The sequence below is a fragment of the Streptomyces synnematoformans genome (assembly GCF_039531005.1).
Classification (GTDB): domain Bacteria; phylum Actinomycetota; class Actinomycetes; order Streptomycetales; family Streptomycetaceae; genus Streptomyces; species Streptomyces synnematoformans.
The window spans coordinates 1-40608 of the sequence record NZ_BAAAPF010000027.1 but is presented as its reverse complement, the minus strand read 5'-3'; the positions used below and the strand labels follow the sequence as shown (position 1 = coordinate 40608).

Genomic DNA, 40608 nt, shown 5'->3' with positions numbered 1-40608 from the left:
CTGAACAGCGTCGTGGTCACCGCCGGCGCCCCGTACTTCGCCGCCGGGGCGCCGGCGCCGCATCTGCGGCTGAGCTACGCCGCCGCCGCGGGCACCGCGCAGCTGCGCGAGGGGGTCCGGCGGCTGCGCCGCGCGTTCCCGGCCGAACCGCCCCTCGCGGGCGGGGACTGAGGATCCGGGCTCCGGGAGCCGCGCGCGGCGCGCGAGCCGGCGCGGGGCACCCGCGGGGTCAGCGGTCCAGCAGCTCGTCGATCTCGCGCACCGCGGACCGCCACGCCTGTTCGGGCGTCATCTCCCCCTGCTCGACCGGCAGGATGCCCGCGTCGGTGATCTGCTGCTGGATCGGCTGGTCCTTCGTGCCGAGTTGGAGCGTCGGGATGCTCTTGGCCGCGATGGAGAAGATCTCGCCGGTCGGCGCGTCGTTGAAGTACGGGTGCGTGGCGTCCGCGACCTGCGGCAGCGAGTACGCCGCCTGCGAGCTGGGGAAGTTCGCCTGCTTCTCGAACAGCCGGGCCTGCTGCTCGGGCGCGGTCAGCCAGGCCGCGAGGCGCGCCGCCTCCTCCTTGTTCTCGCCGGCCTCGGGGACCGTCAGGAAGGAGCCGCCCCAGTTGGCGGGCTTGGGCGCGGCGGCGATGTCCCACTTGTCCGCGGCGGCGGGTCCGGCCTTCTCCTGGATGTGCCCCAGCATCCAGGACGGGCAGATGACGGTCGCGAAGTCGCCCTCGGCGAAGCCCTCGTCCCACTCCGGGGTGAACTGCTTGAGCTGGGCGGTCATCTGCCCCTGCGCCGCCTGCATCGCCAGGTCCCAGGACGCCTCGACGGCCGGGCTGTCCTTGTAGATGGGCTCGCCCTCGCGGCCGAAGTAGCGGATGGGGAAGCTGCTGATCGACCCGTTGTAGACGCCGGCGGCCGAGTCGACGAAGGCGGTGCCCTCGGGGGCGTTCTCCCTGTAGTCCGCGCCGACGCCGAGGTACTTCTGCCAGTCGGAGAACCACAGCGCCGCGACCTCCTCCCGGTCCGTCGGCAGCCCGGCCGCGCGGAACAGGTCCTTGCGGTAGCAGACGGCCATGGGGCCGATGTCGGTGCCGAGGCCGATGGTCTTGTTCTCGGCGGTCGTCGCCTGGTCCCACTTCCAGTGCAGGAAGGCGGTCTCGTCGACGCCCGGCACGGTGGCGAGGTCCATCAGCTGGTCGGACCGGCCGGCGACCACCTCGCTGATGTTGCCGACCTCGACGGCCTGGATGTCGGCCAGTCCGCTCCCGGAGTCGAGGGCCTCGCGCAGGGCGGGGTAGTACTCCTCGTTGCTGGGCGCGGCCTCCTCCTTGATGGTGACTTCCGGGTGCAGCTTCTCGTACTCGTCGTAGAGCCCGGCCTCCTCGAAGCCGAAGACGCCGAAGACGCCGACGGTCAGCGTGACCGGCCCGCCGTCGGAGCCGCCGCCGTCGCCGTCGTCCGGCGCCGCCGACGAGCCCTCGTCGAGCAGGGCGCACCCGGCGAGGAGGCCGGCGGCCACCGTCGCGGCGAGGGCTCGGGACGTACGGCGGCGGGCGTTCGGCCGCCGGGACGTTCTTCTGGTGCGTGTGCGTGTGCGCATGTGACTCCCCCGGGAACCGCCGCGCCCCCTCCCCGATGACGGGGCGCGGCCTGGGGTTGGGAGCGTAACGTGGGAGCGCTCCCTGACACATCCGATCTGCGCATTACGGTCATCACGAGGCGGTTACGGCCCCGGACGAATGATGCGGACAGGTCGGGTTTGCGGGGGATGTCAGCCGAGGTACAGCGGGAGCTTCGCCGCCGCCGGGCCGAGCGCCGTGCGTTCCGCCTCGGCGAGGGGGCGGCGGCCCGTTCCGGCCAGGAGGGCGTCGGTGTCGGTGAGGGACGCCGGGAACGCCGCCCCCGCGATCCGTTCCAGCAGGGCGCGGCCGGCGGCCAGGCCCTCCGCGGGCGGGCCGGGGACGTGCCGGAGGTGTGCGGTCAGGTCGAGGTGGTGCAGGGTCCACTCCAGGACGTACGCCGTGAGGTAGTCGCCCGCGGTGAGGACCATGTCCTTGGTGCGCACCGGCAGCGCCGGGTCGGCCAGTTCCGCCGCGCGGCCGGCGGCGGAGCCGACGTCGTCGAGGTGGAACCGCAGCAGCGCCGGGTCCCCGTACGCGGCGGCCAGCCGGACGGTCAGGGCGTCGAGGGGGTCGGCGCCGGTCGGCGGCCCGTCGCTCACGTGCCAGTAGCCCGCGGCGTCGGCCGTGGGCCCGCCGTCGGCCGGGGTGACGAGGGTGATGAGCACGTCCTGCGCGTCGATCACCAGGTGGCAGACGAGGTCGCGGACGAGCCAGCCGGCGCAGCCGGAGGGCCGTGCGAAGTCCTCGTCGCCCAGACCGGCGACCGCCGCGCGCAGCGCCGCCCAGGCGGGTACGAAGAGATCCACCCCGGCAACCTAGACCGGCGGCCCGCGGCGGGCAACCGCATTCCGTCCGGAGCCGGGCGGACGCCGCCGCCCGCCCCGCAACTCCCTTGCGTCCGGTCGCTTCCGTGGAGGTAACCCCCGTCGCCCCCCGACGAGCCATCCGCTCGCCGCCCCCATCTGTCGCCGCGCGGCAACGCCTGACGACGTGTCAGCAGTGGCTTTCGGGGCTGTGGTGGGCGCGGTCACTCAAGGGCGGGGCGACCCGGCAGGGGCGATGAACGAGGAACGCGAGTCAGAGTCCACGACGATCACAAAGGGGTCGCCGTACGATCGCCCCGACCGGCCAGGGCGGCGAGCGGGCGGCTTGGATTCCCGCTTCTTGCGGTAGAACTCGACTACTTCCGCGTACCGCGGATTGATCCACTCACCCATCGTGCGCCCTCTCGTGTCTGTGCCCCCTACGACCATAGGGCCGTAGGGGGCACACGCATGGGTGAACCTAGTTCGGGCCGCTAGGGCGTGTCGTCAAATGATCTTCGATCGTGGATCATGGTCGGGTGATACGTCGCCATGAACTGTCCGATGCTGAGTGGGGGTTCGTTCGTGTGCTGCTGCCCCGGCCGGGCCGGGGTCGGAAGCGGTTGGACGACCGTAGGGTCCTCAACGGGATTGTGTGGAAGTTCCGGACCGGGACGGCCTGGCGGGACGTGCCCGAGCAGTACGGGCCGTGGGCGACGTTGCACACCCGCTTCCGGCGGTGGGCGGCGGACGGCACCTTCACCCGGATGCTCCAAGCCGCCCAGGCGCAGGCGGACGCGGCCGGCGACATCGACTGGCTGGTGTCGGTCGACTCCACCATCGTCCGCGCCCACCAGCACGCCGCCGGGACCGGAAAAAGGGGCTCCGCAGCGCGGCGCTCGGACGCTCCCGAGGCGGCCTGACCAGCAAGATCCACCTGGCCTGCGACGCGCTGGGCCGCCCGCTCGGCCTCACGGTCACCGGTGGGAACACCAACGACTGCACCCAGTTCTCCGCTGTGATGGCGGCGATACGGGTACCTCGCGTAGGTCCAGGGCGGCCGCGGGTGCGGCCCCGCCATGTCCTGGGCGACAAGGGCTACAGCTCGAAGGCCATCCGCGCCTGGCTGCGGCGGCACGGCATCACGCACACCATCCCCGAACGGGCCGACCAGATCCGCAACCGGGCTCGCAGAGGCAGCCGTGGAGGCCGGCCGCCGACCTTCGACCGCGAGATCTACAAACGACGCAACGTGGTCGAGCGCTGCTTCAACCGCCTCAAGCAGTGGCGCGGCATCGCCACCCGCTACGAGAAGACCGCCGAGTCCTATCAGGCAGCCATCACCCTCGCCTCGCTGCTGATGTGGGCGTGACGTGTGACGATCTACTCATCGGCCGCCGACGGCCACCAGCCGACAGCGGCCACAACATCCCGGGCGACGTCCGCCACCGCCCGCCCGTCCGTGGCCACCCGGACTGTCCCCTCTGGCACCCCCTCCTCCAGGTGCCGGGCCATGAACCCGCTGCGCTGCACCTGCTGCTCCAGCTCCGAGCCGAGCTCGCGAGCGGCCAGGCGGCCGCGGGCGGTGGCGTCGGAGGCGGTGAGCAACACCCGCACGAAGCGGGCGTCCTTCCCCAGAGCCCGCTCATAGATGCCGCTCTCACTCGCCATGACACTGGCGGTGTTGGTGTAGATCAGCCGCCGACAGCCCAGCGCCGCATAGTTGCCCCACAGCGCCGCAAGGTTGCGCTCGGTCAGCCGCGACCGGTCCGGGTCGCCGGGTGGAGCGGGATGGATGTGATCCAGCACGTCACCCTCGATCAGAGCGTGGGCGACGTCCACGGCGCGCAGCTGCGCTGAGACCTCATAGCCGACCGAGGACTTTCCCACCCCGGAACGGCCGCCGATGAGCAGCACTTCGGTGATCAACACCCGGAAATCCTGCCACCTGTCCGCCGCCCTGTCATTCCACCCCAAGAGATCATTTGACGACAGGCCCTAGCACACACTGCTCCTGTGTAGAGCAACGATGTCACCGTCCCGCCGCGCGCGCCGTGGCAGGCCGTCCCCGCCGGCGGCGTCGAGCTGCTGCGCGGCGCCGCCGGCGGCAACCCGCACACGCTCGTCGCCGACCCCGGCACCTGCCGGTGGACGTGGCGTGACCGGCGGGCGGGACCGGTTCCGACCGGGTTTCGTCGTTCGGGAGCCGTCCCACTCGCCATCCGGTACCGTCCTGGCTCCGAAAAGGCCCGTGGCGCAGGGGTGAGACGGTGGCGGACGACGTGGGCGAGCTGATCGAGCGGCTGGCCCTGTGGCGGACCGGTGACGGCGGCTACGACGAGGTCAGCCTCCGGGAACGGGCGATCGTCGCGCTGCGGGAACGCGCGCCGGAGGCGGTCCCCGCGCTCGTCGGGCGGCTCGACGCCCTCCTCGCGGACCACGCCGCGCACCTGGAGCGGGTCGCCGCCGTCACGGCGGCGTGGGACGCCTGGTACGAGGAGGGCGACGCCCTCGTCGACGAGCACGGGCCGGGCGCGGTGTTCGAGCTGGAGCGGTACCGCACGGTGCCCAGCGACAGCCTCCCCCAGCGCGAGCCCCGCGACGAGCACTACCAGGACCCGTACGACCTCAAGCAGGGCATCGTCGAGGCCCTCCGCCGCATCGGCGACGACCGCGCCGCACCGGTCTTAGGCCGCGCGCTCCGGGACCGGGCCTGCCTCCAGCAGGCCGCGACGGCGCTGCGCGGCATCCACCTCGACGGCGCCGTGCCCGCGCTGCTCGACGCCGCCGCGGGCATCGAGCCAGACGACCCGGCGTTCCCGGCGGTGCTCAGCGCGCTGGACCACTACGGCGTCACGATGGCGCAGGTGCGGGCGCGGTTCGAGGCCGAATCCGGACCGCAGGCCCGGGTCAGCCTGATGCACGTGATGAAGAAGCTGCCCGGCGACGGCGCCGGCCGGCCGGACGACGAGGAGATCAGGGACGCGCTGGTCTTCCTCGCGATGGGCCGCTCGGCCACGGACCGGCACCGGGCCCTCAGCCAGCTCCGGGCGCTCGGCGCTCCGCCCGAGGAGCCGCGGGACCCGGCGGCGGCCGGCGGCGCACGGGACGTACCGGACCCGTGGGACGGGGACCTCGGCGGCTCCGGCATGGCCGCGCCGCCGCCCGCCGGGACCCTCTGCGCGGCGATCGCGCTGGCCGCGCAGGGCAACCCGCCGGGCCACGACCGCGAGTTGCGGCGCCGGCTGCGGCGCATGGCCGAGGAGGCCCCCTCCGCGCCGCGGGCCGTCACCGCCGTCCTCACCCGCGAGCCGCGGTCGCCCGACGCGGAGCTGGACCTGGCGCTGCGGCTGGCCCCCCGGCTGAACGGCCGGGAGGCCGAGCACCTGGCGCTGCTCCGCGCCCTGCGAGGGCTCACCTCGTACCCGCCGGCCCGCGCGGGCGCGCTGCGCGCGCTGCGCCGCGACACCGGGCTGTTCGTGCTGATGCTGCACGAGGACCCGGCGCTCCGCGCGGAGGCGCGGGCCGTCTTCGACGACGTCGCGGAGCCGGCGGACCGGGAGCGGTTCGCCGAGTACGAGGCGCTGCGGCTGGGCACCTGGGGGCGGCTGGTCCGCAGGTTCAGGCGCCGCTAGGCGCGCGGGCGTTCGCCGTCGCGGCCGGTGCCTGCGGGCCGGGCGGCCGCCGTGCGCGGCGGGTGGGCGATGAGTTTCCGGCCGCGCGGCGGTCTCTCCCCGTGACGGTTCTTCCAACGACATCCGCGACAAACGAGGAGCACATCATGGTGCAGATCGGCGCGTCCCTGCCGCAGTACGGTCCCGGGGCCGCCCCCGACGCCCTGGCCGGCGTCGCGCGGCGGGCGGAGGAGACGGGGCTCGGCAGCGTCTGGACGAACGAGCGGTGGCTGCGGCCCACGAAGCCGATCGCGATGGGCGGTCCCGGCGGGCCGGAGATGATGGGCCCCGAGCAGTGGGCTGACGCCCACGACCCGCTGGAGACGCTGGCGTACGTGGCGGCGACGACCGAGCGTGTCCTGCTGGGCACCAGCGTCATCCCGGCGCTGCTGCACAACCCCGTCCTGCTCGCCCGCCGGCTGGCCACCCTGGACCGGCTCTCCGCCGGCCGGCTGCTGGCCGGGGTGGGGCAGGGGTGGATGGAGCAGGAGTTCACGGCGGCGGGGGTGCCGCTGGCGCGGCGCGGGGCGGGTTTCGAGGAGCACCTGGGGGTGATGCGCGCGGTCTGGGGCCCGAAGCCGGTACGGGTCGACGGCCGGTTCTACCGGGTGCCGGAGTCGGAGATCGGGCCCAAGCCGGTACGGGCCGGCGGGCCGGCGGTGCTCGTCGGCGCCGGGAGCCCGGCGGCGGTGGACCGCGCGGCGCGGCTGGGTCTGGGGCTGAGCCTCGTCGTCTTCGACTGGGACGCGCTGCGGGCGACGGTCGGGGCGTTCCGCGCGAGCGCGGCCGCGGCGGGCCACGACGCGGCGTCGCTGCCGCTGGTGGTGCAGGTCAACGGCGGGGTCACGGCCGGTCCCGCGGTCGCCGAGCGGGGCCCGGTGACCGGCTCGGTGGAGCAGGTCGCGGAGGATCTGCTGGAGCTGGACCGGCTGGGGGTGGACCACGTCTTCTGGGCGATGATCGACCAGGACGAGCAGATCGACGTGCTGTCCCGGCTCTCCCTCGCGTACGCCGACGCCGCGTCCTGACCGCCGCGGGGCGGCGGGCGGCGGACGGCAGGGGGGCGCTACCCGACGCCCAGCCGGGCGGCGTCGGGCGCGAAGACGGTCATCCAGTGCGGGCGGAGCCGGTAGAAGACGACCTCCTCGTCCCAGCGGAAGGCGTCCTCGCCGTAGAAGTCCCGGAAGTACGCCAGCATGTCCGGCCACTCGGGGTCGGGCTCCCCCTCCGCGGGGTTGAGCGTGACCGCGTCGCCCGGCGCCGCTGATGCGGGGTTCGCCCCGGGCGGTCACGGTGGAGAGCGCGAGCGTGCACATGCCGGTCAGCACCCGGGTGAGCTGCTCCGCGGTCAGGGTACGGTCGGCGTTGATGAGGGAGCGGAGGTGGCCGGTGGAGCGGGCCAGGGAGGCGTCGAGCAGTCCCTGGAGCCGCCGCAGGTCCTCGGGGGTTTCGCGCATGCGGTCACGGTAGCCGGGCCGGTCCCCGGCCGGCGGTGCCGCCTGCTGGCGGGTTTTCTCCCCCGCCGCGTCACATCGGCGCGTGCGCGCCGGTCAGTTGTATGAGGGGCGAACTGGGAGAGGACCTGGTCACCGATGAGTGAACACGACTGGCTGGCCGAACGTTTCGAGACAGACCGGCCCCGGCTGCGCGCGGTCGCGTACCGGATGCTGGGCTCGGTCCAGGAGGCCGACGACGCCGTCCAGGAGGCGTGGATCCGGCTCAGCCGCTCGGACACCAGCGAGGTGGAGAACCTCAGCGGCTGGGTCACGACGATCGTCGCCCGGGTGTCGCTGAACATGCTGCAGTCCCGCAAGTCCCGGCCCGAGGTCCTGGTGGACGCGACGGAGGGCGGCGACCAGCCCTACGAGCAGTCGCCGGACGACCCGGAGGAGGAGGCGATGATCGCCGACTCCGTGGGGCTGGCCCTGCTGGTCGTCCTGGACACGCTGACGCCGGCCGAGCGGCTGGCGTTCGTGCTGCACGACATGTTCGCCGTGCCCTTCGTGGAGATCGCGGCCATCGTCGACCGCTCCCCCGCCGCCGCCCGGCAGCTGGCCAGCCGGGCGCGGCGCCGCGTGCAGCGCTCCACGCCCAGCGCGCGGCGGGGCGAGAGCTTCGGCGTGTACGACGGCTCCGCCGGCCCCGCCGGAACCGGCAAGTCGGATCTGGCGACGGCGTTCCTCGCCGCGTCCCGGGAGGGCAACTTCGAGGCGCTGCTGGCGATGCTCGACCCGGACATCGTGCTGCGTACGGACGCGGCGGCGGTGCAGATGAGCCTGGAGGCCGAGCTGCGCGGGGAGAACCCGATCACGAACGTCCCCGAGATCCGCGGCGCGGACGCCGTCACCCGGGTGTTCGCCGGCCGGACCTGGAGCCCGGCGCCGGCGCTGATCGACGGCGAGGCGGGGCTGGTGTGGGTCCAGAACGGCCGTCCGCACGTGGCGTTCTGCTTCGGCACGGAGAACGGGCGCATCACCGGGATCGACATCCGCGCCGACCTCTCCGGCCTGGGCATCGAGCTGTACCAGCGCACCCTGACCGGCCGCCGCGGGTAGCAGATACCTGCCGTGTCCGGCCGTCTGTCCGGCACCGACCCTCCGGCCTAGGGTGTGCGCATGGACGCATCTACCAATCCCATCGAGCAGTTGATCGATTTATCAACCGGGTATCTGCGGTCCGCCGCGCTGCACGCGGCCGCGGAGCTGCGGCTCGCCGACCTGCTGGCCGACGGCCCCCGCAGCGCTGACGACATGGCGGCGGAGGCCGGGCTCAACGGCCCGTACCTGGCCCGGCTGCTGCGCTATCTCGCCGCGCACGACGTCTTCCGGCAGGAGGAGGACGGCCGCTTCGCCCTCACGCCCATGGCGCAGCTGCTGCGCGAGGACGGGCCGATGTCGATGCGCGCGTACGTGGAGGTGCACGGCCACGACATCTTCCTGCGGTCGGCGATGGGGTTGCCGGAGGCGATCCGTACGGGCGGGAATCCGTTCGAGGCCGAGTTCGGGATGCCCTTCTACCAGTACCTGTTCGCCAACCGTGAGCTGGGCGCGCAGTTCGACACGAGCATGGCGTCGTTCTCGGAGGCCCTGAGCGACCAGGTCGCCGCGGCGTACGACTTCGGTTCCGCGCGCAAGGTCGTGGACGTGGGCGGCGGCCGCGGCGGGCAGCTGCGGGCGATCCTGCGGCGCAACGAGCACGTCGAGGGCACGCTGCTGGACCTCGAACCGGTGGTGGCCGGGCACGTGCTGGACGTGCCCGAGCTGGCGGGCCGGTGGCACGCGGTCGGCGGCGACTTCTTCAAGGCGGTGCCGGAAGGCGGCGACGTCTACATCCTCAAGCACGTGCTGGCCAGCTGGCCCGACGAGCAGTGCGTGCAGATCCTGGAGGTGTGCCGGCAGGCCATGCCGGACGACGCCCGGCTGCTCATGGTCAACGCGCTGGTGCCGGAGGGGAACGAGCCGCACCCGAGCAAGACCGTGGACATGACGATGCTGACGGTCCTGAACGGCAAGGGCCGGACGCAGGCGGAGTACGAGGAGCTGATGCGCAAGGCGGGGCTGGCACCGGACAACGTGCTGCACGTCTCGCCGCACGCCGCGATCATCGAGGCGACGAAGGCCTGAGCCCCGCGGGGCGCACGGCGCGGAGCCGCCCGCGCCGTTCGCGGCTGTACGGCCGCCGCCCGGCCGGGCGCCGGCGCCGTACGGGCTACGGCTGGAGGCGGACGGAGGCCCAGCCGTCGCCCTCGCGGTCGTAGCGCAGCCGCAGGTGGAGCCGGTCCGGGCGGTGGGCCCAGAACTCCACGTCCTGCGGCTGCAGCCGGTAGCCGTAGAAGCGCTCCGGGCGGTCCAGCGCCTTGCCGTCCGCGCCGAGGCGCTCGGCCTCGGCGCGCAGCGCCCCCGGGTCGGCCAGCGGCTCGCTCTGCCGGGACGCCACCGACATGGCGTGCAGCGGGATGGCCCGGGCCTGCCACAGGGACTCGGACTCGGCCGTGGGGACCGGCTCGACGGTGCCGGAGATCTTGATCTGCTGGCCGGTCTCGCGCCAGTACAGCAGCCCGGCGGCCCAGTTGTTCTCCTCGATCTCGCGGCCCTTGCGGCTGGAGGCGTGGCTGGTGAACAGCACGCCGCGCTCGTCGATGGCGCTGACCAGGACGATGCGCGCGGACGGCCGGCCGCGCTTGTCCGCGGTGGCGAGCGCCAGCGCCTTGGGCTCGCGGACCGCCACCTCGACGGCGCGGTCGAGCCAGCGCTGCATGAGGCCCACGGGGTCGGCGGGCGGGTTGTCGTACTCCGGGAAGTCCGGGTCGTTCTCGACGGTGAGGCTTTCGAACTTGCTGGTCTGCATCACGTGCCTTTCTCGCAGGTGGCCGCCCGCCGGGCGCCGGGGCGTCTAGAGGAAGAGGGTGCCGCGTCCCACGGTGACCCCGTGGCCGCCGACGTGGACGGAGTTGATCCGGTCGCCGTCGCCGTCGGCGGTGGCGAGCATCAGGGAGGGCCGGCCCATCTCGACACCCTGGAGTATCTCCACCTCCTCGCCGTACGCGGCCAGGCCGTGCCGGGCGAGGTGGATGGCGAGCGGGCCCGCCGCCGAGCCGGTCGCCGCGTCCTCGACGACGCCGTACGCGGGCGAGAACATCCGGGCGCGCCACTGCCGGCCCTCGCCGGCGAAGCAGTTGGCGGCCATGTCGGGGAACGCGGACAGCGCGCGGTGGTCGGGCCGCAGCGCGGACAGCGCGGGCACGCTCTCCAGGCCGACGAAGACGTGCCGGGGGCCGTTGCGGTACACCTCGACGGGGGCGACGGAGGTGTCGGCGCCGAGCGCGGCGAGGAGTTCGTCGGCCTCGGCGTAGGGCTCCCACACCGGGTGCGGCTGGCGCATGCTGACCTTCACCGCGCCCTCGTCGTCGGTGAGGACGACCGGGATGACGCCCATCGCCGTCTCCAGCCGCAGCCGGTCCTGCTTGCGCGTCTCGCCGAGGGCGACCGCGGTGCCGAGCAGCGGGTGGCCGGCGAAGGGCAGTTCGTTGACGGGGGTGAAGATGCGGATGCGGGCGTCGCCGCCTTCGCCGGGGGGCAGCACGAAGGTGGTCTCGGAGAGGTTCATCTCCCGGGCGATGCGCTGCATCAGGTCGGGCGTCAGCTCCTCGGCGTCGAGGAACACGGCGACGGGGTTGCCGTACAGCGGCCTGCGGGAGAAGGCGTCCACCAGCATGTAGTCGAGATCGGGCATGTACGGCACTCCTGACGGGCGGATACGAGTTCTTCAGTCGGTGAGGGCGGCGCCGAGGCCGTGCAGGACGGGCAGTTGGTGCACGCCCTCGGCGACGGCCTCGACGTCGAAGCTCAGGTGGTGCACCGGGGGCCGGCCGATCAGTTCGGCGGCCCGGTTGGGCGGCAGCGGGAGGTCCGCGGGCCGGTCGTGCTCCCAGACCATGACGGCGCCCCAGCGGTTGCCCTCCCGGTCGGCGACCCAGAACTTCGCCCGCAGCCCCGGCACGCCGGCCCACTCGTCGGCGGCCCCGGCGCGCAGGTTCTCGCGCAGCGAGTCGACGCTCTGCGCGGTTCCGTCGAGGTCCCAGAGGGTGATATCGCACCTCACCGGCCGATCACCCCGAGCAGCGCGTCGCCGATGAGCCGGGGCCCGTCGACGGTGAGGACGGATTCGGCGTGGAACTGGAAGGAGGCGAAGTGCGGGCCGCGCAGCGCGTCGATCTGGCCGGTGGCCGCGTCGCGGCTGACGCGGACCCGGCCGACGGCGGGCACGTCGAGTTCGTCCGCGGGGCTGACCGCGGCGAACGTGTTGTAGTAGCCGACGTGTTCGCGGCGGCCGAAGAGGTCGATGGCGCGCTGCACGCCCTGGTTGGGGCGGTCGCGGCGGACCAGGTCGAGGCCGAGCCGGAGGCTGAGCACCTGGTGGCTGAGGCAGACGGCGAGGAACGGGGTGCGGTCGGCGAGCAGTCCGGCGACGGCCTCGTCCAGCGCGGCGATCTTCGGGTCGGCGCCGGCCCGGGGGTCGCCGGGGCCGGGGCCCATGACGACGAGGTCGAAGCCGTCGACGGCGTAGGGCTCGTCGAAGCGGCGTACCTCGGCGGTGGGGCCGAGGGCCTCCAGCTGCTGCACCATCATCGCGGTGAAGGTGTCCTCGGCGTCGACGACGAGGACCTTCATGCCCTCCAGCGCGGGCACGGTCAGCGGGCGGGCGCCGGTGGCGGCGAGCCAGAAATCGCCGATGCCCGTGTTGCGGCCGCGCAGCACGTCGCGGACGGCGGGGTGGTCGGCGAAGCGCGGGGCGGGCGGGACGGCGGCCGGATCGGCGGCGGGAGCCGGTGCGGCGGGATCGGCGGCGGGCGCGGCGCCCAGGGCGTCGAGCAGCGCGGCGGCCTTGGCGCGGGTCTCGGCCGCCTCGCCCTCCGGGGAGGAGTGGCGTACGAGGGTCGCCCCCACGGCCAGGGAGAGCCGCCCGTCGTCCGCGATGTCGGCGGTGCGGATGAGGATGGCGGAGTCCAGCGTGCGGCTGCCCGTGGGCTCGTCGCTGACGAGTGCGGCGACGCCGCTGTAGTAGCCGCGGCCCTGCGGCTCGTGGCGGGCGATGACGCGGGCGGCGCTCTCCACCGGGCTGCCGGTGACGGTCGGCGCGAACAGCGTCTCGCGCAGGACGTCCCGTACGTCGCGCTCGGTGTGCCCCTCGATGAAGTACTCGGTGTGGGCGAGCCGCGCCATCTCCTTCAGCGCGGGGCCGGTGACCCGGCCGCCCTCCGGGCAGATGCGGGACATCATCTTCAGTTCCTCGTCCAGCACCATGTACAGCTCGTCGGTCTCCTTGCGGTCCCGCAGGAACGCGGTGAGGCCGTCGAGCGTGGGGCCGCCGGCGGGGTAGCGGTACGTGCCGCTGATCGGGTTCATCACAGCGCGGCCCCCGGTGACGGAGATGTGCCGCTCGGGGGTGGCGCCGACGAAGGTGCGGCCGTCGACGTGCACGGCGAACGTCCAGTAGGCGCTGGGCTCCAGGGAGATCAGCCGCCGGAAGACGGTCAGCGCCGCGCGCGCGGGCTCGCCGCCGACGTCGGCGAGCAGGGTGCGCTTGATGACGAAGTTGGCGCCCTCGCCGGTGCCGATCTCGTCGGTCACCACCCGCCGTACGACGTCGGCGTACTCCTCGTCGGACAGGTCGAAGCGGTGGCCGGTGAGCGCGGCGGGGGTGTCGGGCAGCCGGGCGAGGGTGTCGGCCAGCGGCAGCGCGGCCTGCTCGGTGACGTTCATGGCGATCAGCTGCGCACCGTCGTCGGGGGCGGCGAAGCCCCGTTCGGTGAGCTGCCGGTAGGGCACCATCAGCAGGGTGCGGTGGGCGGTGGCGGCCGGCGGGGCGGCGGGCTCTGGCAGCGGCAGGCCGGCCAGGGAGCCGGGGTGGGAGACGTCGCCGAGGAGGACGTCGACGGTGCCGGGGGTGCCGCTCTCCGGCCGGTGCAGCAGCGCGAACGCGGGCGGGACGGGCCCGGTGAGCAGCCGGTCGAGCAGGTCGGCGCCGGCGTCCGGGCGGGTCTCCCGGGCGGCGCTCATGCGAAGATCTCCGCGCTCGGCACGACCATCCCGCAGCGCTGGGCGACGTACTCCAGCGCCATCCGGTGCTGGTCGGCGGTGAAGTCGGCGACGGCGTCGGCGGCGAGGAACACCTGGATGTCGTGGGTGAAGGCGTCGATCGCGGTGGCGAGCACGCCGACGTGCGCGTAGACGCCGCAGAGCACCAGCTGGTCGCGGCCCGCGGCGCGCAGCTTCTCCAGCAGCCCGGACTTGAAGAACGCGCTGTAGCGCCACTTGGTGAGCAGCCAGTCGCCGTCGGCGGGGGCCAGCTCGGGCACGACCTCGCGGTCCTCCGGCGCGGTGCGCATGCCGGGTCCCCAGAAGTCGACGAGCAGGCCGCGCTCCTCCCGGCTCATGCCGCCGGGCTGCGCCGAGTACGCGACGGGCACGCCGAGTTCGGCGGCGCGCTTGCGCAGCAGCGCGGCGTTGTGGACGAGCTGGGAGCGGACCGTCTCCGGCACCGGGCGCAGGAAGAACCGCTGCATGTCGTGCACGACCAGGGCCGCGCGGGCGGGGTCTGGCGTCCACGCCGCCAGGTTGGCCGGCAGGGTCTCTGCCGTCGGCAGCTCGTACGGGTCGATGACGGGTATGCCGACCACGGTTCGGCTCCTCTCGGGTGCGGTGGGGTACGGGTCCGGGGCGGGGCCCGCGGCCCGGCGTCTGCTCTCAGCGGGTTCCGGCCCAGGCGGCCACGAGCTGGTGGGCCTGGCCCGGGTTGAGCCGGGGGTCGCAGAAGGTGGTGCGCCGGCCGGCGGAGCCGATGGAGGCGGTGTCGGCGGCGCACTCCGTCACCAGGTCCGGGGTCGTCTCCAGGTGCAGCCCGCCGTTGACGCCGCCGGTGGCGGCGAGGGCGGCGCAGAAGCCGTGGATCTCGGCGAGCATCGCGTCCATCAGCCGGGTCTTCTGCCCGTCGGGGCCGGTGACCGTGTTGCCGTGCATGGGGTCGCAGATCCACACGGCGGGGTGGCCGGCCGCCTGGACGGCCTGCACCAGGGCCGGCAGCCGGCCGGTGACGAAGCCGGCGCCCATCCGGGAGATGAGCACGAGCCGGCCGGGCCGGCGGGCCGGGTCGAGCCGGTCGGCCAGCTCGGTGATCTCCGCGGCCGTGGTGCCGGAGCCGACCTTGCAGGCCACCGGGTTGACGACGTCGGCGAGCAGCCCGACGTGGGCGCCGTCGGGCCGGCGGGTGCGCTCCCCCACCCACGGCAGGTGCGTCGAGGACAGGTAGCGCTCGCCGGCGGCGGTGCGCCGCAGCATCGGCGTCTCGTAGTCGAGGAGCAGCGCCTCGTGGCTGATCCACACCCGCTCGGCGTCCGGGCGCCCGGCGTTGACGGCGTCCAGCTCATGCACGACGTCCTGGGCGGCCCCGAAGCACTCGAGGATCCGCTGCGGGTCGGGGCGGCGGGCCTCGGCGTCGGGCTCGGGGCGGTTGACCATGTGCCCGCGGTAGACGGGCAGCGTGAGGTCGCCGACCTGCTCGACGGGCTTGGAGCGGGGCTTGGCGAACTGCCCGGCGATGCGGCCGATCCGTAAGGTCGGCCGACCGGTGATCTGGGCCGCCGTGTCGGCGAGCCCGTCGAGCAGCGCGCTCTTGCGCCGCACGTGGTACGGGCTCGACTCCGCCGGGTCTTCGGCGCAGTCGCCGGCCTGGATGAGGTGCGCGCGTCCCTCGGCGACCTCGGCGAGCCGGCGCCGCAGCCGCGCCGCGCCGTCCTCGGTGACGAGCGGCGGCGCGGCGTCGAGGGCCTCGCGTACCCGCCGCACCTGGCCGGCGTCCTCCCACACGGGTTGCTGAAGAGCTGGTGGCGCGTGGAATTCCTGGACTGAGGTAGGCACGTTCTCCCCCTGCCGAGTGTGCGTGTCGAGTTACGAGGGTCGTCGGGCGGTCGCCGTCAGGTCGGGATGCCTTCGCGGCGGACCGTGGGCACCTCGATACCCAGGGCACGGAACTGCTGGCAGGGGTTCATGAACTCGCGCTGCTGCTTGATCTTCCCGTCCTCGAAGAGGAAGTAGTGCAGGAAGTGGTTGCGGTAGTGACCGGGCTCGTAGCCGGGAAAGTTGATCTTCCCTTCGCCGTCGCACTCCACCCAGAAGCGGTTGGGGTCCTGGGTGTCGAAGATTTCGATGTTGATCCAGGCCCAGTCGGGGAAGCACTTCAGCGACCAGACGGCGTGCTCGCCGAGCCGGTCGCGGCCGCTGATGACGATGGGCTCACCGGTCTCGGTGGTCCACAGGCCGCCGGTGCCGTCCTCGGTGAACAGGAGGTGCCGCTCCAGCCGGTCCTGGCCGCGGCAGTGCATGTACTTCTCGACGATGGCGCGGTTGTGGTCGCGTACCTCATTGTCGCCGGACATAGCTGGACTCACTTCCCTTTACTCACGTGGCGGATGGGGCGGATCCCGTACGGACCACGTCGTCCGGAATACGGTCAACGGCCGCCGGGGGCTTGGGCGTCGAAGGTGCTCGGGCGCCCGGTCGGTGTGGTGGAATTCCGCTGCCAATGCATCAGGACCGGTCCGCGCGGCTCACCGGAAGCGGGCGGAATTCCCGGCCGGCAAGGGGGTGCCGCGGGCAATCCCCTGCGCAGGTCGGGCGCACGGGACACGGAAACGCCGCGTCGGAGGCCCGGCCACGGCGGAAGATCGGACTGAAACACGTACCACCGAGCTGGACCTCCCTTGTCTCTTGTACGGATCAGAACCTGCTCCAGCACCATATCCGCCTGCCGGGCCCGTTCGGCGCGGGGTAGCAGCTTCCTTCCAGCGGCTGGCAATGAATTGCCATTCTGATTCCGGACGCTGTGCAAAACGTCGCCGCGGTGACTCCGCGATGAATGTGCGCCGTCATGAAGAGGCGGCTGAAATCAGCCGCCGCGGGCGCCGGCTGATTCGCCCGGCATTTGCGGACGCGCCGCCCGGCGGCCGCCCGCCCGGCCGGCCGGACGCCCCGGCGCGGCCCCGGGGGCGGCCCGGGGGGGGGCCCCCGGGGCCGCCCGGGGCCGGGGGGCGGTCTTGCGCATCGCCGCCGCGTGCCGAAGACTCCCCTACGACGTGTCAGGGGCACGGCAAAAGCCGGGCCGCTGACGGTGTCTCAGGGGCTCGTCACCTCGAAGCCCTGGTTCCCCCAAACCCAGGAGACATCTGTGAAGATCACGCGCACCACCCCCACCGGGGCGTTCCGCGGCAGACTGCGGCTGATCACCGCGGCCGCCGGCCTCGCCGCCGCGGCAGCGCTCGCGCTGCCCGCGGGTGCGAACGCACAGGACGCCTCACCCTCGTTCAGCACGACAGAGCTCAAGGCCGTCGACAGCGCGATCGGCACGGCAGACGTCGCGGGCACCGCCTGGTACGTCGACCATGCCAGCGACACCGTCGTCGTCACCGTCGACAGCACCGTCTCCGCGGCCGAGGTGGCCCGGATCACCGAGGCGGCCGGCGACAACGCCGGCGCCGTCGAAGTACAGCGCACCAACGGGAAGTTCACCAAGTACATCGCCGGCGGCGAGGCCATCACCACCGGCGGCGCCCGCTGCTCGCTCGGCTTCAACGTCGAGAGCAGCAACGGCACCAAGTACGCCCTGACGGCCGGCCACTGCACCAACATCGGCAGCTCGTGGAGCATCGGCAGCAGGGCCGGCACCAGCTTCCCGACGAACGACTACGGGATCATCCGGCACTCCAACCCCGCGGCGGCCGACGGCCGGGTGTATCTGTACAACGGTCAGTACCAGGACATCACCAACGCCGCCAACCCCTCGCGGGGCCAGTCCGTCCAGCGCAGCGGCAGCACCACCGGTCTGCACGGCGGGTCCGTCACGGGCCTGAACGCCACGGTCAACTACGGCGGCGGCGACGTCGTGTACGGCATGATCCAGACGAACGTCTGCGCCGAGCCCGGCGACAGCGGCGGCCCGCTCTTCTCCGGCAGCACGGCCCTCGGCCTGACGTCCGGCGGCAGCGGCAACTGCTCCTCCGGCGGCACCACGTTCTACCAGCCGGTCGTGGAGGCTCTCAACGCCTACGGCGTCGACGTCTTCTGAGCCCCGGCGCACACGCGCACGACGCACGGCACTCGGCCCCGGCCGGCCTCCCGCCGGCCGGGGTCCGCGTCTCCGCGCCGGCGTGCGGGGCGGCGTCCTGCAGCCCGGCGGTTCAGGAAGACGGGATCCAGCCCCGCTCGATGCGGGGCGTCTCGATGCTGAGGGCGCGCATGTGCTCGATCGGGTTGGTGTACTCGCGGCTGGCGACGATCCGCCCGTCGTCGAGCGTGAAACCGTGGATGAAGTGGTTGCGGTAGCGGCCCTTGGGATAGCCGGGGAAGCGGATCGTGCCCTCGCCGTCGCACTCGACCCAGATCACGGACGGGTCCTGCGTCTGGTAGAGGTGCACGTCGATCCACTGCCAGTCCGGCAGCACCTGCAGGGACAGTTCCCCGTGCCGTTTCAGCTTGTCGCGGCCCCGGACGACGATGGGGCCGCCGACGTCGGTGTAGAACAGCGACGCGGAGCCGTCCTCGGTGTAGAGGGTGTACCGGCGCAGCCGCGCCTCGGCGTCGGTCAGCATGTACTGCTCTACGGCCCGGCGGTTGCGGGCCCGCAGGTCGTGGTGGTCGGTGAACACCGGAGCGGCGGCATCCGAATGAAGGGACACTGACGAGGTCATGGCGCCTCCTGGCGCGAGCGGACGGATGAGGTGGGTGGTGCCTGTCGGTGGGGAGAGCGCGTACGCCGCCACAGGGGGACGGCCGCGGACGTACGCGCGGGCCGCGGCCGGGGCCGGCCCTCCGCCGCGGGCGGTGCGGGTACTGCCGTGTCGCAGAGCAGCCGGGGCCCGCCGGCGGCTGCCGGCGGCCCCTCCGGGTCCCGAGGAGTCTCGCGACCACCCGCTCTGCTCCCTTACTCCCTCCCCGGGGTGTAGGAGGGGCGGGAGTTGAGCTGCGCGGCCTCGCTCTCGGCCTTCTTGCGGTACATCTCCATCATCTGGGTGACCCGGTCGCGGTCCCAGGTGTCGGGGCCCGCGGCCTGCTCCATGGCCCGGGCGGCCATGACGACGGCGTTGGCGGGCTCCACGCGCTGACGCTCGTACGCGGCCAGCCCCTCCGGCACGTCGCCGTGCGCCTGCGCCAGCTCGTAGGCGAGCACGCGCGCGTCGAGGACGGCCTGCGCCGCGCCGTTGCCGCCCGCCGGGTACATGGGGTGGGCGGCGTCGCCGAGAAGCGTGACCCGGCCGCTGCCCCAGGCGGGCAGCGGATCCCGGTCGACCATGGGGTACTCCAGGATGTGGCCGGAGCGCTGCAGCAGGTCGCGCGGGTCGAGCCAGTCGATCGACCAGTCCTCGACGAATCCGAGCACCTCCGAGAGCCGGCCCTCGCGCTGGTCGTCGATCGCGGCGTCGCCGGCGTCGGGCAGCGAGCCCGCGTCGGCGACCTTTACCAGGCAGACCCAGTTGGTGCGGTCCTTGCCGATCGGATAGGCGACGAGCGTCACCGCGCCGTCGCCCACCCCGACCCACGAGCGGCCGGTGAAGAACGGCGGGACGCCCTCGGTCACGCCGCGCCACATCCGCACCCCGGACCAGGCCAGCGGCCCCTCGTCCGGGTGCAGCCGGGCGCGGACCGCCGAGTTCAGCCCGTCGGCTCCGATCAGCGCGGCGGCCTGCAGGGTCTCGGCGGCACCGCTCTCGCGGTCCGTGACGCGGACCTCGACGGCGTCGTCGCGCTCGGTGAAGTCCTCCAGCCGGGTGCCGGTGCGGACGGCGTCGGGGCCGAGCCGCCGGCGGACCTCCGCCAGGAGCATCAGGTGCAGCTCGCCGCGGTGGATGCAGTACTGCGGCCACTTGGAGCCGGTGGCCTCGCCACGCGGCTGGGTGAAGAGCGGGTGGCCGAACTTGTCGCAGAAGACGTACTCCGCGGTGGCCACGCCGAGCCCGGCGAGTTCCTCGCCGAGGCCCAGCTCGGTCAGCTCGCGGACGCCGTGGGTGAGGAGGTTGATGCCGACGCCGATGGGCTCGATGCGGCGGGCACTCTCGACGACCAGTGAATCGATCCCGGCGGCGTGCAGGCTCAGCGCGGCGGTGAGCCCGCCGATCCCGCCGCCGGCGATAACGACGGGCGCGGTCATCGGGCGACCACCCCGGCTGCTCCGGAACACCCGGTGAAGGCGCTCCCGGAAACGGCGAGTTCGCGGTTACGGACGTGGCGTGCCCGCCCGGCGGAGTCCACGGATTCGGGGTGACTTCGTCTCTTGCGCATGCTCGGCTCCTTGGCCGCAGTGGTGGTACGTGATTCAGTCCGCCGGGCGAACCCGTTCGGAGACCTTGGATGACATCTGGTAATAGGAGGCGAGCTTGAAGAACTCCTCGCCCCGCGCCACCGTGCCGGCGTAGACATAGCTGGGTTCGCCGCCGTGCACGGTCGGCATGTCGCGGGCGAACTTTGCGACGCCGGGCTCTATCCGGGCGGGCAGCAGATTCGGATCCGACGTGCGCGTGGAGAAACACATGCGCTCTATCCGGGTGGTGTCCCAGCCGAAGGTCGGGTACATGGCGAACGAGGTGCTGATGAACTCCAGCATGTGCTCGCTCGGCTTCGAAAGACCCATTTCACCGAGGGTGGCCACGATGGCGTCGGGCCGCGTGTAGTCGGGGGTGAGACCGCTGATGTAGAGGTTCCACGTCCGGCTGCCGTAGTCGATGCCGATGCAGGAGACCTTGCCGTCGAGCCCGGCGGCGGCGAAGTAGTCGGCGTGCGCGGCGAGGGCCGGCGGAATGGACGGTAGCTCCGCAAGCGCCTTCATGCTCTGCGGCCTGGCCAGCGGGAAGAAGACGCACGCCTTCTTGAAGCCGCCCCGCACGCCGTAGTCCACGGCGTACGCGTCGACGGGGAAGCGGTCGCCGATCTCGGAGAACAGGCCGGTGACGGGGTGGTCGACCTTCTCTAACAGGCCGCCCGCCACCGCGGCGGCGTAGGGGTCGCCGGCCTCGGGGGGCACGGTGAAGTCGAATGCCAGCTCGCCCCGGTACTTGTGGCCCGTGCCCATACTGAAAATGATGTGTGCGTCGTCGAGCCATCGCCCGAAGGTTTCCAGAGCCGGCCAGACCTTCTCCCGGGAGCACGGCGCGTCCACGAGCCGAGCGGTTTCCTCAACTGCCGAAAAGACGGTTTCCAGCTTGGTAGCCTCAGGCATTCTTCCCTCCAGGGGGGTCGACCTCGGTGTTCGTCGGGACAGTAAAACCCTGTGCCCCGTCGCCCGGCGCGTTCAGATCGATCGGCCGCCACCGGGCCGGCGTCGAGGAGTTCGTTTCTGACGGCCAGAAGCAGGTGTCGGCGAGGGCAGACACCCCCAACGATCGGCTGGGGGACACGTCCGTATCCTCCCAGCTCCTGCTTGCTTCTGGCTTTACGTGCACTTGGCGAGCGCTTGACATCCGGGCCGCCCGTGCCGAAAAAGCAGACAACGCTCACCCACGGTGCGCCACGGGTGACTACTCGTCAATTTCCCGGCGCTGCCGCATTCCAGCCGTGCGACCGCACCGCCGAACGCACGGCGGGGCCGCCGCCGGGGAATTCCCCGGCGGCGGCCCCGCCGTCGCGCGACCGCGGCGCGCCTCGTCTCAGGTTCTGCGGAGCACCGCCCCGTACGCGTCGCAGGCGTTCTGCACCTCGCTCGCCGGGCGCCACTGGCTGACCGGAACGAGGCCCGGTTCCACCGGCGTCCAGCCGTCGAGGATCCGCTCCAGCTCGGCGCGGCCCCGGTCGATCAGCGGGTCGCTGGCCTGTCCGAACACGTCGATCACCGCCGGCACGCGGGGGTCGACGTCGGACGAGATGTGGTTCACCGCCAGATAGCTGCCGGGTACGACCGCCTCGTGCACGCGGGCGACGATGCCGGCCGGGTCCTCGTCGTCGGTGAGGAAGTGCAGGATGCCCGAGAGGAGGACCCCGACGGGCATCGTGAAGTCCAGGGTGGCCCTGACGGCGTCGTTGAACAGGACGGTGTCCGGCTCACGCACGTCCCCCTCCAGGGCCACGGTGTACTCGCCGTCGGCCTGCAGCGCCGCCATGTGCGCCACGGCGACGGGGTTCTTGTCGACGTACACCACCCGGGTCTCGGGGGCGATGCGGTGGGCGACCTCGTGGACGTTGTCGTAGATGTCCGTGGGCATCCCGCCGCCGATGTCGAGGATCTGCCGGACACCGGCCTCGCCGACCCAGAACTCGACGGCGCGGTCGACGAAGAGCCGCTGCTCCCGCGTGAGGACCTTGAGGTCGGGCATGATCTGCTCGGCCTCCTGCAGCAGGTCGCGGTCGGCGTGCACGTTGTCACGGCCGCCCAGCGCGTAGTCCCAGAACCGCGAGGGATGCGCCCTGCGCGCGTCCGGCAGCGGCATTCTCCCCTCGCGTCCGGCCGAGGTCCCGTCAACCGTCATCTGTGCCTCCGTACCCGCGCCCTCAGCCAATGGTCTCACTCGCCGCCGAGCGTGATCGAGGTGTCGATGAACTCGTTGGTCACCAGGTCCCCGGGCGCCAGCCCGTCCTTGAGGGGCTTCTTCTGGGCCTCGAAGACCGGTCCGGCGAGGCCGATCAGCTCCTCCACCCGCGCGGTGTCGAACTCGCCGACCGGCTTGCCGGGGTCGGCGACGAGGTCGAGCGCCCGCATCTGCTCGATCGAGTACTTCCCGACGCCCTTCGAGAACGGCTGGTCGGCCTTGAAGGCGTCGCGCAGCTCGATGACCTTGTCGATCACCGGGTCCGGGTTCTCCATCAGGTCGACCACGCCCTGCTGGACGACCGGCACCAGCTTCTTCAGGCACGGCGCCAGCTCGCCCTTGTCCGCCGCGCGGATCACCGGCGAGGGACCGGGGTTCGGGTAGTACTCGTACGCGAGCTGCGACGCGACCGGCTTGCCCCAGTCGGGCAGCTCCTTCTCGTAGATGTACGGGTCCTCGGTGGCGTACCCGGAGGTGGCGATGTCGCCGCCGGCGGCGACGAAGCGCGCCGGGGAGCCGTCGCCGGAGCTGTCGACCTGGTCCTTCTTCAGGACGCCGGTGCTGGTCAGGTAGTCCATGTACGGCGTGGGGACGTAGACGACGGTGGTGTCGGTCTTACCGAGGTCCTCGATCGTCTCGACGTCCGGGTGCGTCTCCGGGTCCCACATGATCACCTGCGGGTTCTTCGCCAGCAGCGACATCACCGCCAGCGTCGGCTGCTTCTCGGAGTTCTGGATCGCCTCGTCGAAGCCCTGGGGGATGCCGAGGTGGATGCTGTCGTCCGTGTACATCTGCGAGGACGTCGGGTTGAACCCGATCGCGGGGCCGCCGGAGCGCAGCTCCAGCCGCACGCCGGTGTCCTTGCCGCCGGAGGCGACGAGCGGGGCGGTGACCTTCTTGGCGTTCGCGTCGACGTCCATGTCGTCGCCGAGGAGCTGGTATATCGCGCCGGCGGAGGTGATGTCCGGCCACCACGCCGTCTGGACCACGATCGTCGCCGGGCACTCCTTGCTCAGATCCGTGGCGCCGCCGGCCGCGGCGGCCGGGGAGGCGCTGCTCCCGCCGTCGTCGCCGTCGTCGTCGCTGTCGCCGCAGGCGGCCAGCACGGACAGCATTGCTACGGCGGCGGCGAGGGGGACCGCCTTTCTACGCACGTGGTGCAGACGCATATGAGATCCAGTGACGATCGGGCGGCCGGGGGAGGCCGGTCGGACTGATGCCTGATCATAGACATGCCTCCCGCGCGTGCGTTCGGTGCGTTCCCCGGTCGAGTTCCTTTTGCAACATGGGCGTTGGCCGTACGGAGCCGCCCGTTCCGTACGGACCGGTCCGCGGCGGGCCGGCGGAACGGATCTCCGCCGGCCCGCGCGTGGTCGGCGCGCGTGGTCAGAACGTCACGTCGCTGCAGAAGAAGTAGATCTGGTCCGCGTGCGACGCCTTCCAGATGGTGTAGACGATGTGGTGGCCGCTGCGGCCGGGCGCGCTGGCGTCCGCGGTGTAGTGGTTGGCGGGGCCGTACGGGCCGGCGGTGGCCACGCGCTCCAGGTCGCCCCAGTCGAGCGCGTCGGTCTCCGCGTCGTAGCCCTGCCGGGTCACGTACACGTGCAGGTAGTCGGCGCCGTGGTACGCCTGGTCGAGGACGTCGACGGTGAAGTCGGTGTCGAGGTCGGAGGTCTGCCACGGGCCGGGGGTGTCCATGGAGTTGTAGCGGCCGTCCTGGGTGCGCCCGGCGCTGCACAGCTGGTTGTCGGGGATGTGGGCCTCGAAGTCGCCGCCGGTGCCCTCGCGGTAGAGGCCGTTCCAGTTCCACATGCCGTTGGTGTCGTGCTGCCACGCCTGCCAGCACATGGGGTCCTGCTGCTGCATGTCAGGATTCTGGAAGTCGGATCCCCAGCGCTGCCAGCAGCCGTAGTTGCGGGAGACGGGGTCGGCGGCCGAGCCGTGGGCGTCGGCCGTGCCGCCGCCGGTCCAGGGCGTCAGCAGGAGTGCGGCGGCGGCCAGGACGGCCAGGAGGGCGCGGACGGGCAGGCTCCGCGCGTCGGTGCGATCGTTCCGTAGCGATGACACTGCGACTCCTCCTCCGGGAGGGGGTTGGGAGGTGCGGAAGGATTGGGAGCGCTCCCATTCATCCGATCCCTCCCCCGGTGACACCTGTACGAAACATTTCGGGGCCCGGCGGCCCGCCGCCGGGCCCGTGCGGACCGGCGGCCCGGAACGGGTCCGCCGCACGGGTGGCGGCGGGCCGCCCGGGCGCCGCCGTCAGCGGCCGAGCTTGCGCTTGAGCTGGGCCTTGTTCATGTACGAGCGGCCGTGGATGTTGCGGCGCCGGGCCTCGGCGTAGAGCTGGTCGTAGGTGGGCCCCGCGGCACCCGAGCCCGAGCGGAGCCCGCCCCGGCGGCCGGAGGAGATGTCGCGGGTGGAGGTGCGGCTCGCGGTGCGGGCCTCGCCGGTCCGGGCGCGCTCCTTGTTCACGGTGCGGGCGGCGATCTCCTCCGCCCGCCCGGTACGGACGCCGCGCTTCTGGGCGCCCTTCTTGATGTGCTCGTACTGGCGTTCCCTCTTGGGGCTGGACCCTCTCGGCATGGTGTCTCCCTGGCCGCGGTTCGGTCGGACGTCCTCATCGTCCGCCAGGACGGATTCCGCATCAAACGGGCAAAAGGGTCACTTGCCCGCTTCCGTTTCCGCGCGGCTCCCCGGGGAACCCGAGCCGGGACACCGTACGGCGAAGGGACACTCATGACATACCACCCCGACGGCCAGCGCTCCGCCGCCCAGCAGGCGCTGCACACCGTCGCCGAGCAGGGACCGGACGACGAGGCGCTGCACACGCTCGCCGAGAGCCGCGTGCTGCTCCCCGACCCGGACCCGGTGGAGGAGGCGGCCGAGCCCCCGCGGCCGCAGGCGCTCAGCCTGCCGGTGGTGGAGCAGGGCGACGGCACCCGGCTGGTGCCGGTCTTCACCTCCGCCGACCGGCTCGAACAGGTCTTCCCGGAGATCCGGCACTACAACGCGGTGTCGCTCGGCGACCTCGCCCGCGGCTGGCCCTCGGACGGCCCGTCGCTGGTCATCGACGCGGGCGCGCCGGAGGAGATGGCGCTGACGGCCCAGGGCGTGCGGGACCTGCTGGCCACCGCCTGAGCCACCGCCCGAGCCACCGTCGATGAGTTCCGCCGCGGCGCGCGGTCTGCACCTCCGTACCCGACCGCCCGCGCCCTGGAGGCCACCGTGACCGCGACCTACACCTTCGACGTCTTCACCAGCCTCGACGGCTTCGGCGCCGCCGGCGGCGACTGGACCGGCTACTGGGGCAAGCAGGGCCCCGAGCTGCTCGCCCACCGCCTCGGCCAGTACGAGGAGGAGCAGCGGATGGTCTTCGGGGCCCGGACCTACCGGCTGTTCACCCGCATGCTGGCCGAGAGCACCGAGGACTCGGAGGTGCGCGACCCGTGGGTCACGCGCATGACCCGGCTGCCGGCGATCGTGGTGTCGACGACGCTGGAGGGGCCCCTCGACTGGGCGGACGGGACCGTCGCGCACGGCGACGCCGTCGACGTCGTCGCCCGGCTGAAGGAGGAGTCCGACGTGCCGCTGCGTTCGCACGGCAGCCTGTCGATGAACCGGGCGCTGCTGGCCGCCGGGCTGGTCGACCGCGTCCAGGTGACGCTCTTTCCCGTGATCACCGGCCGGACCGGGCTGGACCCGGTCTTCCGGGGCGCGGCCGACTTCGACCTCGACCTGCTCGGGACCCGGACCCTCGACGGCTCCGTCCAGGAGCTGGTCTACCGGCCCCGCCTGCACGGCTGAGCCCGGCCGCACACCCGCCGCCCGGGGCGGACCGGTTCAGCTCGACAGGTTGATCTGCTGCCGGATCCGGTCGAGCCCGGGGCCGGGGTGCGGCGGCGGCTTCCGCTGTCCCGGCACGCGCGGCTCGTCGCCGGCCGGGGCCGTCCACCAGCTCACGCTGCCCTCCTCGACGGTGCGCAGGAGGATCCCCTCGCGGATCGCCCAGGGGCAGACCGTGACGGTCTCGATGCTCATCAGCTTCATCGCGGTGTGCGCGACCACGGCGCCGGCGAGCGACTGCCGGGCCCGCGCCGGCGAGATGCCCGGCAGCCGGGCGCGTTCGGCCGCGGGCAGCCGCCGCAGCTGCCTGACCGCGCGGCGGAGGTCCTCCTGCGCCATCGTGCGGGGGACGAACGGGCCGTGCCGGCCGGGTGCCGCACCGCAGAGGCGGGCGAGCTGCTGCATGGTGCGCGAGGTGACGACGGTCGTGCGCGGCGCCTCCCAGCGGATGCGCGCGGCCACGTCACGCAGCCGGTGCCGGACGTGCCGGCGCACGGCCTTGACGGCGGCCGGCGGCGGCGGGTCGTGCCTGCCGAAGAACTCGCGGGTCAGCCGGCCGGCCCCCAGCGGGAGCGCGAGGGCGAAGTCGGGCAGCCGGCTGCGGCCGCAGGCCACCTCGAAGGAGCCGCCGCCGATGTCGAGGACCGCCATCGGGCCGGCCCGCCAGCCCATCCACCGGCGGGCCGCCAGGAACGTCAGCTCCGCCTCCTTCTCGCCCGGCAGCAACTGCAGCGCCACGTCGGTGCGTTCGCGGACGGCGCGGCAGACGTCGCGGGCGTTGGGGGCATCGCGCACCACCGCGGTGGCGAAGGCGAACGGCTCCGCGACGCCCCAGCGCCGGGCCTCCTCGCGCGCGGCGCCGACGGCCGCGGCCAGCTCCCCGACGGCCCGCTCCCCGAGCCGTCCGTCGGCGTCCGCGAGCTCCGCCAGCCGCAGCTGCCGCTTGGCGGTGTGCACGGGCAGCGGCACCTGGCCGTCCGCGTCCGCGACCACCAGCCGCACCGTGTTCGAACCCGCATCGATCACGCCGACTCTCATCAGCCTCACGTACCCCAAACGGGGGCTGTGTAGACACTTTTCCTCATCCGACCTCATCCGACCTCATCAGAACCGGTTCCCCCGGTACCGGGGCGGGCGCGGCGGGCCCCGGCGCGGGGCGGAATTTCCGCGGTGGCGGCTCCCCGCACCGCGTACACGTGATTCTGGCCGGACTCCGCCAGCCGGTGCTGTGCAACGAAAGGGTTTGCTTTCGTTACCGTCACGTATTCCGTGCGTCCACCCGCGTAGACTTGACAGCCGCGGACATGCTGCCAACCCGGCAATACCTTGTTTTCGGACTCCTGGCCATCTTCGTGAAGCCCCTCTTCACACCGGCTTTACATAGCCCTAGCATGAGAACGCTCCCACCTCACGTCACACTGAGGTCGGGGACGCATTCGGTACGGCACCCCCACCCACCGCGTTCCGCACGAATGCTTCCCAGTCCCCGAAGCTGCACCCCCCTTTCACCCTCGCGTCCGTTCGGGCGCCCGGGAGCACTTCGCCATGCCCCTGCCCGACCTCGGGAGCGGCTGCACCGTCTCGGCCCGCCTGCGGCGCATGTGCATTCACGAGCCGAAACCCGGCTCTCCCGTGCCCAATTCAGTACGACCGGCGCCGGATTCGTCCCGGCCCGGTCCGGAGACAAAGGATAGGAGAACCATGTCCGGTAAGTTGATAGCCGGTGGCGCCCTGGCGGCCGCCTTAGTCGCCGCCACCACCCTCTCGGCACAGACCGCGACGGCGAGCGAGGAGCCGGCCGACGGACCCGCCGAGCAGATCAAGGTCGACATCCAGACCATCAACGGCTCGGGCTGCTCCGCCGGCACCGCGGCGGTGGCGGCCAACGCCGACAACACGGCCTTCACCGTGACGTACAGCGACTACCTGGCGGCGGCGGGCGCCGGCGCCAGCCCGCTCGACTTCCGCAAGAACTGCCAGCTCAGCCTGGTACTGGACGTCCCCTCCGGGTTCACGTACGCGATCCAGAGCGTGGACTACCGCGGCTACGCGTACCTGGCGGACGGCGCGTCCGGCCTGGAGCAGGCGTCGTACTACCACATGGGTTCGCCGGAGACGACCACGAGCAGCAAGGGCTTCGAGGGCCCGTACGACGACAACTGGCAGGTCACCGACTCCAAGGAGTGGGCCGAGCTGGTGTGGGCGCCCTGCGGCGAGCAGCGGAACTTCAACATCAACACCGAACTCCGCGTATACCGCGGTTCCTCCGACCACCGGGCGACGAGCCTGATGACGATGGACTCCACCGACAGCGCGGTGAGCACGGAGTACCACCTGGCGTGGAAGGAGTGCTGAATTACCGCGAAGGGTAAGCACCCTACCCGCGGTACGCCCATGGAGACGGCGCGGCCATTCCCAGCCGTCCCGCATTTCGCGCCGGTACACCGCCGGTGTGTGTCTTGACGGAATCCGGCGCAGCGGACCCGTTTGCCGCCCGCTGGCCAGATTCCGCCCGCATGGCCCGTTCTTGGGCATTGCCGTGCCCGGGAAACGGCCCATCCGACCGATTGGAGAACCATGACTCTTGTCGCAGGCAGTGCCCTCGCAGCATTACTGGCCGCGACCGTCACCAGCCCCATCGCGTCGCCGTCCCACGATATCGCGAGGCCGCCGTCCTTCGAAGACGTACCGGCCGACCAGATGGCGATCGAGGTCCTCACCGTCAACGGCACCGGCTGTGAGCCGGGCACCGCCGCGGTCGCGGTCTCCGCGGACAACCAGGCGTTCACCGTGACGTACAGCGAGTACACGGCAGTGGTCGGAGTCGGCGCCACGCCGATGGACTTCCGCAAGAACTGCCAGCTCAACCTGGCCGTCAAGGTGCCCGGGGGCTTCACGTACGCGATCGCCAGCGTCGACTACCGGGGGTACGGCTACCTGGAGGACGGCGCGACCGGTCTGGAGAAGGCGTCGTACTACTTCCAGGGCTCGCCCGACACGGACACGTTCACGCACAACTTCGCCGGGCCGATGGACGACAACTGGACGACGACGGACGAGACCGACCTGGAGTCGCTCGTCTGGGCGCCGTGCGGGGAGATCCGCAACTTCAACATCAACACGGAGCTGCGCGTCAACGCCGGCACGTCGGACCCCGCGACGACGACCAGCCTGCTGACCATGGACTCGACCGACGGGGAGATCGAGACCACGTACCACGTCGCCTGGCGCGAGTGCGAGCCGGGCGAGAGCTGATCCCCGGATAGCGGGGATGCCGCCCCGCGCCGGGGGGAGCAGCCCGGGCGTGGTACGCCCGGGTTCCCGGCGCGGGCGCGGATCCGCGCGCACGGCCGTGCTGCTCACGCGTGCGCGTGCTCCCTGACGTCGTCCGCCACGCGCCTGTCGAGCGCGCAGCGCACCAGGGCCGCCGTGAACGGCGGCAGTTCCGGCCCGCCCACGAGCCGGGCGAGCCGCGCCGGGTCCTCCGGCAGGTCCACGCGGCCGGCGCCCTGCACGGCCTTGGCGTCGATGTACGGGGCGGCCTCCGGCCAGATCCCCTGGACCTCGCGCAGGAAGATCGTGGCGCCCGTGGGCCCGAGGCCGGGCACCTGCCGCAGCAGCGTGCCGAGCCGGCGGACGTCGCCGCCGGCCTCCCGGCGCAGCTTGCGCAGGTCACCGTCGTAGGCGTCCAGCAGCAGCCGGGCGCCGTCGCCGAGCTGGGTGGCGGTGCGCTCGTCGTAGCGCCGGTAGCCGCCCTCGCCGAGGGCGTCGACGCGCTGCTGCCAGGTGGCGTCGGCCATCCGGCGCGGGCCGCCCATCCCGGCGGCGAACAGCGCGCGGGCCGCGGCGACCGCCGTGCTCGCCCGGATCCGGGCGCTGAGCAGGCAGGAGAGCACGAGGAGCCGATAGAGGGGCTGCGGCGTGTCCCGGAGGCGGATGCCGGCCTCCTCGGCGTAGGTGCGTCCGTACGTGTCGAGCAGGGTGTCGACCGTGTGCTTCCGGTTCTTCGTCACGGTTCCGTCCTCCGGGGCTCGGTCCGTCCGGTGTCCTGGCCGGGTCAGGCGGCCCGGGTGCCCTGCGCGGCGACGAGGTCGCGGGCCGCCTCCGCGATCGCCGCCGCGTCGATGCCCGCCGCCGCGAGCTGCTGCGCGTCCGTCGCCGAGCCGGGCATGGTACGTACCGCCAGCCGGGCGAGCAGCGGGACGGGGCGGCCGTCGGCGAACGCCTCCGCCACCGCGTCGCCCAGACCGCCCTCCGGGCGGTGGTCCTCGACGGTGAGCACGCAGCCCGTCAGCTCCGCGGCGACGCGCACGGCGACGGCGTCGACGGGCTTGACCGAGTACAGGTCCAGCACGCGCGCCCCGATGCCCTCGGCGGCCAGCAGGTCGGCGGCGGCCCGCGCCTCGTGCACGGTGACCCCGGCCGCCGCGATCGTCACGCGGTCCCCGGACGACGAGCGCACGAGCTTGCTGCCGCCTATCGGGAAGTCCTCGCCGGGCTCGTAGAGGACGGGCCGGGCGCCGCGCATCGTGCGCAGGTAGCGCACGCCCGCCATGCCGTCGTCCGCCATGGCGGCGACGAGCCGGGCGGTCTGGTTGGCGTCGCAGGGGTGCAGCACGGTGCTGCCGGGCACGGCGCGGAACATCGCCAGGTCCTCAAGACCCATCTGCGACGGGCCGTCCTCGCCGATGGCGACGCCGGCGTGCGAGCCGACCAGGTTGAGGTTCGCCCGGCCGACGGCGGCCATGCGCACGAAGTCGTGGGCGCGGGTGAGGAACGCGGCGAAGGTCGCGGCGTACGGCACCCAGCCGCACGCCTGCATGCCCATCGCCGCCGCGACGAGCTGCTGTTCGGCGATGTAGCACTCGAAGTACCGGTCGGGGTGCTCCTTGGCGAAGAGTTCGGTCCGCGTGGAGTCGCCGACCTCGCCGTCCAGGGCGACGACGTCCGGCCGCGCCGTGCCGAGCGCCGTCAGCGCCCGCCCGTACGCGTCGCGCGTGGCGACCTGGTCGCCGACGTCGTATGCGGGGAGCAGCGGATGCGGCGCAGCCGCGCGCGGCGGCCCGTCCGCGGGCGGCGGGGCCGCCGGCCGGATGCGCACGTCCGCGCCGCCGCCCAGCTCGGCGATCGCCTCGCGGGGGTCCGGCAGCGGCTTGCCGTGCATGCCCTCGCGGTTCGCGACGGCCGTGACCCCGCTGCCCTTGACGGTGCGGGCGAGCACGGCCGTCGGCCGGTCGGTCGTCGCCTCGGCCTCGGTGTACGCGTCGTCGACGGCGGCGACGTCGTGCCCGTCGACCTCGACGGTGTGCCAGCCGAACGCCCGCGCCCGGCGCGCGTACGCGTCCAGGTCCCAGCCGTGCCGCGTGGGTCCGCGCTGGCCGAGCCGGTTCACGTCCACGATCACGGTGAGGTTGCCCAGGTGCTCGTGCCCGGCGTGCTCGAACGCCTCCCAGACCGCCCCCTCGGCCATCTCGCTGTCGCCGCACAGCACCCACACCCGGTACGGCAGGTGCGCGAGCCGCTTGCCCGCCAGCGCCATGCCGACCCCGACGGCCGGCCCCTGCCCGAGCGACCCCGTGGCCACGTCCACCCACGGCAGCACCGGCGTCGGGTGGCCTTCGAGCCTGCTGCCCAGCTTCCGGAACGTCAGCAGCTCCTCGTCCCCGATGGCGCCGGCGGCCTTCAGCGCCGCGTACAGCAGCGGCGAGGCGTGTCCCTTGGACAGCACCAGGCGGTCCGCCCCGGGGTGGTCGGGCCGCTCGACGTCGTAGCGCAGGTGCCCGGCGAGCAGCACGGCCATCAGGTCGGCCGCGGACATCGACGAGGTCGGGTGGCCGGACCCGGCGGCGGCGGTGGCCCGCACGGCGTCGACGCGCAACTGGCGGCCGAGCGCGGCGGGGAGTTCCAGGTCCACGTCGGCGGCGGTCATGTCGTTCTCCTGTCTGTGCCGGGTGAACGTACGGGCGTTCGGGTGCGCGGCGTCTCCGCGCAGGTCGTAGGGGCGGGTACCACGTCCCCGCGGGTGCTAACGGCCGATCTCGGCCGGGCGGCGCGCGGCGGCGCGGCGTAGCCGGGCGGGTACGCGGCGTGGGTGCCGCGCCGCCGCGCTCAGCGAGTGAGCCAGGCCCGGAGCCGGGGCAGCCGGGGCAGGCGCTCGCGCAGGTCGCGCCCGCTGCGGTCCAGCCCCTCCAGCAGCCGCGCGGAGCGGTGCTCGGTGTCCAGCTCGTCGAGGATCCGGTTGACGTCGGCGAGCAGCGCCCCGTACAGGAACCAGTTCTCCTCGTCGCGCTCCACCGTGTCCAGCAGCAGGGCCTCCACCCGGTCGCGCACGGAGCGGGCCGCCGCCAGGTCCGCCTCCAGCCGCCCGGCGGCCGTCTCGGCGCTCGCGGACACCTCGGTCGACACCAGCTGCGCGAAGCTCACCAGCGCGTCCCCGACGTAGCCGAACAGGTCCTCCAGCGCCACGCCGACGTCGCGGGGGAACAGCGGCTCGGCGCGCCGGCGCGCCTTGGCCAGGTCCGCCAGGCTGCGGGTGAGCACGCGCACCACCACCGCGCAGATCTCCAGCGTGTCCAGCCCGGTGCGCAGCACGACCCGGTGCATCAGCGCCTCCCGCACCCGGGGGTTGAGCCGCAGGCTGTCCTCGGCCCGGCGCAGCGAGACGTCGACCTCGCCGACGGAGTCGTCCAGCTCGCGCGCCGCGTACAGCCGGTCGGCGGCCGCGGCGGGGGGCGTGACCACGGTCAGCTGCTCGGCGCTGCGGAGCAGCAGCCGGCGCATGCGGCGGGCCAGGTCCTCGATCGCGTCGCCGGCGGTCTCCACCCACACCGGGGGCACCAGCACCAGGTTGAACGTCAGCCCCACGACGGCGCCGATGAGCGTCTCCAGGATCCGCGCCCACGCCGTGCCCCCCACGTGGGTGACGCCGAGGACGAGCATGGCGCTGATCGCGACCTCGGGGACGAACTCGTTCACCCGCACGATGCGGCCCGCGATCAGCGAGGCGAGGATGATCAGCCCGAGGCTCCACCAGCTCAGCCCGAGCATGAGGCTGAACCCGCTGGCGATGAGCACCCCGACGACGACGGCGGTGACGCGCCGGACGCCCTTGGTGAGCGTGGCGTAGAAGGTCACCTGGACGACGAGGAGCGCGGTGAGCGGCGCGGTCAGCGGCCTGGCCGCGGGGCTGAGCTGGACGGCGACGGCGTACGCGATGGTCGCGGCCAGGGTGGCGCGCACCGTCTGCCCCACGGCGGGCGTGCGGGCACGCCCGGCGAGGCCGGCCGGGAACGGACGCCGCCGGAAGGCGTCGGCCACGTCGATCCTCAGCGCTCCTCCTCGTCACGTCGCGGCTCCGGGGCGCCGCGGCGGTCCGCCGTGCGCCGCCGCCCCACCACAACGTCTCACAGAGACCGCCGCCGCTCCCGCGCAGAGCCACCCCCTCGGCCCGGTGTACGCCGAGGGGGTGGCGGGAGGGCGGCCGTCGCCGCCGGTCAGCGGCCGTCGGTGAGGACCGGCGTGTTCCAGTCGCGCCACTGCGCGAGGTTGCCCGCCTTGTTCGGGGAGGTCCGGAAGACGCCGGGGGCACTGCCCGTACCGTGGAGGAAGGCGTCGATGCTCTGCTGCAGCGGCCCGCGCCACTCGGACCGCGAGGCGCAGTGCGTGCCGTCCTGCACGTCGGACCAGTAGCTGATGTTCCGACCCGCGCCGAGCGCCTGGTAGACCTCCGCTCCGCCGAGCGCCGCCACGTTGCCGGACCGGGCGCCGAGCCAGTCGATGTGCGGGTTCTCCATGATGAACAGCCCGCGCGGCGCGACCATGCCGACCATCTCGTGGGTGTCCACCGGCAGCTGGGCCGGGTTGCCGGTGTACGAGCCGAACGCGTCGCCCAGCCAGGGCTGTTCGGAGTACGCGCTGCTCAGCGGCTGGGCGCCGCTCTCCTGCGCGACGCTGCGCAGGGCGGGCGCGCCGGCGGTGCCCGACTCGATCGGCATGGTCAGCGCGATCCGCTGGTCGAACGCGCCGGCCACGAACGCGCCCTTGCCGAAGCGGGAGCAGCCGGTGACGCCGGTCGCCTCCGCCCGGAGCACCCCGCCGTCCGACTGCTCGATCACGTCGATGATCCGGCTGACGCCCCAGGCCCAGGCCATGAGCAGCCCGGTGCTGCTGGAGGAGCCGTAGACGCTGTAGAAGGCGCCCTGCTTGTTGTTGCGCGGCGTGCCCTCGCGGCCCACGGCGTACGGGTCGAAGTTGACGACGGCGGCGCCCGCGGCCTTGATGGCGGCCGTGTCCGCGCCGAACCCGCCGTAGACGACGACGGCGGGGAACGGGCCGCTGCCGCTCGGCAGGTCGACGCTCGCCGAGAAGCTCGCGCTGCGGCCCTGGTCCGAGACGTTCACGGTGATGCCGGTCGGCGAGACGCGGCCGGTGACGCTCGCCGGCTTCGGCGGCTTCTGGCCGTAGACGGTGCGCTCCGCCAGCTCCCTGATCTCGGCCCGCCGGCAGCGCCAGTCGGAGGTGCTGGAGATGCGGGTGCCGTCCAGCCGGGTGAACGGGTCGGGCAGCAGGGCGTTGCTCGGCGTGGGCGGGTCGGCCACGGGGCAGTCGGCGCCGTCGTCCTCGACCGGCGGGTCGGCCTGGGCGGCGGTCCCGAAACGGTCGGCCGCGGACCCCGGCCGGGCGTCGAGGGTCACGGCGAGCATGGCCGCGACCGCCACGACGGCGGCCACCGCCCATGCGTGCGCCCGGTACCTGCGGAGCGGGTGGCTGTGCATGGAAACCTCCAAGCCGGTGGGGGGCGCTCTCACCGTAGGAAGGCGTCCAGGACATGACAATGGAGGTTTCCAGCCACTTTCGGGATATCGAACGAAACTTTCGCAGGCAGCTCCCCCGGACGGGTGCATGCGGAACCTCTGCGTCCTTCGGGGGCGTTGACAGGCTGACCGCGACGGCGCGGTCTTCCGTACGACGACCGGAACCGACGAGTCGGGCGGCACGCCCGCAACCCGAGGTGGCATGCAGTGTCGATGTTTGATCGGATCAAGGACCAGGCCAAAGGGCTTCAGCAATCCCGGGGTGGCGGGCGGCCCGGCGGCCGGGGCGCCGGCCCGACGGGCTCGGGCTCCGGGTCCAAAGCGCAGCTCGTGAGCATGTTCAAGTCGCAGCTCAGCTCGATGAAGACGGAGCTGAAGAGCGGCGCGTACCGGGACGCCAGCATGGCGATGTGCGCCCTCGTGGCGGCCGCGGACGGACACGTGCACCCCGCCGAGCGGGAGCGCATGGACTCGCTGATCGTCAGCAACGACGTGCTGCAGAACTTCCCGCCGGAGCAGCTGCGGCAGCGGTTCACCAAGCATCTCGACCGGCTCACGGTCGACTTCCAGCGGGGCAAGGCCGAGGCGATGCAGGAGATCGCCAAGGCCGCGAAGAAGCCCGCGGAGGCGCGGGCGGTGGTCCAGACCGGGTTCGTCATCGCCGGCGCCGACGGCCACATGGACCCGGCCGAGCAGCAGGTGATCCGCGAGGCGTGCACGGCGCTCGGGCTGTCGCCCGCGGAGTTCGGCATCTGAGCCCGGCGGGTCAGCGTGCCCCGTGCGCCCCGGGCGTACGGGGCACACCCCCGCTCAGCCGGTGCGGGTGCCGGAACCGTCGAAGCGGGCCCGCCACAGGTCGCGGAGCAGCGCGATCTCGGCCATGTGGTGGATGAACTCCAGATTGCCCGCCCACAGCACGTCCACGAACTTCTCGTCGGGGTCGGAGGCGTACGGATACTGCGAGAAGCCGACCGTGTCGAGTTGCTTCTCGGTCACCGTGGCGACGCTGTCCCGCCAGCGGTCGACGGTCTCCCAGAAGCGCGCCACCGCCCGCTCGGCCGACGGCGTGAAGTCGACCAGCAGCTTCGGGTCCCGCCGCCGCTCGCCGAAGGTCCACTCCCAGCCGCCGGCGAAGCCGGTGTGCAGGTGCCCCAGCCGCCACGCGATGGTGGTGACCGGGGCCTCGTCGGGCGCCAGCGGGCCGGTGTGGGCGAGCACGTCGCGGACCCGCTCGACGCTCACGTGCCAGTCCGCGGCCGCCTTCTCGACGGACATGCCGCCGGCGACGTCCTGGACGACTCCGGCGTACTCGCTGTTCGGTATGTCGGGGGCGCCCTTGTCGAGCACCCACTCCCCCCGGCCCGTACGCCTCGGGCGTGACCGCCTCCCGCCCGGCTCCCTCCGCGGCCGCGGCCGTCGCGGCGCCCCCGCGGAGGCCAGCGGCCGCCCCGCCGGCGCCGCGAAGGGTTTCCCGGGCCCCGCCCCGCCGGTCCGGGGGCGTGTTCAGCCGCGGTACGCCTCCAGCAGCCGCAGCCACACCTCGCTGATCGTCGGGTACGACGGGACCGCGTGCCACAGCCGGCTCACCGGCACCTGCCCGGCGACCGCGACCGTCGCCGAGTGGATCAGCTCGCCCACCCCCGGCCCGACGAACGTGACGCCGCGCAGGATCTCCTCGTCGAGGTCGACGACCATGCGCGCCTGCCCGCGGTAGCCGTCCGCGTACAGCCCCGCGCCCGCGACCGAGCCCAGCTCGACGTCCACCGCGCGCACCCGGTGGCCGGCCCCGATCGCCTCGGCCAGCGACAGCCCGACGGCCGCGGCCTCCGGGTCGGTGAAGACCACCTGCGGGACGGCGCCGTGGTCGGCGGTCGCGGCGTGCGCGCCCCACGGGGCCGGCTCCGGCGGCACGCCCTGGGCGCGGGCGGCGATCGCGGCGCCCGCGATCCGGGCCTGGTACTTGCCCTGGTGGGTCAGCAGCGCACGGTGATTGACGTCCCCGACCGCGTACAGCCACTCGCTGCCCTCGACCCGCAGGCTGTCGTCCACGGTCAGCCAGGAGCCGGGGTCGAGGTCCACGGTCTCCAGGCCGATGTCCTCGGTGCGCGGCGCGCGGCCGGTGGCGAAGAGGATCTCGTCGCCCTCGACCGTGTCGCCGGCGTCGGTGGTCGCCACGACGGCGCCGTTCACGCGGACCACGGAGGTGACGGAGGTGCCGGTGCGGACCTCGGCGCCGGCCTCGGTCAGCGCCTCGGCGACCAGGTCGCCGGCGAACGGCTCCATGCGGTCCAGCAGGCGGTCGCCGCGGACGAGGACGGTGACCCGGGAGCCGAGGGCCTGCCAGGCCGTGGCCATCTCGGCGCCGACCACGCCGCCGCCGACCACGATCAGCCGGCCGGGGACGCTCGCGGAGCTGGTGGCCTCCCGGCTGGCCCACGGCTCGACGTCGGCGGCCCCGGGCAGGTCGGGCAGCACGGCGCGGCTGCCGGTGCAGACGGCGACGGCGTGGCCGGCGGTGAGGGTGCGTACCGCGCCGTCGGCGTCGGTCACGGTCACGGTGCGCGGCCCGGCGAGGCGGCCCCGGCCGCGGTAGAGGTCGGCGCCGATGCCGTCCAGCCAGCCGACCTGGCCGTCGTCCTGCCAGTGGGAGGTGTACGCGTCCCGGTGGGCGAGGACCGCCGGCGCGTCGAGGTCACCCGTCACCAGCCCGCGCAGGCCGGGGACCCGGCGGGCGTCGGCGCGCGCGATCGCCGGCCGCAGCAGGGCCTTGCTGGGCATGCAGGCCCAGTACGAACACTCGCCGCCGACCAGCTCGCTCTCGACGATCGCGGTGGACAGCCCGGCGGCGCGGGTGCGGTCGGCGACGTTCTCGCCGACGGGCCCGGCGCCGAGGACGATCACGTCGTACGCGAAGGATTCCGTTTCCGTCATGGGGCCAGTGTGGCCGGTGGCCGCGCGGGGGCGGGACAGCGGGGCGACGAGGTGTGTCGCCCGCGGCCGGGCCGGCGGCGTCAGCGGCCGTGCAGCAGGCGGGTCAGGAACTCCCCGGTGTCGGTGCTCGTGCTGGTGGCCGTGGCGAGCTTGTCCATGGCCAGCCGGTAGCGGTCGACCTCGGCCGGCTTGTCGATGCGCACCGTGCCGGTGAGCTGTTCGAGGCAGACCACGTCCGGCAGTTCGGGCTCGGCGAAGCGCAGCATGGTGAGCGGCTGGGCCACCGCCGCCGGGCCGCCCGCCGCCAGCGGCACGACGTCCAGCGTGACCGCCGGGTGCTCGGCGTGCAGCCGGAGCAGGTGCCGCAGCTGGCCGTCCATCACGCCGGGGCCGCCCACGGAGCGCCGCAGCGCCGCCTCGTCCAGCAGCACCCAGTAGCGCGGCGGGTCGGGGCGGGTGAGGGTCCGCTGGCGGCGTTCGAGGAGGTGCAGGCGGCGCTCCACGGTCTGCACCGGGTCGCGCGGGAAGCCGAGCTGCGTCACGGCGCGGGCGTACGCGGGGGTCTGCAGCAGGTCGGGGACGCGCTGGGACTGGTAGCTGCGGATGCCGGTGGCGGCCTCCTCCAGACCGAGGTGGGTCTCCCCCTGACCGGGTATCAGATCGCTGTACTCCCGCCACCAGGTGGGCGCGTTGGCGCCCCGGGTGAGCGCCGCGAACTCGTCCAGCTCGGCCTCGTCCACGACGCCGTAGAGGTCGAGCAGCGCCGCGACGTCGCGGTCCTTGGGGCCGCCCTGGCCTAACTCCAGCCGGCACAGCTTGGCGACGGAGGCGCCGATCTCGCGGGCGGCCTCCTGCAGTTGGATGCCGCAGTCCCGGCGGAGCCGGCGGAGCCGGGAGCCGAGGACGGACCTGCATACGGGCCGGCCGCCGCGCTCGTGCTCGTCGCCGGGCCGGTTCTCCGGGTCGTACGCTGCCGGCATCGGCACCGTCATCGGTCCTCCCCAGCTGAGGGGCCTTCGCCACACCAGACTGACGCCAGGGTAGTCCGCCGCGGGCGGCGGAACCGCACCCCCGGCCCGGTCCTCAGGAGCGTAGCGCGGCCGGCCGCGCCTCACGCCTCGCTGTCCGCTATGTCGCGGGACATCGCGAGATGGCTCGCCAGCAGCCCGCCGTCCACCGGCAGGCTGACGCCGGTGATCCACGCCGCGTCCCGGGAGGCGAGGAACGCCACCGCCGCCGCGACGTCGTCCGGCTCGCCGACGCGGCCCAGCGGGTAGTGCCCCGCGAGCCGGGCCAGCGCCTCGGGCCGCTCCGCCCAGACGGCGGTGCGGACGGTGCCGGGCTCGACGAGGTTCACGCGCACGCCGCGCGCGGCGCTCTCCACGGCCAGGGTGCGGGTCAGGGAGACGAGCGCGGCCTTGGCGGCGCTGTACGCGTGCCCGCCGTAGTGGCGTTCGGCGTTGACCGAGCCGATGTTGACGATCGCGGCCCGCCCCGGCGCCGCGGCGAGCAGCGGCAGCGCGGTGCGGGCACAGCGTGCCGCGCCGTGCAGGGTGACCTCGAAGTCCTCGTACCAGGGCGGCTCCTGCCCGGACTCGAAGCGGGGCGGGTCGGGGTGGGCGGCGTAGGCGTTGTTGACGAGCACGTGCAGCCCTCCGAAATTCTCCGCCGCGTACGCGATCGCGGCCCGGACCGCCGCGCTGTCCGTCCCGCCGAACTCCAGCGTCGCGGCCGCGCCGGCGGCTGCGCCGATGGCGCCGGCGGCGTGCTCGGCGCGCCCGCCGCCCCGGTCGGTGACCAGCACCCGCGCGCCCTCCGCGGCGACGCGCCGGGCGATCGCCTCGCCTATGCCCTGCCCGGCGCCCGTGACGAGCACCGCGTATCCGCTGAATCGCGTCATCGGGCCAGGTTAGAAGAGCGCATTCCGCCACGGCCCGGGCCCCGGCGGGCGGCGGGTGTCCGGGTCCCGCACACCGGGCCGGGGGCCGGGCCGGGCGGGCCGGGTCACAGCAGGTCGCCGTAGCCCGCGCTCTCCATCACCGTGCGCTGGAACTCCGCGTGCACGGTGTGCACCTCGCCGAGGAAGTCCGCCGCACCCGCGACCGGCAGCCGCACCGGCCGCTCGGCGCTCGGCGTGCGCACCAGCCCGGCGATGGCGTTGGCGACCTCCTGCGGGTCGGGCAGCCCCGGCTCCTCGACGAGATGCTCCTCGGCGCGCCGGGCCAGGTCGCCGTACGCGGCGCGGCGCCGGGCGTTCCCGCGGTCCAGCCCGCGGAGGTAGCGGTCGTAGTAGCGGACGCCGTTGGGGTCGACGAAGTCCGTGTTGTACGCCCCCGGTTCCACGATGACGACGTCGACGCCGAGCCGGCGCAGCTCGTACCGGCTGGCCTCGGCCATCGCCTCCATCGCCCACTTGGTGCCGACGTACGCGCCCATGAAGGGGAACACGAACCGGCCGAGCGACGTCGTCGTCTGCACCACGAGCCCCTCGCCGCGCGCCCGCATGGCGGGCAGCACCGCGCGGTTGACGCGGAGGTGGCCGAAGACGTTGGTCTCGAAGACGGCGCGCACGTCCTCGACGGTCTGCGTCTCCAGGATGGCGGGATAGAAGACGCCCGCGTTGTTCACCAGCACGTCGATCCGGCCGGCGCGCCGCAGGACGCGGTCGACGCCTCGGTCGACGGAGTCGTCGTCGCGGACGTCGATGTCGACCACGTGGACGTCGAGGTCCTGCTTCGCGGCGGCGCCGCGGAGCCTGCGCGCCGCCGCGGCGTTGGCGCCGCGGGTGTCGCGCATGGAGGCGAACACCCGACATCCCCGCGGGCGAGTTCGTCGACGTCCTCGACGAGCACCACCGCGCCG

Annotated in this window: 36 protein-coding genes and 4 pseudogenes; 12 read left to right on the top strand and 28 right to left on the bottom strand. The window is 73.4% G+C overall.

The window, feature by feature from the left end:
* Positions 1-171, top strand: a pseudogene (locus tag ABD317_RS07855) (PLP-dependent aminotransferase family protein); the annotation flags it as partial.
* Positions 172-229: 58 nt separating this feature from the next.
* Here the strand turns inward: ABD317_RS07855 and ABD317_RS07850 are convergent.
* Together ABD317_RS07850 and ABD317_RS07845 are read right to left on the bottom strand one after the other, a co-directional pair.
* Complete coding sequence (locus ABD317_RS07850) at positions 230-1594, bottom strand: ABC transporter substrate-binding protein (RefSeq protein WP_344289059.1); 1365 nt, start codon at positions 1592-1594, stop codon at positions 230-232.
* A gap of 171 nt (positions 1595-1765) precedes the next feature.
* Positions 1766-2422 carry a maleylpyruvate isomerase N-terminal domain-containing protein gene (locus ABD317_RS07845; protein ID WP_344289058.1) on the bottom strand — a complete coding sequence of 219 codons (657 nt, stop codon included), beginning with the start codon at positions 2420-2422 and terminating at the stop codon, positions 1766-1768.
* Between the two features lie 539 nt (positions 2423-2961).
* Here ABD317_RS07845 and ABD317_RS07840 point away from each other — a divergent pair.
* Positions 2962-3791: pseudogene (locus ABD317_RS07840) on the top strand (IS5 family transposase).
* An 11-nt stretch (positions 3792-3802) separates the two neighbouring features.
* Here the strand turns inward: ABD317_RS07840 and ABD317_RS07835 are convergent.
* A complete protein-coding gene (locus tag ABD317_RS07835) occupies positions 3803-4351 on the bottom strand; it encodes a P-loop nucleotide/nucleoside kinase family protein (protein ID WP_344289057.1) in 549 nt (182 codons plus the stop codon).
* 338 nt (positions 4352-4689) lie between these two features.
* Here ABD317_RS07835 and ABD317_RS07830 point away from each other — a divergent pair, with 338 nt between their 5' ends.
* Positions 4690-6054: a hypothetical protein gene (locus ABD317_RS07830; protein ID WP_344289056.1), complete on the top strand. Its 1365-nt coding sequence runs from the start codon at positions 4690-4692 to the stop codon at positions 6052-6054.
* A 146-nt stretch (positions 6055-6200) separates the two neighbouring features.
* Positions 6201-7121, top strand: coding sequence for a TIGR03619 family F420-dependent LLM class oxidoreductase (locus ABD317_RS07825; protein ID WP_344289055.1), 921 nt, complete (start codon positions 6201-6203; stop codon positions 7119-7121).
* Positions 7122-7159: 38 nt separating this feature from the next.
* Here the strand turns inward: ABD317_RS07825 and ABD317_RS07820 are convergent.
* A pseudogene (locus ABD317_RS07820) lies at positions 7160-7550 on the bottom strand (pyridoxamine 5'-phosphate oxidase family protein).
* 135 nt (positions 7551-7685) lie between these two features.
* Here ABD317_RS07820 and ABD317_RS07815 point away from each other — a divergent pair.
* Together ABD317_RS07815 and ABD317_RS07810 are read left to right on the top strand one after the other, a co-directional pair.
* Positions 7686-8648, top strand: a complete 963-nt coding sequence (locus ABD317_RS07815) for a sigma-70 family RNA polymerase sigma factor (RefSeq protein ID WP_344289054.1) — start codon at positions 7686-7688, stop codon at positions 8646-8648.
* A gap of 60 nt (positions 8649-8708) precedes the next feature.
* Positions 8709-9716 carry a methyltransferase gene (locus tag ABD317_RS07810; RefSeq protein ID WP_027752082.1) on the top strand — a complete coding sequence of 336 codons (1008 nt, stop codon included), beginning with the start codon at positions 8709-8711 and terminating at the stop codon, positions 9714-9716.
* 85 nt (positions 9717-9801) lie between these two features.
* On the opposite strand, the gene phzG is transcribed toward ABD317_RS07810, so the two are convergent.
* The 7 genes from phzG to ABD317_RS07775 all read right to left on the bottom strand — a co-directional run bounded on the left by phzG (position 9802) and on the right by ABD317_RS07775 (position 16027).
* Entirely contained in the window at positions 9802-10440 is a 639-nt protein-coding gene (phzG, locus tag ABD317_RS07805; RefSeq protein WP_344289053.1) for a phenazine biosynthesis FMN-dependent oxidase PhzG, read from the bottom strand.
* A 45-nt stretch (positions 10441-10485) separates the two neighbouring features.
* Positions 10486-11325, bottom strand: coding sequence for a PhzF family phenazine biosynthesis isomerase (locus ABD317_RS07800; protein ID WP_027752084.1), 840 nt, complete (start codon positions 11323-11325; stop codon positions 10486-10488).
* A gap of 33 nt (positions 11326-11358) precedes the next feature.
* Positions 11359-11694: a hypothetical protein gene (locus ABD317_RS07795; protein ID WP_027752085.1), complete on the bottom strand. Its 336-nt coding sequence runs from the start codon at positions 11692-11694 to the stop codon at positions 11359-11361.
* Positions 11691-13652: an anthranilate synthase family protein gene (locus ABD317_RS07790; RefSeq protein ID WP_344289052.1), complete on the bottom strand. Its 1962-nt coding sequence runs from the start codon at positions 13650-13652 to the stop codon at positions 11691-11693. The genes ABD317_RS07795 and ABD317_RS07790 overlap by 4 nt, the downstream gene beginning before the upstream one ends.
* A complete protein-coding gene (locus ABD317_RS07785) occupies positions 13649-14272 on the bottom strand; it encodes an isochorismatase family protein (protein ID WP_027752087.1) in 624 nt (207 codons plus the stop codon). The genes ABD317_RS07790 and ABD317_RS07785 overlap by 4 nt, the downstream gene beginning before the upstream one ends.
* A gap of 67 nt (positions 14273-14339) precedes the next feature.
* Positions 14340-15509, bottom strand: a complete 1170-nt coding sequence (locus tag ABD317_RS07780) for a 3-deoxy-7-phosphoheptulonate synthase (protein ID WP_078627400.1) — start codon at positions 15507-15509, stop codon at positions 14340-14342.
* Positions 15510-15565: 56 nt separating this feature from the next.
* Complete coding sequence (locus tag ABD317_RS07775) at positions 15566-16027, bottom strand: PhzA/PhzB family protein (protein WP_037780161.1); 462 nt, start codon at positions 16025-16027, stop codon at positions 15566-15568.
* A gap of 788 nt (positions 16028-16815) precedes the next feature.
* Here ABD317_RS07775 and ABD317_RS07770 point away from each other — a divergent pair.
* Positions 16816-17712 (top strand): S1 family peptidase, encoded by an 897-nt coding sequence (locus ABD317_RS07770; RefSeq protein WP_344289050.1) that lies wholly within the window; start codon positions 16816-16818, stop codon positions 17710-17712.
* A 112-nt stretch (positions 17713-17824) separates the two neighbouring features.
* Here the strand turns inward: ABD317_RS07770 and ABD317_RS07765 are convergent, their stop codons facing one another.
* From ABD317_RS07765 to ABD317_RS07735, 7 genes are all read right to left on the bottom strand, one after another.
* Entirely contained in the window at positions 17825-18334 is a 510-nt protein-coding gene (locus ABD317_RS07765; protein ID WP_344289049.1) for a PhzA/PhzB family protein, read from the bottom strand.
* 233 nt (positions 18335-18567) lie between these two features.
* Positions 18568-19791, bottom strand: a complete 1224-nt coding sequence (locus ABD317_RS07760; RefSeq protein ID WP_344289048.1) for an FAD-dependent monooxygenase — start codon at positions 19789-19791, stop codon at positions 18568-18570.
* Between the two features lie 165 nt (positions 19792-19956).
* Positions 19957-20856, bottom strand: coding sequence for an aromatic prenyltransferase (locus tag ABD317_RS07755; protein ID WP_344289047.1), 900 nt, complete (start codon positions 20854-20856; stop codon positions 19957-19959).
* Positions 20857-21283: 427 nt separating this feature from the next.
* The gene (locus ABD317_RS07750; RefSeq protein WP_344289046.1) at positions 21284-22099 is read right to left on the bottom strand and encodes an SAM-dependent methyltransferase; all 816 of its coding nucleotides are present in this window, start codon (positions 22097-22099) and stop codon (positions 21284-21286) included.
* A gap of 35 nt (positions 22100-22134) precedes the next feature.
* Positions 22135-23328 carry a hypothetical protein gene (locus ABD317_RS07745; protein ID WP_344289045.1) on the bottom strand — a complete coding sequence of 398 codons (1194 nt, stop codon included), beginning with the start codon at positions 23326-23328 and terminating at the stop codon, positions 22135-22137.
* Positions 23329-23545: 217 nt separating this feature from the next.
* On the bottom strand, positions 23546-24226 hold the full coding sequence (locus ABD317_RS07740) for a lytic polysaccharide monooxygenase (RefSeq protein WP_027752096.1): 681 nt from the start codon (positions 24224-24226) through the stop codon (positions 23546-23548).
* A 192-nt stretch (positions 24227-24418) separates the two neighbouring features.
* Positions 24419-24742 carry a plasmid stabilization protein gene (locus ABD317_RS07735; protein ID WP_344289044.1) on the bottom strand — a complete coding sequence of 108 codons (324 nt, stop codon included), beginning with the start codon at positions 24740-24742 and terminating at the stop codon, positions 24419-24421.
* A gap of 153 nt (positions 24743-24895) precedes the next feature.
* On the opposite strand from ABD317_RS07735, the gene ABD317_RS07730 reads away from it, so the two are divergent.
* The gene (locus tag ABD317_RS07730; protein ID WP_344289043.1) at positions 24896-25297 is read left to right on the top strand and encodes an SseB family protein; all 402 of its coding nucleotides are present in this window, start codon (positions 24896-24898) and stop codon (positions 25295-25297) included.
* A gap of 87 nt (positions 25298-25384) precedes the next feature.
* Positions 25385-25963, top strand: a complete 579-nt coding sequence (locus tag ABD317_RS07725; protein ID WP_344289041.1) for a dihydrofolate reductase family protein — start codon at positions 25385-25387, stop codon at positions 25961-25963.
* A 36-nt stretch (positions 25964-25999) separates the two neighbouring features.
* On the opposite strand, the gene ABD317_RS07720 is transcribed toward ABD317_RS07725, so the two are convergent.
* The gene (locus ABD317_RS07720) at positions 26000-27040 is read right to left on the bottom strand and encodes a Ppx/GppA family phosphatase (RefSeq protein WP_344289040.1); all 1041 of its coding nucleotides are present in this window, start codon (positions 27038-27040) and stop codon (positions 26000-26002) included.
* A gap of 663 nt (positions 27041-27703) precedes the next feature.
* Here ABD317_RS07720 and ABD317_RS07715 point away from each other — a divergent pair.
* Together ABD317_RS07715 and ABD317_RS07710 are read left to right on the top strand one after the other, a co-directional pair.
* A complete protein-coding gene (locus tag ABD317_RS07715; RefSeq protein WP_344289039.1) occupies positions 27704-28357 on the top strand; it encodes a DUF4360 domain-containing protein in 654 nt (217 codons plus the stop codon).
* Between the two features lie 345 nt (positions 28358-28702).
* Positions 28703-29257, top strand: coding sequence for a DUF4360 domain-containing protein (locus tag ABD317_RS07710; protein WP_027752102.1), 555 nt, complete (start codon positions 28703-28705; stop codon positions 29255-29257).
* Between the two features lie 104 nt (positions 29258-29361).
* On the opposite strand, the gene ABD317_RS07705 is transcribed toward ABD317_RS07710, so the two are convergent.
* The 4 genes from ABD317_RS07705 to ABD317_RS07690 all read right to left on the bottom strand — a co-directional run bounded on the left by ABD317_RS07705 (position 29362) and on the right by ABD317_RS07690 (position 34776).
* Positions 29362-30015 carry an endonuclease gene (locus tag ABD317_RS07705; protein WP_344289038.1) on the bottom strand — a complete coding sequence of 218 codons (654 nt, stop codon included), beginning with the start codon at positions 30013-30015 and terminating at the stop codon, positions 29362-29364.
* Between the two features lie 44 nt (positions 30016-30059).
* Positions 30060-31931: a transketolase gene (locus ABD317_RS07700; RefSeq protein ID WP_344289037.1), complete on the bottom strand. Its 1872-nt coding sequence runs from the start codon at positions 31929-31931 to the stop codon at positions 30060-30062.
* A gap of 179 nt (positions 31932-32110) precedes the next feature.
* Positions 32111-33319, bottom strand: coding sequence for an FUSC family protein (locus ABD317_RS07695; RefSeq protein WP_344289036.1), 1209 nt, complete (start codon positions 33317-33319; stop codon positions 32111-32113).
* 176 nt (positions 33320-33495) lie between these two features.
* Entirely contained in the window at positions 33496-34776 is a 1281-nt protein-coding gene (locus ABD317_RS07690; protein WP_344289034.1) for a glucuronyl esterase domain-containing protein, read from the bottom strand.
* Positions 34777-35028: 252 nt separating this feature from the next.
* Between ABD317_RS07690 and ABD317_RS07685 the strand changes: the two genes are divergently transcribed.
* A complete protein-coding gene (locus tag ABD317_RS07685) occupies positions 35029-35571 on the top strand; it encodes a tellurite resistance TerB family protein (RefSeq protein ID WP_425582305.1) in 543 nt (180 codons plus the stop codon).
* A gap of 54 nt (positions 35572-35625) precedes the next feature.
* Here ABD317_RS07685 and ABD317_RS07680 read toward each other — a convergent pair.
* The 5 genes and pseudogenes from ABD317_RS07680 to ABD317_RS07660 all read right to left on the bottom strand — a co-directional run.
* Positions 35626-36202: pseudogene (locus ABD317_RS07680) on the bottom strand (DinB family protein); the annotation flags it as partial.
* A gap of 116 nt (positions 36203-36318) precedes the next feature.
* Positions 36319-37746, bottom strand: a complete 1428-nt coding sequence (locus ABD317_RS07675; RefSeq protein WP_344289032.1) for a dihydrolipoyl dehydrogenase family protein — start codon at positions 37744-37746, stop codon at positions 36319-36321.
* Between the two features lie 80 nt (positions 37747-37826).
* Entirely contained in the window at positions 37827-38738 is a 912-nt protein-coding gene (locus ABD317_RS07670; RefSeq protein ID WP_027752110.1) for a DUF5753 domain-containing protein, read from the bottom strand.
* A gap of 119 nt (positions 38739-38857) precedes the next feature.
* Complete coding sequence (locus ABD317_RS07665) at positions 38858-39646, bottom strand: SDR family NAD(P)-dependent oxidoreductase (RefSeq protein WP_344289031.1); 789 nt, start codon at positions 39644-39646, stop codon at positions 38858-38860.
* 104 nt (positions 39647-39750) lie between these two features.
* Entirely contained in the window at positions 39751-40554 is an 804-nt protein-coding gene (locus ABD317_RS07660; protein ID WP_344289030.1) for an SDR family NAD(P)-dependent oxidoreductase, read from the bottom strand.
* Positions 40555-40608 lie beyond the last annotated feature (54 nt).

What these genes read in the sequence shown, in the direction of transcription:
- phzG (WP_344289053.1), bottom strand. Translation starts at nt 10,440, where the DNA reads ATGCAGACCAGCAAGTTCGAAAGCCTCACCGTCGAGAACGACCCGGAC.
- ABD317_RS07720 (WP_344289040.1), bottom strand. Translation starts at nt 27,040, where the DNA reads ATGAGAGTCGGCGTGATCGATGCGGGTTCGAACACGGTGCGGCTGGTG.
- ABD317_RS07825 (WP_344289055.1), top strand. Translation starts at nt 6,201, where the DNA reads ATGGTGCAGATCGGCGCGTCCCTGCCGCAGTACGGTCCCGGGGCCGCC.
- ABD317_RS07690 (WP_344289034.1), bottom strand. Translation starts at nt 34,776, where the DNA reads ATGCACAGCCACCCGCTCCGCAGGTACCGGGCGCACGCATGGGCGGTG.
- ABD317_RS07685 (WP_425582305.1), top strand. Translation starts at nt 35,029, where the DNA reads ATGTTTGATCGGATCAAGGACCAGGCCAAAGGGCTTCAGCAATCCCGG.
- ABD317_RS07810 (WP_027752082.1), top strand. Translation starts at nt 8,709, where the DNA reads ATGGACGCATCTACCAATCCCATCGAGCAGTTGATCGATTTATCAACC.
- ABD317_RS07730 (WP_344289043.1), top strand. Translation starts at nt 24,896, where the DNA reads ATGACATACCACCCCGACGGCCAGCGCTCCGCCGCCCAGCAGGCGCTG.
- ABD317_RS07710 (WP_027752102.1), top strand. Translation starts at nt 28,703, where the DNA reads ATGGCGATCGAGGTCCTCACCGTCAACGGCACCGGCTGTGAGCCGGGC.
- ABD317_RS07760 (WP_344289048.1), bottom strand. Translation starts at nt 19,791, where the DNA reads ATGACCGCGCCCGTCGTTATCGCCGGCGGCGGGATCGGCGGGCTCACC.
- ABD317_RS07755 (WP_344289047.1), bottom strand. Translation starts at nt 20,856, where the DNA reads ATGCCTGAGGCTACCAAGCTGGAAACCGTCTTTTCGGCAGTTGAGGAA.
- ABD317_RS07775 (WP_037780161.1), bottom strand. Translation starts at nt 16,027, where the DNA reads ATGTCCGGCGACAATGAGGTACGCGACCACAACCGCGCCATCGTCGAG.
- ABD317_RS07670 (WP_027752110.1), bottom strand. Translation starts at nt 38,738, where the DNA reads ATGACGGTGCCGATGCCGGCAGCGTACGACCCGGAGAACCGGCCCGGC.
- ABD317_RS07675 (WP_344289032.1), bottom strand. Translation starts at nt 37,746, where the DNA reads ATGACGGAAACGGAATCCTTCGCGTACGACGTGATCGTCCTCGGCGCC.
- ABD317_RS07735 (WP_344289044.1), bottom strand. Translation starts at nt 24,742, where the DNA reads ATGCCGAGAGGGTCCAGCCCCAAGAGGGAACGCCAGTACGAGCACATC.
- ABD317_RS07815 (WP_344289054.1), top strand. Translation starts at nt 7,686, where the DNA reads ATGAGTGAACACGACTGGCTGGCCGAACGTTTCGAGACAGACCGGCCC.
- ABD317_RS07700 (WP_344289037.1), bottom strand. Translation starts at nt 31,931, where the DNA reads ATGACCGCCGCCGACGTGGACCTGGAACTCCCCGCCGCGCTCGGCCGC.
- ABD317_RS07850 (WP_344289059.1), bottom strand. Translation starts at nt 1,594, where the DNA reads ATGCGCACACGCACACGCACCAGAAGAACGTCCCGGCGGCCGAACGCC.
- ABD317_RS07790 (WP_344289052.1), bottom strand. Translation starts at nt 13,652, where the DNA reads ATGAGCGCCGCCCGGGAGACCCGCCCGGACGCCGGCGCCGACCTGCTC.
- ABD317_RS07765 (WP_344289049.1), bottom strand. Translation starts at nt 18,334, where the DNA reads ATGACCTCGTCAGTGTCCCTTCATTCGGATGCCGCCGCTCCGGTGTTC.
- ABD317_RS07750 (WP_344289046.1), bottom strand. Translation starts at nt 22,099, where the DNA reads ATGACGGTTGACGGGACCTCGGCCGGACGCGAGGGGAGAATGCCGCTG.
- ABD317_RS07800 (WP_027752084.1), bottom strand. Translation starts at nt 11,325, where the DNA reads ATGCCCGATCTCGACTACATGCTGGTGGACGCCTTCTCCCGCAGGCCG.
- ABD317_RS07745 (WP_344289045.1), bottom strand. Translation starts at nt 23,328, where the DNA reads ATGCGTCTGCACCACGTGCGTAGAAAGGCGGTCCCCCTCGCCGCCGCC.
- ABD317_RS07715 (WP_344289039.1), top strand. Translation starts at nt 27,704, where the DNA reads ATGTCCGGTAAGTTGATAGCCGGTGGCGCCCTGGCGGCCGCCTTAGTC.
- ABD317_RS07665 (WP_344289031.1), bottom strand. Translation starts at nt 39,646, where the DNA reads ATGACGCGATTCAGCGGATACGCGGTGCTCGTCACGGGCGCCGGGCAG.